The sequence below is a fragment of the Aquibium pacificum genome (assembly GCF_040839445.1).
GTDB lineage: Bacteria > Pseudomonadota > Alphaproteobacteria > Rhizobiales > Rhizobiaceae > Aquibium > Aquibium pacificus.
The window spans coordinates 1,171,192-1,224,315 of sequence record NZ_JBDPGJ010000002.1; the positions used below are offsets into that span (position 1 = coordinate 1,171,192).

Sequence of the window (53,124 nt, forward strand, 5' to 3'; positions counted from 1 at the left end):
GCACGCTGCGGAGCGCCGGGCTTGCCAGCGTCTTCGACGACACCGTCGGCACGGTCCGGGTGAGCGGCCGCTTCGGCAGCGAAATGCCGCGCCCCGACGCCTATGCCGTCGACTACGTCTCGGGAAAGAAGAAGAAGAATACCCGCATCACCTTCTCCGGCGGCAACGTCGCGAGTGCGCAGAATACGCCGCCGGTGCGGACGAACCGGCCGGGCTGGATCCCAGTTGCGATGGGGCACCTGGCGAACGTGGCCGACCCGCTGTCGGCGACCCTGGTGCCGGCTGCGAGCCCTGACGATGTCTGCCGGCGCACCATCCGCATCTTCGACGGCGCGATGCGGGCCGACCTGCGGCTGACGCCGGCCGGCAGCGGCGAGATATCGATCCCTGGCTACGAGGGCGCGACCGTCAGATGCACGGCGAGCTTCGTTCCGGTCTCCGGCTTCCAGCAGGGCAAGGACTCCATCGAATACCTGCGCGACCGGGCCCGTATTACGGTGGCCTTTGCGCCGGTCGGCGCCACCGGTGTATATGCGCCCGTCGAAGCGTCGGTCTCGACCAAGATCGGCACGGTCCAGGTCAGGGCGCTGCGCTTCGAAGCCATAGAATAGCCGGAAGCCAGCCGCTTCCGGCCCTGCGGGAGCGTGGAATGGGACGGGCGACGCTGATCGGCTTCTCGGCCGTGATGATGTGGGCGCTTCTGGCGCTCTTCACCGATGCATCCGGCGCGGTGCCGCCGTTCCAGCTTTCAGCCATGTGCTTTTCCATCGGCGCCGGCGTGGGGCTCGTCGCGCGCGCCTTCGGACCGGCGGCGAAAGCCGCAGCGCCGATCCCGCCGCTGGTGTGGGTGATCGGCATCGGCGGCCTCTTCGGCTACCACTTCTTCTACTTCACTGCGCTGCGCAACGCGCCGGCGGTCGAGGCCAGCCTCATCGCCTATCTCTGGCCGCTGCTGATCGTGCTCGGTTCCGCGCTGATGCCGGGGGAACGCCTCGGCTGGCATCACGTCGTCGGCGCGCTGATGGGGCTCGCCGGCACGGGTCTCATTGTGTCGAGGGGAGGGGGCTTCGAATTCGAGAGCCGCTACGTGTTCGGATATGCCATGGCCGGCCTGTGCGCGGTCTTCTGGTCGTCCTATTCGCTGTTGTCGCGCCGCTTCGACGACGTGCCGACCAGCATCGTGACCTGGTTCTGCGCGGCGACGGCGCTTTTGTCGCTCGTCTGCCATCTGGCGCTCGAGGAGACTGTCTGGCCGGCCGGCGCGGGCGAGTGGCTGGCGGTCGCAGGCCTCGGCCTGATGCCGGTCGGCGCTGCCTTCTACGCCTGGGACCACGGCGTCAAGCGCGGCAACATCCAGGTGCTGGGCGCGGCGAGCTATGCCGCGCCGCTGCTGTCCACCATCATCCTGATCGGCTTCGGCTTCGCCGAACCGACGCTTGCGATCGTCGGCGCCTGCCTGCTGATCACGGCCGGCGCGGCGCTGGCGGCGAAGAACATGCTCTTCAGACCGGCGAGGCCCGCCGTGGCGGAGTTGGGCGAATGATGCCGTTCCCCGGCGGACCGGAGGCCCTGCCCAACGGCACCCTGCTGCTCTCCGTCGCGGCGGCGGTGCTCTATCTTTTCATGACGGGACGCGAGCCGTCCTGGCGGCGCACGCTTGCAAAGACCGCGTCGACGGCGCTTCTGGCCGTGCTCGCCTTCGTTGTCGGCGGACCCGTCCTGCTCGTCGTGGCGCTGGTCCTCAGCGCGGCCGGCGACGCCTTCCTCGCGCACGAGGGCGAACCCGCCTTCATGGCGGGGCTCGGCAGCTTTCTTGCCGCGCACATCGCCTACATCGTGCTTTTCGCGCAGTCCGGCGCCGGTCCGGCCGTTCTCTTTGCCGAGCCGTGGCGTCTTGCCGCCGCACTGCTGATGCTCGCCTTCTCCGTGGGCATGTTCCTTCGGCTGCGGCCTGCCTTGCCTGCGGCCCTGCTCGCGCCGGTCGCGGTCTATGTCGCGGCGATCCTCGGCATGGGCGTCTTCGCGCTGACGCTGCCGTCATGGGTCGTGATCGCCGGCGCGGTCCTGTTCATGGCGTCGGATGCGATCCTCGCTGTGGGACGGTTCCTGATCGCCGAAACCTCGCCGCGGCAGGCGATCGTCCGCCCTGCCGTATGGATCCTCTACTACATTGCGCAGGCAGCGATCACATTGGGCTTCCTGCTCGGCTGATCCCCGGTTCCCAGCCTTCAGGCGCCATCTCGAAGGCCGCGAAGTCGAAACCGGGCGCCACCGTGCAGCCGACCAGCGTGAAGGCTCCGAGGCTTCTGGCCGACTGCCACGCACCCGCCGGCACCACCGCCTGCGGTCGCTGGCCGGCAACGATGTCCGGCCCGAGCGTCGTCGCGGATGCCGGCGCCTGCCCGTCCGAGACGAGCAGTTCGAGCGGCGCGCCGGCATAGAAGTGCCAGACCTCCGCCGCGTCCCGAACCCTGTGCCATGCCGAGACCTGTCCGCGTTCGAGCAGGAAATAGATCGCCGTCGAGTGGCCGCGTTCGTCGGCCGCGCCGTCGCGAAAAGTCTCGACGTACCAGCCGCCTTCGGGATGCGGCCGCATGCCGAGCGCCTGCACGATCCGGCGCGGATCGGCGTCGCCCATCAGAAGACGTCCTTGCGCTTGCGGATCTCGGCAAACACCGCTTCGTCGCTGGCGCCCTCCATGCCGAGATTGCGCCGGATCACCGGATCGTGCGCGCGCATGAAGGGGTTCGTCGCCATCTCCTCCATCAGCGTCGTGGGCAGCGTCGGCTTCTCCGCCGCGCGCAGCCTGTCGATCCCGGCCGCGCGCTCCTTCAGCGCCGAATTCGTCGGATCGACCGACAGCGCGAAGCGGGCGTTTGCCTGCGTGTATTCGTGTCCGCAATAGATCACCGTGTGCAGCGGCAGCGCCGCAAGCTTCTTCAGCGAATCGAACATCTGCGGCGGCTTGCATTCGAACAGCCGCCCGCAACCGAGCGCGAACAGCGTGTCGCCGGTGAAGGAGATCTTCGATTGCGGGAAATGGTAGCAGACATGTCCCGCCGTGTGGCCGGGCGTGGAGATCACCCGCACCTCCTCGTTGCCGAACGCGAAGGTGTCGTTGTCCTTCACCGTCCGGTCGATGCCGGGGATCTTCGCCGCTTCCGCCTCGGGCCCGATGATGGTCAGCCCGAACCTCTCCTTCAGCGCCAGATTGGCCTCGACGTGGTCGCCGTGGTGGTGCGTCGTCAGGATCACCGTCGGCTTCCAGCCGGTACGCTCGATCGCCGCCAGGATCGGGCGTTCCTCCGGCGCGTCGATGATCGCAGTCGCGCCGCTGTCGGGATCGTGCGCGAGCACGCCGAAATTGTCGCTGCGGCACATGAACTGCTCGATCTGCAGAGCCATTCGCATCTCCTCGTGATTTCGAGGGAAACGATAGGGCGCGTTCCACTATCGCGCCACCCCTTCCTTGCGGAGTACGGCGGGCATGGATACCGTCCGCGCCCATGTACTGCGACATCGTCGACCTGCGTTCCTTCTATTCCACCACGCTTGGCCGCCTGGCCGAGCGGTCGATCGCGATGGCGCTGTCCAGCGTTTGGGCCGGCCTGCCGAACGAGCGCCTCGTGGGCCTGGGCTACGCCCTGCCGTGGCTGGACCGCTTCGGAACCGAGGCGGAGCGCGTCTTTGCCTTCATGCCGGCCTCCCAGGGCGCCATCAACTGGCCGCCCAACGGCCCATCCGCCACGGCGCTGGTCTTCGACGAGGAACTGCCGCTGTTCGATTCCTCCATCGACCGCATGCTCCTGGTGCACGCGCTCGAACACGCGGAGAACCCGCGCGAGACCCTGATGGAGATCTGGCGCGTGCTCGCCCCCGGCGGTCGGCTCATAATCGTGGTGCCCAACCGGCGCGGCGTCTGGGCGCGCTTCGAGCACACGCCCTTCGGCACCGGGCGCCCCTGGTCGCGTGGCCAACTGACGACTTTGTTGCGGGAGACGAATTTCACCCCCTCCGCCTGGAGCGAGGCGCTGCTCTTTCCTCCGTCCAGGAAGCGCTGGGTCCTGCGCTTCCATCAGATCCTGGAGCGCAGCGGGCGCCGCTTCTGGCCGATGTTCTGCGGCGTGCTCATCGTGGAAGCCCAGAAGCGCCTCTACCAGGGCCTGCCGGTTGCCCAGCGCGCCTCGCGCCGCGTCTTCGTGCCCGTGCTGGCACCCCAAGGCGCAAGCGCAGCGCGCGAGGGAGACTTAACGCAGCGTTAACCATGTTTTCTGATCATTCCTCCGGGCTTCCGGGGGATTCGGCCATGGTTTTCTGGCGCTTCGATCAGAAGACGACGCTGCTCACCATCATTCGCGAACTTCACGCGCGCGGTGTTTCGCTGGACGACATCGACGTCAGGCTCTGCGAGATCGGACCGGTCGATCTGGACCTCCTGCGCGAGTGCTTCCACGAGATTACAGCCGAAATCGCCGGCGGCGAGCCGGTCGCCGCGTGATTGCCGATCAGCGCTTCAGAACGAACACGGCCTGCTGACCGAAGAAATTCCAGAACCACCACGGCATCGACACCCCGATCGAATGTCCGTCGCGGTCGAGCGCCATGGCGCTTTCCACCGTCGCGCCGATCTCGTCGCACAGGGCGATGAAGTCGCGGATGGTGCAGAAGTGAATGTTGGGCGTGTCGTACCAGCTGTACGAAAGCTCGCGTGTCACGGGCATGCGCCCGCGAAACAGGAGCGAGAGGCGCACCTGCCAGAAGCCGAAATTGGGGAACGAGACGATCGCCCGCTCTCCAATCCGCAGCAGTTCCCTCAGCACCTCCTTGGGGTTCCGTGTCGCCTGCAGCGTCTGGGACAGGATCACGTAGTCGAAGCCCTTGTCCGGATAGAAGACGAGATCGGTGTCGGCGTCGCCCTGGATCACCGAAAGACCGCGCGCGACGCTCTCGTTGACGCCGCGCTGCGAGATCTCGACGCCGCGCCCGTCAACCTGCTTGTCGAGTTCCAGGTACTCCAGCAGTTCGCCGTCGCCACAGCCGACGTCGAGCACGCGCGCGCGGGGCTTGATGAAGTCCGCGATGACCTTGAGGTCGATGCGGGGTCCGTTGCGGCCGGTCATGCGAGTTCCTCCAGTCCCCGAGCGCGCGCCGCGGAGCGCAGGAAGCCGCTGATGGCGGCGAAGAGTTCCGGCTCGTCCAGCAGGAAGGCGTCGTGGCCGCGGTCGGTCTCGATCTCGACGAAGGAGACCGAAGCGCCGGCTGCGTTCAGCGCATGCACGATGGTGCGGCTTTCCTCGGTCGGGAACAGCCAGTCGCTGGTGAAGGACACGAGACAGAAGCGCGTCTTGGTGCCGGCGAAGGCGTCCGCCAGCCTTCCGCCGTGGTCGGCGGCGAGGTCGAAATAGTCCATCGCCCGCGTCATGTAGAGGTAGGAATTCGCGTCGAAGCGGTCGACGAAGCTCATGCCCTGGTGGCGCAGGTAGCTCTCGATCTGAAAGTCGGCGTCGAAGCCGAAGGTCAGCGCTTCGCGGTCTTGGAGATTGCGGCCGAACTTGCGGTGCAATGCCGCCTCGGACAGATAGGTGATGTGGGCGGCCATGCGGGCCACGGCGAGTCCCTTCTCGGGCCGCTTGCCAGCCTCGATGTAGCGCCCGCCGCACCAGTCGGGATCCGCCATGACGGCCTGCCGTCCGACCTCGTGGAAGGCAATGTTCTGCGAGGAATGCCGCGCGCCGGTGGCGATCGGCAGCGCGGTCAGCACGCGCTCGGGATAGCTCGACGCCCATTCGAGCACCTGCATGCCGCCCATCGAGCCGCCGATCACCGAAAAGAGCCGGTCGATGCCCAGATGGTCGACCAGCATGACCTGCGCGCGCACCATGTCGCGGATGGTCACCACCGGCAGGTCCAGCCCCCAGGGCTTGCCGGTATGAGGATTTATCGAGGCCGGCCCGGTCGAGCCGAGGCAGCCGCCGAGGACGTTGGAACAGATGACGAAGAAGCGGTCGGTGTCGATGATCTTGCCGGGGCCGATCAGCACTTCCCACCAGCCCGGCTTGCCGGTCACCGGATTGGGATTGGCGACGTGCTGGTCTCCCGTCAGCGCATGGCAGATCAGGACGGCGTTCGAGCGCGCCTCGTTCAGCGTGCCGTAGGTCTGGTAGGCGATCTGGAACGGCGACAGCGTCTTGCCGGAATCGAGCCGGAGCGGCTGGTCGGGTCCGAAGCGAACGACGAGGCTCGTCGGCTCGTTGGCTTCGTTGTTCGAGGTGCGGACGCGCGGGGCGGCCATGTCACTTCCTTCCACCGACGAAAAAAAACCGGCATTGCGCTAAGGCAAGCCGGTTACGATCCGCAATCGGCCCTTTAGCGAGTTGTTTAACGTGGCTGCAAGCCGACCGGCCAAATCACCACGACGTTCGGCCCGCTTATTATCCCCGTCGTCCCTTTGCGTCAACTTCAAAGCTTTGCTAGAGCAAGCCGCCTTCCGGCACAGCCAGCCTCTTCCGACAGGACCGCCACCATGACAGAGCTACAGCGTCCCGAGCCAAAACCCGGCGTCATGGACATCGCGGCCTACGTGCCGGGAAAGAGCGCAGCGCCGGCCGGCGTGAAGACGGTCTACAAGCTCTCGTCCAACGAAAGCCCGCTCGGCGCCTCGCCGAAGGCGATCGAGGCGGTCAGGGACGTCGCCGACAGGCTCGAATTCTATCCCGACGGTTCGGCCACGCGACTGCGCGATGCAATCGCCGAGGTGCACGGGCTGAACCCGGCCAACATCATCTGCTCGAACGGTTCGGACGAGGTGCTGGGGCTGCTGGCGCTCACCTACCTCCAGCCGGGCGACGAGGCGATCTTCACCGAGCACGGCTTCCTCGTCTACCGCATCTACACCCAGGCAGCGAGCGCGGTTCCGGTCGCCGTCAAGGAGACAGACGAGACCGCCGACGTCGATGCCATCCTGGCTGCGGTGACCGACAAGACGAAGATCGTCTTCCTCGCCAACCCCAACAACCCGACCGGCACCTACATCCCCTTCGAGGAAGTACGGCGCCTGCATGCGGCGCTGCCGAAGCACGTGCTCCTGGTGCTCGACGCGGCCTATGCCGAATACGTGCGGCGCAACGACTACGAGTCCGGCATGGAACTCGTCGCGTCCTCCCAGAACGTCGTCATGACCCGTACCTTCTCCAAGATCCACGGGCTCGGTGGCGCCCGCCTCGGCTGGATGTACGCGCCGGCTCACATCATCGACGCGCTGAACCGCGTGCGCGGCCCGTTCAACGTCAACGCCGTCGCGATCGAGGCCGGCATCGCCGCGATCCGCGACCGCGCCCACGTCGAACAAGCCGTCGCGCACAACGACAAATGGCTCGCCTGGCTGACGGAGGAACTGACGAAGCTCGGCCTCAGGGTCACCCCGAGCGTCGGCAACTTCGTGCTCATCCACTTCCCCGACGAGGCGCAATCCGCCGCGGCGGCCGACGACTATCTCACGCAGCGCGGCTACATCCTGCGCCGCGTGACGGGTTACGGCTTCCCCAACGCGCTGCGCATGACGATCGGCACAGAAGAGGCGAACCGCGGCGTGGTGGCGGCGCTGGCCGAGTTCCTGAAATCGTGATGCCCGAACCGCTTTTCGAACGCGTCGCGCTCGTTGGCATTGGCCTCATCGGTTCCTCGCTGGCGCATGTCATCCGCCGCGAGGGTCTCGCCGGAGCGGTCGCGATCTCGACGCGCAGCGCCACGACGCTCGCCCGGGCGGAAGAGCTCCGTCTGGGCGACGAATATCATGCCGATCCGAAGGGCGCCGTTGCCGGCGCCGACCTCGTCATCGTCTCCGTGCCGGTCGGTTCCTCCGGCGAGGTGGCGCGCGCCATCGCGCCGGCCCTGAAACCCGGCGCCATCCTCACCGACGTGGGCTCGACCAAGGCCTCCGTCATCGCCCAAATGATGCCCGAGGTGCCCGAAGGCGTGCACTTCATTCCGGGGCATCCGATCGCGGGCACGGAACGTTCGGGCCCGGACGCAGGCTTCGCCGAGCTCTTCGAGAATCGCTGGTGCATCCTCACCCCGCCGCCCGGAGCCGATCCGCAGGCGGTGGAAAGACTGTCGGAGTTCTGGCGCCGCTGCGGCTCCAACATCGACACGATGGACCCCGAGCACCACGATATGGTGCTGGCGATCGTCTCCCACCTGCCGCACATCATCGCCTACAACATCGTCGGAACGGCGGACGACCTGGAATCGGTGACGAAGTCGGAAGTCATCAAGTACTCCGCCTCGGGCTTCCGCGACTTCACCCGCCTCGCGGCCTCGGATCCCACGATGTGGCGCGACGTGTGCCTGCACAATCGCGACGCCATCCTGGAAATGCTGGCGCGTTTTTCCGAAGACCTCGCCTCGCTGCAGCGCGCGGTCCGCTGGGGCGACGGCGACAAGCTCTTCGACCTCTTCACCCGAACCCGCGCCATCCGCCGCTCCATCATCGAGGCCGGCCAGGAAATCGACGTTCCCGACTTCGGCCGCCAGGCGGTGGCGCACCCGGAGAAGGCGTGACGGCGGGAACTCGGCATTAAGCGGTGTCGGAGTGATCTGGGCGAACGAGCCCGGACGCAGCGTTCTTGTTCCCCTCACTTCAGCGCCGGCACCCGCCCCAGGTTGATGAAGGCGATTCGGGCGACACTTTTTTCGATCGTGAGAGGGAGGGAAGGGCTGTCGCCGAGCATGGCGAAGCCGCTCAGCGCAGCCTGGATGCGTTCCCTCTCGGACGGCAGCGCCTCCCCCAGTCTGGCGGCGACTGTCGCGGGCTTGTTGACGGTGATCTGAAGGCTGGCGTCCACCAGCCCCTGCGGATCGATGGCGACGGGACCTGAGACGGTCACCCCCGCGTCCTCGCCGAGCGAGACCGTCACGCTTCTGAGCACGATGCTCGTGCCGCGCAGGCTCTCCGTCCGTCGCGCGAACCGCTCGACGCCGTCCTCGACGGTCAGGTCCAGGCTGATCAGCGGCAACAGGATGGCTTCGTCCATCCCCGCCGGTACGATGCTGACGTGGCGCGCCTCCATAGCGACGTCGACGTCGCCGGAGTTGCGCCGCATGTGGGCCGCGCCCGTCGCGGCCTTGACGGTGACGGGCAGATCGTTGCCTTCCGGGTCGGCGTCCACGGCTATCGCGCGCATGGTAATGGATGCGCGTTCGGGCAGGGGCTGCGCCACCGACGCGCTGAACCGCATGTCGCTGGCGCTGGCGCTCACCCCCGGCTGGCGGCCGGGGTAGCCGATATGGAGCGCGTCGAGCTCTCCGATGATCCTGAACGGATCGTAAACCTGCGCGGCGGTCCTCAGGCCCTCGCCCCTGACCTCCACATTGCCTTTTGCATCGGTGACGCCGATCCGGTCGCAGAAGAGACCGATGCGGAAGGGATAGCCCCGCGCTTCCCGGTTGGCGCAGAGTGCCACGCCGCCGTCGCGCTCGATACGGGCGATCGCCTTGCCGGCCTCCGCGTCGAGGAGTGAGGCCATGTAGAACCAGCCGGCGGTATAGAGCCCGATGACGGCGACGATGGCGATCGCCAGCCAGGCAAACCTGCGGCTGTAGCCCCTCGCCGGCCTTTCCCTTGACGCCATCGGTTTGCCCTCGCTAACCCTCGTCCGCCGGGCCGCCCCGGTTTCACGGTCGATCAGGTGTCTGCATATGGGCGATTTTTGGGTGTTCGGCTACGGCTCGCTGATCTGGCGGCCCGGATTCGCCCATACGGAAACCGTCCGCGCCCGCCTCCATGGCTTCCGGCGCGCGCTCTGCGTGCGCTCCTTCGTGCATCGCGGCTCGCCGGAACGACCGGGCCTCGTGCTTGGCCTCGACCGCGGCGGCTCCTGCATCGGGCTCGCCTTTCGCGTTCCCGGCGACCTGCGCGACGAGGTGATGGCCTATCTGCGCGAGCGCGAACTGGTGACAAACGTCTATCGCGAGCGGCTGGTGCCGTTGACACTGCAGACGGGAGAGCGCGTCCGGGGCGTGTCCTACGTGGTGGATCGACGGCACGAACAATACGCCGGCGCGCTCGCCGCAGAAGACGCCGCGAACCGGGTGAACGGCGCGGTCGGGCGTTCCGGCCCGAACGAGGAATACGTTCTCAACACGGTCGAGCACCTTAAGGCCCTCGGCATCCGCGACCACTGGCTGGAAGATGTGGCCCGGCGGCTTCCGTCTGCGCAGATCCGGCCGGGCGGCGCCAACGACTAGCGAAAGTCGGCCAGAATCGCGGAAAGGGAGAGATCGCGGCTCCACTGAACGGCATTCCAGCCGGCGTCCCTGGCGGCATCGACGTTCGCGGGTGTGTCGTCCACCAGCAGGAGTTCTTCCGGAGACAGGCTGGTCGAGGCCTCGATCCGGCGGAAGAACTGTTGTTCGGGCTTTCGGCAGCCCAGATCGGCGGAGTAGAAGATGCCGTCGACGCGTTCTGCCAGTCCCAGGACATTCATCAGATATGCGGCCCGCATGTGCTCCTGGTTCGTTGCCAGGCAGATCTTCAGTCCGGTGGCCCGGCAGGCAGCAACGTCGTTCAGGATCGCGGAGTCCAGCCGGGAATCCTTCTCGAACCAGTAAGAGATGAGCCGGTCGCACGAAACATGCGGAGCGATCCTCGCGAGCGACGGTGAAAGGCGCTCCGAAAGCTTCGCGCGCCCGACGATGATGTCGTCCCAATGCCGAGCGAAGAATTCCCGCTGCAGGTCGGCCGCGTTCACCCCCAAGTCCCGTTCGAGATCGGCGGCCCAGTTCCGGCCGTCTTCCGGCCGGCCCGTGACCAGCACGCCGTCGACGTCGATTATCAGCGCTCGGATCAACCGCCTGCCTTCCCCGGTCAGCCGATCTCTTCGACGATCCCGGCAAGTTCGCCGAGATGTTCGATCGCCCGGAAGCGGGGCGCGCTTGTCGGTGGCTCGACATGTTCCAGCACCCAGGTGAGTTCGTGCGGCACGTGCACGCCCCAGCCGCCGGCTTCGATCGCCGGCACCACGTCGGACTTGAGCGAATTGCCCACCATCATTGCGCGCTGCGGGCCATCCCCGTGCGCGGCGAAGATGCGCTCGTAGGTCTGGCGCTTCTTGTCGCTGACGATCTCGACCCCGTCGAACAGGTCGCCGAGGCCGGACTGCGCCAGCTTCCTCTCTTGGTCGAAGAGGTCGCCCTTGGTGATAAGGAGGATGCGATGGCTCTCCGCGATCTTCTCCAGCGCCTCCCTGGCATGCGGCAGGGTCTCGACCGGATGCGACAGCATCTCGCGCCCGGCGCCGAGTATCTTTTCGATCACGTCGGCCGGCACCCGGCCCTCCGTCACCTGGATTGCGGTTTCGATCATGGAAAGGGTAAAGCCCTTGATGCCGAAGCCGTAGACGCCGAGATTCCGCCGCTCCGCCTCCAGCAGCCGCTCGGAAAGATGATCGGGATCGGCGTAATCGGCGAGCAGTTCGGCAAAGCGCCGTTCCGTCATGCGGAAGAACTGCTCGTTCTGCCACAGCGTGTCGTCGGCATCGAAGCCGATCGTGGTCAGTCGTCGCGCGCCGGACATCGTGTCCGCCTCACGCTGCCGACGGCGCAGGAGGACGGCGCCCGAGCTGTTCCAGCCGTTCGAGCGCGGTGTGCGGCAGGGGCGGGGCGTCGGGTCCTTCGGCGGCGTCGATCAGCAGTTCGTCCACCGCCGCTTCCGTCTGCCCGATCAGACGCTTCATGAATTCCTCCTTGCCCAGTCCCGCCGGTATCGGCGGCAGGAAGCGGGCCTTGATGGTGCCGGGATAGCGCATGAACTTGCGCCGCGGCCAGTAAAGCCCGGCGACGTGGGCGACCGGCACCACCGGGATGCCCAGTTCGGCGTAGAGCTCGACGATGCCCCACTTGTAGCTCGGCTCCGCGCCGGGCGCGCGGCGGGTTCCTTCCGGATATATGATCAGCTGGCGGGGGTTGCGGGCGAACTCACGGCGCGTCGCCTCTGTCACGGCCTTCAGCGCCGCCGAGCGCTTGCCGCGATTGACCGGGATCATGCGCATCTTGGCGATGTACCAGCCGAAGAAGGGGATCCACATCAGCTCCCGCTTCAGGATGTAGAGCGGATCCTTCAGATACGGGAAGAAGGCGATGGCGTCCCAGAACGACTGGTGTTTCGGCGCCAGGATGAAGGAGCCTTCCGGTAGGTTCTCCAGTCCGGTGATCTCGAACTTCGTGCCGACGATGGCGGTCTGCAACCACATGCTGGAGCGCGACCAGAACTTCGGCACGAACCAGGCGATGTGGCGCGGCGAGATGAAGTAGAAGGGCGTCCAGAAGATCATCTGGAGGATGAGGCTGACATAGAAGGCGATGTTGAATGCCAGCGATCGCAGAACAATCATGGAAGACGCCCGGTTCGGTTCGTTCGTGCGGTTGGTAACACCGGCCCGGGCTCAGGGGAACAGCGGCCTGCGCGTCAATTCCCGCTCATGTTCGAGGATGCGATCTTCGGGTGCGCATCGCTGGTGATGAGGACGCTGCGGGCCATCGCCGTCAGGAACTTGGTATATTCGGTGAACAGCACCCGCACGGCATCCGGCTTCATCAGCCAGTCGCCGTCGTCCAGCCGGCTGTTGACTACCGGGTATGGCTGGAGTTCGGTCTCGCCGAGCAGCCGGCGCATCTCGAGCAGGCTGCGCGGCATGTGGTAGTTGTTGGTGACCAGGATCACCGAGCGGTAGGCGTGCTCGCGAACCCACTTGGCGCTCTCGGTCGCGTTGCCGATCGTGTCGATCGCCGCGCGATCGATGTCGACGCAGCAGGCGAAGAGCGCCTCGTCGAGCCCCGTCACCTCGCGCAACTCGGCATCGCGCGCCACTGGGTTCACGCCGCTGATCAGCAGCCGCTGTCCCTTGCCCGACCTCAGCAGATCGATCGCCGCGTCCAGGCGGAACTGACCGCCGGTGAGAACGATGATGGCGTCGGCCTCCGGCGGGTCGGCGGGTGTCTTCAGGAGGCTGACGCTGTTGGCGAACCAGCCGAATCCCACCACGAAGCAGACCGAGACGGCGGCGAGACAAACGAGTGCTGCGCGCCACACCGGCCCGCGCGATCCGCGGCCCGAGGGGTGCTTCCTGCCCTGGTTTTCTATACGATCGGCGCCGTCGCCCGTCGTTTCGCTCGCCATGTCGAACACATAGCCGGCAATTGCGGCTTTCGGTAGATGCCTGACGGGTCCGCTCGAACAATCGCCGGGTTTCTGCCCCGCGGGTGGCGATCTTCGTGGATCATGCATGATCGGTGCGGCCGATCTCGATCTGGTTCAGCCGAGCCACGACGGTTGCGTGCGACGTCGCGGCCGTCAATCCCGCCACGATGACCAGAACGATCAGGACGCCGGCGTAACCCGTCGCGCCGATGGCGAAATTGCCGAACAGCGCGGTCGCCTGGTCCGCTTCCGGGGTGGCGAGGTTCATCGACGACCACCAGGCGAAAGCGACGAAGACGATGATCGCGGCCAGCCCGCCGATGGCCGCGCCCTTGAGTCCGATCCAGAGGAAATGGCGCCGGAACTCGGCGGCGATGAAGCCCGATTCGGCCCCAACGAAATGCAGCACCTCGATGACCGGCTCGTTGCCCGCCATGGCACCGCGGGTCGCGAAGACGACGGTCATGATCGTCGCCGACAGCATCAGGACGAGGACCGCCAGACCGATCGTGACCGTCGTGCGGGCCATGGTGATCAGCCGGTCGACCCAGTTGCGGTGATCGTCCAGGCTGACGTTCTCCACGGCCGCCTCGAGCGAACTCCGCATCGCGGCGAAATCCGGCGGCGCCGATTCGTCGATCGTGACGATGACCAGGCGCGGCACCGGAAGGTCGTCAATGTTGAGCCCGGCGCCGAGCCAGGGTTCCAGCAGCCGAGCGGTCGCCTCGCGGTCAACGATCGTGGCGTAGCGCACGCCCGCGAAACCCGCCGCGACGTCCCTTGCTTCCACCAGCGCCTGCTCGATGTCGAAACCGTCGTCGGGCTTGATCTGGATCGTGGCTTCGCGGGCGATCTGCGTCTGCCAGACGGCGGCGGTGTCGCGCACGAGCGTTACGGCGCCCAGCGTCAGGCACGACAGGAACGTCATGATCGCGATCACGATGATGAGAGCCCGTCCGGCCACGCTGCGTTGCGGCACGATGGGCGTGCGGCGGCGCAGTGTCCCGTCCTTCGGCGTGTGGGGTCCGCTCGCGGCGGCGGCGTCAGTCATGCAGGGTGAGCCTCCCCTCGGCCAGCACCATGCGCCGCGCATCGACCTGGTCCATGAGCTGAAGGTCGTGCGTGGCGATGACCACGGCCGTCCCCGAGCGGTTCAGCTCGATGAAAAGCCGCAGCAGCCGTCGCGCCAAGGTCGGGTCCACGTTGCCCGTCGGCTCGTCCGCGAGCAGGATCTCGGGCTGCTCGATCAGCGCGCGCGCGATCGCCGCACGCTGCTTCTCGCCGCCCGAGAGCACCGGCGGGAGCACGTTGATCCGCTCGCCGAGGCCCACCCACTTCAGAAGTTCGACGACGTCGTTGCGGTAGCTCGATTCGTCGCGGCCCCGAACGCGCATCGGCAGGGCCACGTTTTCGTAGGTGGTCATGTGGTCGAGGAGGCGGAAATCCTGGAAGACGACGCCGATCTTGCGGCGCAGATACGGCAGTTCGTTCCGCTTGATCAGCGTTCGGTCCTTGCCGAACACGGTGATGAGGCCGCGCGTCGGCGCGAGCGCGAGGAAGAGCAGCCTGAGCAGCGTGGTCTTGCCGGCCCCCGACGGACCGCTGAGGAACTGGAACGATCCCTTCGGAATCTGGAACGAGATGTCGCGAAGGATCTCCGGTCCCATCCCGTATCTCAGGCCAACGTTTTCGAATCGAATCACTTTGCCTGCGGCCTCGACTTGTCCTTGCGCGATCGGTCCGGAGCCGGCGAGAATCCCGCCGCATGGTTAACGGGGGGTAAAGCCGCTGCTCGCCGCCGCGTCGCGGGCGGTGGGACGGGCAGCGAAGCGTTAACCAATTCCATTTACCCCTTGTAAGGGATTCGCGAAAGGATTGCCGCCCCCAATGGTCGCCCCGATGGTCGAACGACAAGTCCGCCCTGTCTCGGGCGAAATCATGACGGTTGAACGCGATGCAAGATCCGTCCGCGCGGCCGGCGACGACATCGTCGACGCGGAGTTCGAGACGGTCGAAGCACAGGCGCCGCGACCGTCGGCGCGGGAAACCGAGCTGACCGCGACCGAACGGGTGGCGTGGCCGAACGCCGAAGGATCGGTCGCCGGGATGGACATGCTGCGGCGCGAAGCAGGCCCGCCCGCGGCGCCGCAAAGCCGCCGTGGCGGTGTCGCTTTCTGGACCTGCGGCGCGGTCCTGGCCCTTGCGGCGTTCTGGATATCGGGGGGCCACACGCTCGCCGGCCCGCTGCTTGCGACCTTCGGGGCGAAGCAGGAGAGGCTGCGGATCGCCGAGCTCAGTTCGCGCGTCGAGAGCCACGGCGGCCGCCGACTCCTGATCATCGACGGCGCCGTGGTCAATCAGGGGACCGAAGCCCACGCCGTACCGCCGCTTTTGATCGAGGTGACGGGTGACGGAGGCCGCGTGACCCGCTACACCCTCGACCCGGCGGGAGAGGGAATCGCTCCCGGCGCAGAAGTCAGGTTTTCCAGCCGCGTCGATGTCCCGATCGGAGGCGTCGCGGGCGTTTCCGTCAAGATGAGCGAAAGGTAGGCCGATGCCGGTGGTGCGGGGGAAAGAAATCGAGATCCTCTTCAGTGCCTCCGCGATCGCGCGGCGCAATCTCGAGCTCGCCAAGGACATCGCCTCGAAGGACTACAAGGACCTTCTGGTGATCTCCATCCTGAAGGGCTCGTTCATCTTCGCCGCCGATCTCATCCGCGCCATGCACGACGCGGGTGCCTCGCCGGAAGTCGAGTTCATCTTCATCTCCAGTTACGGAACCGGCACGACCAGCGGGGAGGTAAAGGTGCTGCGCGACATCGACAACGACGTCGCCGGCCGCGACATCCTCCTGATCGACGACATCCTGGAATCCGGCAAGACGCTGAAGTTCACGCGCGAACTTATGCTGTCGCGCGGCGCCCGCAGCGTCGCCATCGCCGTCCTGCTGGACAAGCACAGCCGCCGCCAGACCGAACTCACGGCCGACTATGTGGGATTCGACTGCCCGGACTATTTCGTCGTCGGCTACGGCATGGACGTGGCGCACGCGTTCCGCGAACTGCCGTTCGTCGGCGTCGTTAAGGGCGACGCCGCCGCTTGAGCGCTTTTCCGTCCTTGCTTTACGGAACCACAAGATTCTCCACGGCATTTTAGCGATATGAGCAAGATACTGATCGTCGAGGACGACGAACCCGTCCGCACCCTGGCCGCCCGGGCCCTGGAGCGTGACGGGCATGACGTCGACACCGCGGAAGACGGCGAACTCGGACTGGACCGGATTCGCTGCCTCGATGGCGGCTATGATCTGGTGGTCTCGGACATCCGCATGCCCGCCATGGACGGCATCGAGATGGCCAAGGCCGCGGCCCGCCTCTATCCGGACCTCAAGATCATGCTCGTGACCGGCTATGCCGAACAGCGCGAGCAGGCCGCGGACCTGCGGGACATCATCGTGGAGGTGGTGCCGAAGCCGTTCACGCTCGCCCAGATTCGCGAAAAAGTACGTCTGCACACCCGCTGAACGCGCCGGATCGGCTTGATGCGCCGGGCCGCGCCTTGCCGCATGTCCGGATTCGTCCTAGACCGCACGCGCGGTTCGGGCGCCGTACGCCGGCTCCGGGGGAGGATGCTGACTTGACGAAGAACGACATCGCGAAGCGCGTCTACGACCATACGTGGAAGCTCGACCCGATCATCCGCAGCCTTCTCGACACCGACTTCTACAAGCTCCTGATGCTCCAGATGATCTGGGGTCTCTATCCGGAGGTGAACGCCACCTTCTCGCTGATCAACAGGACCCATTCGGTCCGCCTTTCCGACGCGATCGACGAAGGCCAGCTGCGCGAGCAGCTCGACCATGCCCGCACATTGCGCATGTCGAAGAAAGAGATGATCTGGCTGGCGGGCAACACCTTCTACGGCAGCAAGCAGATATTCCAGCCCGAGTTCCTCGCGTGGCTGGCGGATTTCCAGCTTCCCGAATATGAACTCGCGCGCCGCGACGGGCAGTTCGAACTGCACTTCCACGGAAAGTGGAAGGAAACCAGCATGTGGGAAATCCCCGCTCTGGCGATCATCAACGAATTGCGGTCGCGCGCGGCGATGAAGTCCATGGGGCCGTTCACGCTCGACGTCCTCTACGCCCGCGCCAAGGCGCGCATGTGGTCGAAGGTGGAGCGGCTGCAGAAACTCCCCGACTTGCGCATTTCGGATTTCGGTACCCGCCGGAGGCATTCCTTCCTGTGGCAGCGCTGGTGCGTCGAGGCTCTCAAGGAAGGCCTGGGTTCCGCGCTGACGGGAACCAGCAACGTCAAGCTCGCCATGGACACCGACCTCGAGGCACTCGGAACCAACGCGCACGAACTGCCGATGGTGCTCGCCGCGCTGACCGACGGTGAAGAGGCGCTGATTGCCGCACCCTACAAGGTGCTCCAGGACTGGAACCGCTATTATGGCGGAAACCTGCTGATCGTCCTGCCGGATACGTTTGGTACGGCCTCCTTCCTGCGCCACGCGCCCGACTGGGTCGCCGACTGGACGGGCTTCCGCCCCGACAGCGCGCCGCCGATAGAGGGTGGTGAGCGGATCATTTCCTGGTGGAAGGAGCATGGCCGCGACCCCCGCGAGAAGCTCATCGTTTTTTCCGACGGGCTCGACGTGGAGACGATCGAGAAGGCCTACCATCACTTCCACGGTAAGGTCCGCATGGCCTTCGGCTGGGGTACGAACCTCACCAACGACTTCGAGGGATGCGCGCCGGTCGAGATCGAGGGACTCAAGCCGATCTCCATCGTGTGCAAGGTCAGCGAGGCGAACGGCCGGCCGGCCGTGAAACTCTCCGACAATCCGGAGAAGGCGACGGGGGACCCGGCGGCGATCGCCCGCTACCTCCGCGTGTTCGGGGAGGAGGAAAGAGTGTCCAAGCCGCTGAAGGTCTGAGCCGTTCGCAACCTGAGCGTTTATATCCCAATTCCCCTCCGGCGATATCTTCGTGCCGTTTAACGGAGAATTAGGCAGCTTACCTTAACGTCATTTGCAGCAAGGGACCTGGTGGGTGGGGACCTGTGTCGACGCGCAGAACATGTTCCGTCCTCGACGGGATGTGGGGCCGAACGGTGGATATTCCTCCGCCGATGGCGGTTTTCGCGTGGCATTCGCAGTGAGGTCGGATGAATACGCAGGTCTCCAGTGCAAGGTCGTCGGGCGGTAACGCTCCTACCGCTCCGGTTTCCGATATCGCGACGAAGATTGCGCTCGCCATGCGCGCCATGGGCGTCGTGGGTTCTCCCAGGAACTACGAAATCTACTACGAGGTCTTCGCGGGCTCCAACCCTGCGTTGAACGCCGATCTCGGCGCGCTCGGAAACCGGCCGCGGCAGGAAGACCTCGACCGCCTCAGCGTCAAGTACTTCATACAGACGAGCAACCAGTTGTTCGTCGACAACGTGCGCGAGCAGATCGCCAACAAGGTCGAGGAGGTCATGATCCTCTTCGACAAGGAGAGGCTCCAGCTCGAGCGGTACGGTTCGATCCTGACCCAGAGCTCGGACGGGCTGCGCAAGCGGGATGTGGTCACCCAGGAAATCCTGCAGCGCATCGCCGGAATCATGTCGTCCGCCACCGAATCCAAGGTGGAACAGGGCAGACATTTCGTGAATGCCATGATCGACAAGTCGGCGGAACTCGAGGAGGTCAAGACCAAGCTCGAGGAGTACAAGCGGCTTGCCGATACGGATCCGATGACGCAGCTCTTCAACCGCCGTGCCTTCGACAAGGCGATCGGGCAGGTCTACGACGACGCGAAGAAGGCGGTCTTCAGCGCCTTGATGATCCTGGACATCGACCGGTTCAAGCAGATCAACGACCGCTACGGCCATCCCGTCGGCGACAAGATCATCCAGCACGTAGCGAGCCTGATCCGCACGGCAGCCTCGCCGAACATGACCGTCGCGCGGACCGGCGGCGAGGAGTTCGCCGTCATCGTGGAAAGTCTGACCGAGTCCGCCGTGTTCGACTTCTCAGAAAACCTACGGACCGCGATCGAGAAGCTAGTTCCCCTGAACGGCCAGATCGGAGCCATTGGCGGCGCCGTCACCGTCTCCGTCGGCATCTGCATGGGTTCCATGGCCAAGAACCCCGAGGATCTCTATGCCAAGGCCGACCGCGCCCTCTACATGTCGAAGGCAAACGGCCGCAACCAGACCACGCTCTATTCCTCCCTTCCTGACCTCAAGAATTCCAAGAACTGGCTCCTCTACCGTCGCGAGTGACGGTTCCGGAACACCCTCTCAGGCGGGATTTTCCGGCCACTCTGCCCCCGGCCGGATCCATGCCCATGCCGTACGCGCTGAACTGCTTAACCGCCGGTTAGTGGCACGGATCAAAACCTTTCCGAATCGCTAATCGGGTGTTCATCGGCGTTCCTTATCTTGCGGGAAGTCTCGTTCAGTGGGGGTATGCAGCGATGCCAGAGGCATTAAAAGGTGTGTTCGATCTCAGTTTGTCACGGCTTGCAGCTTCGAGGCTGTTTCGCTGGACTGTCCTGGGAACTCTGTGGAGCGTCTTCGTCTCGACCGGCTACCAGTACCTATGGCAGTCGGGGTTTGGGGATCTGCAGTTCACGCACGGATTCGCCGGCGCGGTGGCGCTTTCGATCATCCTGGCAGGCCCTATTCTGCTGTTTCTGGTAATGAAGCTGCGCGAACTCGGCATCGCCAACCAGCGCCTCGGCGTGGTGGCCTCCACCGACAGCCTGACGGCATGCCTCAACCGGGGAAGCTTCTCCGAGAAGGTGGACCAGCAGCTCGGCGAGCACGGCGGCAAGTCCAGGCGGATCAAGGGCGCGTTGCTCATCATCGATGCCGATCACTTCAAGGCGATCAACGATACCTACGGGCATGACCATGGCGACGAGGCGCTGCGCATCATCGCCGCCGAGATTCGCGGTCAGGTCCGCAAGGGGGATCTCGTCGGCCGCCTGGGCGGCGAGGAGTTCGGGGTGTTCCTGCCCGGCGCCAGCCAGGAGAATGCCGTGTCGGTCGCAGAGCGTATCCGCCGGGCCGTCAATGAGATGTCGTTCCGGCCGCGCGGCACGCGCCATCCACTCTCTGTCAGCGTCGGCGGGGTGAGCTTCGAGGACCAGCTCGAATTCGTCGAACTCTACCGCATCGCCGACCGGCGCCTCTACCAGGCCAAGAACGGCGGCCGCAACCGCATCGAATTGACCCACGTCCAGGCCTACGATTCGAATGACCTGAGGCAGCCGCTCCACTGACCGGTCCGGCCGCGGCAGTCCGCCGCGGCCCCAATAGCCATTCCGAGCCTAAGAGATTTAGCGCGTGGGGACGGGGTTCTCGCCGCGGTAATCGTAGAAGCCGCGGCCGGCCTTGCGACCGAGCCAGCCCGCCTCGACATACTTCACGAGCAGCGGGCAGGGGCGGTACTTGGAATCCGACAGCCCGTCGTGCAGCACCTGCATGATCGAGAGGCAGGTATCCAGTCCTATGAAGTCCGCCAGCTGCAGCGGCCCCATCGGATGGTTGGCGCCGAGCTTCATGGCCGTGTCGATCGCCTCGACCGAGCCCACCCCCTCGTACAGCACGTAGATCGCCTCGTTGATCATCGGCAGGAGGATGCGGTTGACGATGAAGGCGGGAAAATCCTCCGCCACCGTCACCGTCTTGTCGAGGCTGACGACGAAGGCCTTCGCGGCTTCGAAGGTGAAATCCTCCGTTGCGATGCCGCGCACCAGTTCCACCAGCTTCATCAGCGGCACCGGGTTCATGAAATGAATGCCGATGAAGCGTTCCGGGCGGTCCGTCTGCGCGGCCATCCTTGTGATCGAAATGGAAGACGTGTTGGTCGCGAGCAGGGCTTCGGGATTGAGGACCGGGCAGAGCTGCGTGAAGATCTTGCGCTTGACCGTTTCGTCCTCGGTCGCCGCCTCGATCACGAGGTCGGCCCCGGCGAGGTCCTGGATGGCTGGCGCCGGTCTTATGCTGGACATCGCGCGGGAGCGCACCGATTCATCGAGCTTTCCCGACGACACCTGCCGCGCCATGTTGCCGTTGATGGTGGCGATGCCCTTCTCGATGCGATCGCCCGAAATGTCGTGCAGGAGGACCTGGTAGCCGGATTGCGCCGCGACGTGGGCGATGCCGCTGCCCATCTGTCCAGCGCCAATGATGCCTACGGTCTGGATTGCCATCTGGGTGATCCTGTGAACCCCTGCGCTTCTAACGTAGTCATCGGGGAGACGGAAGCCGAAGCGGCTCTCCGCCGCTCCGGCTTTCAGTCATTCTAAGCTTTGCGCGCGACTGACGTCAAAGCGCCTTTTCGAGTTCCGGCAGGATCTGGAACAGGTCGCCGACGAGGCCGTAGTCGGCCACCTGGAAGATCGGCGCCTCCTCGTCCTTGTTGATGGCGACGATGATCTTGGAATCCTTCATGCCGGCCAGGTGCTGGATGGCGCCGGAGATGCCGCAGGCGATGTAGAGGTCGGGCGCGACCACCTTGCCGGTCTGGCCGACCTGCCAGTCGTTGGGGGCGTAGCCCGCGTCGACGGCCGCGCGGCTTGCGCCGATCGCAGCACCCAGCTTGTCGGCCACCGGCGTGATCACCTCCTGGAACTTCTCCGAGGAGCCGAGCGCACGGCCGCCCGAGATGATGATCCGGGCCGAGGTCAGTTCGGGACGGTCGGTGTGGGCGATCTTGTTCTCGACGAAGGACGAGAGGCCGGGATTGCCTGCCGCCTCGATGCTCTCGACGGCGGCAGAGCCGCCTTCGCCCGCCGCCTGGAAGGTAGCCGTGCGCACGGTGATCACCTTCTTCGCATCGGTCGCCTGGACGGTCTGGATGGCGTTGCCGGCGTAGATCGGGCGCTTGAACGTGTCGGCCGACACGACCTCGATCACGTCTGACACCTGCATGACGTCGAGAAGCGCGGCGACCCGCGGCATGACGTTCTTGCCCATGGTGGTGGAGGGCGCGACCAGCGCGTCGTACTTGCCGGCGAGCGATACCACCAGCGCCGCCAGCGGTTCGGCGAGGCGCTCGGCGAGTTCCTCGGCTTCAGCCAGCAGTACCTTGGAGGCGCCCTGGAGCTTCGCCGCGGCGTCGGCCGCGCCCTTGGCGCCCTTGCCGGCGATGAGGATGTCGACCTCCGAGCCCATCTTCAGCGCGGCGGAGAGCGCCTTGGCGGTCTGGTCGGAGACGGTTTCGTTGTCGTGTTCGGCGACGAGGAGAATGGCCATTGTTCTATTCCTTTCCTGGCACCGAAATCAAAGCACGCCGGCTTCGTTCTTGAGCTTGTCGACCAGTTCGGCCACGGTCTTGACCTTGACGCCCGCCTTGCGGCCGCCCGGCTCCTCGGTCTTCAGCACCTTGAGCCGCGGCGCCACGTCGACGCCGTAATCGGCGGGGCTCTTCTCGTCGAGCGGCTTCTTCTTGGCCTTCATGATGTTGGGCAGCGAGGCGTAGCGCGGCTGGTTGAGGCGCAGGTCGGTCGTCACGATCGCCGGCATCTTCAGTTCGATGACCTGCAGGCCGCCGTCGATCTCGCGCGTCACCTTGGCCTTGTCGCCGTCGAGCTCCAGCTTGGAGGCGAAGGTGCCCTGGCTCCAGCCGAGCAGCGCCGCCAGCATCTGGCCGGTCTGGTTGGCGTCGTCGTCGATCGCCTGCTTGCCCAGGATGACGAGTTCGGGACCCTCGGCCTCGACCACGCCCTTCAGGAGCTTGGCTACGGTCAGCGGCTCGACGATACCGTCCACCTTGATCAGGATGCCGCGGTCGGCGCCCATGGCGAGCGCGGTGCGGATCGTCTCCTGCGCCTGCTGCGGGCCGACGGAGACGGCGATGATTTCGTCGACCTTGCCCGCCTCGCGCAGCCGGATCGCCTCTTCCACGGCGATCTCGTCGAACGGGTTCATCGACATCTTGACGTTGGCCAGCTCGACGCCCGAACCGTCCGACTTGACGCGGATCTTGACGTTGTAATCAACCACCCGCTTCACGGGGACAAGTACTTTCATCGGCGTCGAACCTCTCTCGCAAAAAGTATCTGGCGGCGTTTAGCACCGCCACCGCCGCGCCCGCTAGCCCGAACCCGACATTCGCCCCCGAATACCAGCCGTGCGGCCCTGCGAAGGCGCGGCGGAACCTATGGAGTATTGACGTTTACGTCAATACGGGGAGGCGTTCCGGTATCCTTTTTGCGGTATGCGGCTGTAGCTCAGCACCGGCTCGGTAGCGGAGCTGTATACCGATTAGCTTTTCTGGAAATCTGACCAGGTCTGCACGGATTGGATGCCGATCTGGTCGCCGCTCCCTCGTTCGACGGTCCGAATGTCAGCACCATAACACATCGCCTTAGTTGACTTCGATCTTAACTGGATCGCCGAAAAGCGTAACTTCCGCCTGGCCGGATTTAGTCGCATTCAGCACGATGCCCCGTGCAGGTGTCGGGCCGCCACACTTGCGGCTGTAGCGCGTGCCGACATCGCCTTCCGACCAATGACCGATCTCCAGTTCCGGCAACTTGGAAAGCACCTTCTCCCAATCGGGCGGATCCTCGCCGCATTTGCCCCGCGCCCCGTGAACGACGATGGACTCGCCGGCTTTCAACGATACGGCCTTGCGGTATTCGACATCCGCCGGTGGCCGGTCTTGCGTTGAAACGTCAAATCCCATGATGAAGACGAGGCCTGCGCCGACGATCAGCAGTGGTACCGCGATCGTGGCAAGCATCGGCGCAGCCGGCAGACTGCTCGCTGACGGGTCCGTCCTGGCGCGAATGGGTCCGCGGCTCGCATCCCGCTGCGCTTCTCCGTAGAGATGGGTCCAGTGCTTTTTCAAACCTTCGTCGGAATCGATACGCAGCACCTTCGTCAGAAGGATGAAGTTGCGTCGTTGGGGCAGGTGAGTTCCGCTTCGCCAGTTGCGAAGATTTTTCAGTGCCGCTTCGAACGCCTCGCCGCTCCGGTTGCCCGAGGCCGCGCTTAGTTCGTTGGCCAGCGCCATGTTGTCATCATGACCTTCCTCGACGCAGATTGCATCCAGGAGATCATGCCATTGATGGTGGCCAGCCCACGCTTTCCTCCTCTCCAATGCTTTCCCCTCCCCGTATCGCCCTACAAGCGATTTTATCCTATCTGTCTGGATATTCTATGCTTTTACCGAACTTTTTCCGCGTTTTCCTGCTTTCTGAAGCCGCTTGGTAGTGACAGGACAGCACCGTCGATCCACTCTCCGGGCCGGAACCACATCGAAAGGGAGTCTGATGACAAGAGTTCTACCTGCGCTCGTTCTGGTCACCGCCACTGCTTTCGGCTCGGCGCCTGCGATGGCTGGCCCCCTTCTGCGCGACGGCCAGACGGTGGTCGCATCGTTCTCGACCGGCAATCTGAAAGGCCAGACTTTCCGGCTTCGCTACAACGAAAAGAAGAACATGCTGAAGGACAGGCCCGTCACCGGGCACACGAAAAGCATGATCTCGATCAAGACACCCGGCGGCTGGTGCAAATTCGCCTCTTCGGGAAACGTGCAATGTCACAACGGCACGGGGAAATGGACGGCGCGATAGCTTTTCGTGACATCCCGATCGGGTCGATCCCGACGAGCGCGAGACGTTTCCTCGGTCATCGCGAGCCGGGTGAGCCCGCCCGGAGGGCGCAAATGCCCTCTACGGGAACCGGACCTGTTCGAAGACCTCACCGCCCCCAGCGCGGCACCTTCCCCGATCGCACCGCCGGCGCTGCCTCCGCCTGCGTCTCCACCGCTGCCGGCGTCACGATCGAGCGGTCGAACAGCGGCACGCCGGACCGGCGCATGACGAGGATCAGGACGGCGCCGGCGAGGATGCCGCCCACATGGGTCGCCCACGAGATCCCGCTGTCGTCGCCCGCGCCCAGCATGAGCACCTGGAACCCCACCCACAGGACGAGCGGGATGAATGCCGGTATCCTGAGCGGTATGCGGCCGAAGGCCAGCACCCACACCTTCACCTTGGGATGGAGGATGAGGTAGGCCGCGACGATGCCGGCGATCGCGCCCGAGGCGCCGATCAGCGGGATGCCGGAGCCGGGATCGATCGCCCCGTGCAGCGCTGCTCCCGCCGCCGCGCAGCCGAAGTAGAAGAGCAGGAAGCGGAAGTGCCCGAGCGCGTCCTCGACGTTGTCGCCGAATACCCAGAGAAACAGCATGTTGCCGCCGAGATGGATCAGGTCGGCGTGCAGGAACGAATAGGTGACGTAGGTGAAGCCCTCGGGCAGAAGCACGAGGTTCGCCGGCAGCTCCGCCACGTCGTTGACGACGGCGGGGATGTACCCCAAGCCGTAGGCGGCCGCCTGCGAAGCGCCACCGCCCGCGATCGACATGGTCAGGAAGACCAGGATGTTGGCGGCGATCAGCCCGAAGGTGACGTACTGGAGTTTGATGTGCTTCAGGTTGTTCGCGTCGTGAAGCGGAATGAACATTCCCCGAAGCCCCTCCCGGAATCAGCGATTTGCCCCCGGAACCCATAACACGTCGTCCGATCCGTTGCCATTGACGGCGCGGGCGGCGACGAAGAGGAAGTCTGACACGCGGTTGATGTATTTCAGCGCCTCGGCGCCGATCGGCTCCCCGTCGGTCCTCGCCGCCGCCACCATGGCGCGTTCGGCTCGCCGCGCCACCGTGCGCGCGAGGTGGAGTGCCGCCGCCGCCGGCGATCCGCCGGGAAGGACGAAGGAGCGCAGCGGGCTGAGGTTCTCGTTCAGGCGGTCGATGTCGGCCTCGATGCGCTCGACCTGCGCCGGCACGATCCGCAGGGGCTCGTAGCCCCGCGAGGCGTCGTCGCCGGGCGTGGCGAGGTCGGCGCCGAGGTCGAACAGGTCGTTCTGGATCAGCGCCAGCATCCGGTCGATCTCGGGATGGCCGGCACCCGTGTGGAGGCGCGCCAGGCCGATGCAGGCGTTGGTCTCGTCCACCGTGCCGAAAGCCTCGATGCGTGGGTCGGATTTCAGCCGGCGCGCGCCGTGGACCAGGCCTGTGGTCCCGTCGTCGCCGGTGCGGGTGTAGATCCGGTTGAGCTTGACCATGCCGTTCCCCCGTCAGGCCTGGCCGCTGCGGCTGAACCAGAGCGCCAGCATGATCAGCACCAGGGCGATGAACTGCAGGAAGACGCGTGCCTGCATCAGCTTGTTGGAGGTGTTGCCGGAGCCGCCGCGCATCATGTTGACGAGGCCGCGCACGAGGACGACCACCACGGCCACCATCACCAGGATGGCAAGGATGTTGAAGACGGTGGACATGGCGTTCTTTCCGGTTGGGAGGGAGGATGCAGACGTTTTAGGGCGTCAGGCCTGCGAAGTCAGCATGCGGTAGAAAAGGCGCGCCGGAAGCAGCCGCTTCAACACCACGCCGATCCGCGCCGGCGTAGTGACCACGTAGTGCGGTCTGGGCGAGCGGCTGTCCAGCGCATGCTTCAGCACCGCGTAGACCGCGTCGGGCTTCTGCTTGAACCGCGACTTCGAGCCGCCGGCCCTCAGGCGGGCGAGCTGGGTCTGGTATTCCTCGCGGTGCGCCGAGTTCTCGACGTCGATATGGGTCTCGAACCAGCCGAGCCCGGTCGCGGCGAGCCGCGATTCGATCGGCCCGGGCTCGATCAGGCTGACGTGGATTCCGCTGCCCTCGAGTTCCGCGCGCTGGCACAGCATCAGCCCCTCGATCGCATGCTTCGACGCGGCATAGGCGCCGCGGAACTTCACCGGCACGAGCCCGAGGATCGACGAGCAATGAACGATGCGGCCATGGCCTTGCCGGCGCATGACGGGCACGATCCGCCGCGTCAGGTCGTGCCAGCCGAAAAAGTTGGCCTCGAACTGCTCGCGCAGCGCCTGCATGGGCAGATCCTCGACCGCGCCGGCCTGCGCGTGCGCGCCGTTGTTGTAGAGCGCGTCGAGCGTTCCGCCGGTCCGCTCGAGCACGGCTTCGACCAGGGCTTCGATCGATTCCGCCTCGCGGTAGTCCAGATAGAAGGCTTCGATGCCGTCCTCTTCCAGCTGCCGCAGGTCGCCGGCCTTTCGCGCGGTGGCGAAGACGCGCCATCCGTCCCGCTTCAGCGCCCGGGCGCAATATGCGCCTATCCCCGAAGACGCGCCGGTCACGATGATCGTTCGGCTGGGAGCCATCTTTTCTCCTGGGGCAAGGGAGCGACTTGCCATGCTGGCGGTTGAACTTCACATAGTCGGCGGAAGATGGCAGCCGCAAGGAGGTTACATGCGCAAGATCGCCGCGACCCGGCGGATCTTGGCCGACGCTCTCGGCCATTTCGACACCGACGACGGCTGGTCGATGGCGAGCCACCTCGCGCTCTCCGCGCTCATCGCGCTTTTTCCATTCCTCATCTTCGCCACGGCGCTCGCCTCCTTCCTCGGCGCGAACGCCTTCGCCGACACCGCGGTCCACCTCGTCTTCGACACCTGGCCGAGGGAGATCGCGGAGCCCATTGCGCGGGAGGTCACCAACGTGCTCACCGTACAGCGCGGCGATTTCCTCACCATCAGCGTCATCTTCGCGGCCGTCTTCGCCTCCAACGGCATCGAGGCCCTGCGCGTCTCCTTGAACCGGGCCTACCGCGTCGCGGAATCGCGTTCGTTCATCTTCCGGCGCCTGCAGAGCTTCGCCTTCGTGCTGATCGCCACGATGGGGTTCCTCGCCATCTCGATCCTGCTCGTCCTCGCGCCCCTGGCGGCGCGGATTGCCGAGAAACAGTTCATATGGCTCGGACCCTACATGGGAACGATCACGCTCTGGCGGTTCATCATCGCCTCGACGGTGATCGTCATCGGCCTCGTCTGCGTCCATTTCTGGCTTCCCGCCGGCCGGCGGAGGATCCGCGACATCCTCCCGGGGATCGTCTTCACTGTCGTCGGCTGGGTTGCCGGCTCGACCATCTTCGCGACCTATCTCGAGCAGTTCTCCACCTATGTCTCGACCTATGCGGGACTGGCCTCGATCATGATCGCGGTGATCTTCCTCTACATCGTCTCGGTGATCTTCATCCTTGGCGGCGAGCTCAACGCCGCGATCCGACGCTACCGGGAGGCCCGAGCCCGCATCGGCAGTTGAACCGTCGCCAGCGCCACGCCGAGGGTGGCGATGACCATCCCGGCGACCTGGACGGCCGAGAGTTCCTCCGAGAACAGCGCCCAGGCCATCAGCGCCGTCACCGCCGGCACGAGGTAGAACAGCGAGGCGACCTTGGACATCTCGCCGTGGCGGATGAGGTACATCAGAAGGAAGATCGCGCCGAGCGAAAGCACCAGCACCGACCAGGCCAGCGCGAGCGCCAGTTCGCCCGTCGGCACGAAGCTGCGCGTCTCCAGCGTGAACGATCCGGCCGCCATCAAAAGCGTCGCGCCGAGATACTGATAGAGGGTCACCGGCACGAGATCGACGCCGGTGACGAAGCGCTTCTGCCAGATGGTACCGGCGCTCATGCCGACGACCGAGATCACCGAAGCGGTCAGCGTGGCGGCGGTCACCCCTCCGGCAACCGCGCCGAGCTTCGGCAGGAGCACGATCACCACGCCCGCAAAGCCGATCGCAAGGCCGAGCCAGTGCCGGGGCAGGATGCGCTCGCCGAGGAAGAGCCCGGCAACCACCGCGGTGATCAGCGGCTGCAGGGCCACGATGAGCGCCGACAGGCCGGCCGGCATGCCGTGGCGGATCGCCCAGAACACCCCGCCAAGATAGACGCCATGCATCAGCATGCCCGCGAACGCGGCATGCAGCCGGTCGCGCCGGCGGGTCGGCCTGGCGCGGATGAAGACCAGCAGGACGGCAAGCAGCAGGAAGGCGATGGCGAAACGCACGGCGAGGAAGGAGAAGGGTTCCGACCAGGGCATGGCATAGCGCGCGCCGATGAATCCGGTGGCCCACAGGACCACGAACAGGGCCGGCGCGATGCGCGACAGGTTCATTCGACGTTCCGCTCGATCATTGCGGGCCGCATAATCAAAAGGAAAGGTTTGCGCGCTAGGCTCCAGGCTGGAGTTTCCGGAGAGCCAGCAGGCGCGCTGGCGAGTTCGAGGAACAGGTGATGATCTGGAATCTGAGCCCCTGGTGGTTGTTCCTGGCGGTTGCGGCCGTCGCCGTTCTCGCGTTCATCTTTTCGCTCGGGCTCAATGCCATCATCGGACGCGACGGGTTCGGTCCATTCGGCACCATGGGCATCGTCACGGGGGGGTTCTTCGGCTCGATCTACGGTGTCAACGCCTATGGCGTGCGGCTTTCCGAATTGCAGGAGGCGGTCTTCGCCGGCCTGGTCGGCGCCTTCATCATCCTGATGACGCTCCTTCTCCTCAAGGCGGCTGTCAGCCGCTTGTGACTTCCTCACAGGCCGACCATGCGCCGGATGTCGTCCGGCGTTGCGCCCGCATCGCGCAGCGAGCGGAGCGCGGTGTCGCGGCGGCTCTTGGAAAGCTTGCGCCCGTCGTCTCCCATGACGAGATCGTGATGGTGATAGACCGGCACCGGCAGGCCGAGCAGTTCCTGGAGTAGCCGGTGGACCGACGTCGCGTGGAAGAGGTCGCGCCCGCGCACGACGTCGGTGATGCCCTGGATCGCGTCGTCGACCACCACGCACAGATTGTAGCTGGCGGGCGTGTCGCGTCGCGCCAGCACGACGTCGCCCCAGGCTTCCGGCTTCGCCTGGATGAGCCCGGTCTCGCCGTCCGGCCCGGCGCCCGTCTCGCGCCAATCGATCCGGCCGGCGACGTATCCGGCCGCCGCCGCCATGTCGAGCCGCCACGAGAACGCCTCGCCCGCCGCCATCCGTGCCCGGCGTTCGCCCGTTGAAAGCTCCCTGTCCCGCGGCGGGTAGAGCGGCGCGCCGTCCGGATCGCGCGGCCATGGTTCCCCGGTGCCATTATCGGCAATCCATGTCCGCGCCTCGCCGCGGCTCATAAAGGCGGGATAGACCAGTTCCTCGTCGATCAGCCTTTGCAGGGCTCCGCCGTAGTCGTCGAAATGCTCCGATTGGCGCCGCACCGGCTCCTCCGATTCGATCCCAAGCCAGGCGAGGTCGGTGCGGATGCCCCGCTCGTATTCCGGCGTGCAGCGCTCCGTATCGATGTCCTCGATGCGCAGGAGCAGCCACCCTCCGGCCTCGCCAGCCATCCGGGCGTTGAGGAGCGCGGAATAGGCGTGCCCGAGATGCAGTTCGCCGTTGGGGCTGGGGGCGAAGCGGAATGTCGGAACTGTCATCAGCGATCGCGCCGGAGATTGGAGGAACCTGCGCCGATTGCTAGTCTCATGGCTGCGAAAGGGAAACCCATGCAGACGATCGAAACGCTGGAGCATGTCGCGACTGCGCTCGATGCGCTCTGCCTCGCCGATCCGCGCCTAGTGCCCGTGCGCGCCCGGGCCGGCGAGGTGCCCCTGCGCCGCGTCGAGCCCGGCTTCGCGAGCCTCGTCTCCATCATCGTGTCGCAGCAGGTCTCGCGTGCGAGCGCCGACGCCATCATGGGCCGCCTCGTCGCGCTCGCCGATCCGCTGACCCCGCGGACGCTTTCTGCTGCCGGCGACGAGCTCTTCCGCGCGGCCGGGCTGTCGCGTCCCAAGCAGAAGACGCTGCGGGCGATCTCGGCGGCCATCCTGGAGCGGGGCTTCGATCTCGACGACGTCTGCCGGCTCGAAGCCGGCGAAGCGATGGCCCGGATGACCGCGCTGCACGGCGTGGGGCCGTGGACGGCACAGATCTACCTTCTGTTCGCCTCCGGGCACCCGGACATCTTCCCCGCCGGCGACGTCGCGCTGCAGAGCGCGGTCGGGCATGCGCTGGGAATCGCGCCGCGTCCCGCCCCGAAAGCGCTGTCGGTCATCGCCGAATCATGGCGCCCGCACAGGGGCGTGGCGGCCCGCCTGTTTTGGGCGTATTATCGGGAAATGAAGGGCAGGGAAGGGGCTCCGGCCACCGCTCCGGCTCAAGTCATTGAAAAATAGCCGGATCAAAAGGCGCTCCTGCAGCAGTCCCCACGATTTGCATGCTTCACATTCCTGACATCTGTCGCTTACAGTATCCGCGCCGTTCGGTTCTCGCGAAAAGGAGTGGATGGAAGTGACGGTTGCCGTCTCGCCGGATAGCCTGCCTGCGCTCGTCCTGAACGCGGACTATCGTCCGCTCAGCTATTATCCGTTGTCGCTCTGGTCCTGGCAGGACGCCATCAAGGCGGTCTTTCTCGACCGGGTCAACATCGTCGCCGAATATGAGCACGCGGTTTCCTCGCCGTCGTTCACGATGAAGCTCCCGAGCGTGGTCTGCCTGAAGGCCTATGTGAAGCCGTCGCGCCACCCGGCCTTCACCCGCTTCAACGTCTTCCTGCGCGACCGCTTCCAGTGCCAGTACTGCGGCACGCACGAGGACCTCACCTTCGACCACGTGATCCCGCGCCGCTGCGGCGGCGAGACGACCTGGGAAAACGTCGTGGCGGCCTGCTCGCCCTGCAACCTCAGGAAGGGCGGGATGCTGCCCGCGCAAGCCAGGATGTTCCCGATGCAGAAACCCTACCCGCCCACGGTTCACGACCTGCACAACAACGGCCGCCTGTTCCCGCCCAACTACCTGCACGAAAGCTGGATGGACTATCTCTACTGGGACGTGGAACTGGAGCCGTAACCCAACCGGGAATTCGAAGAAGGACTACGCCTTCGACAGCGCGCCCCAGTAGGCGATTGCGCCGAGCACCAGGGCCGCGATCGCGTTCCAGCCCGCCAGCGAAAGCCCGAGAATGCGCAGCGCCGCCTCGTCGCAGGAGGGCGGGATGACCGTATTAAGCGCATCGAGAACGCCGTTGCCGCCGGTGTTCGTGCCGCCGCTCACCGCGCCGCAATCCGTCGGTCCGGCCCACCAGGCCCATTCGACGCCCGAGTGGTAGACGCCCAGATAGAGCCCCCAGGTCATCAGCAGCGCGCCGGCGAGGATGAGACCGCGCACCACGATACCCGGCATCCGCATGGCCGACGCGGCCATGGCGACCAGCATCAGCGGTGCCCCGACATAGTACGGCAGGCGCTGCTCCAGGCAGAGCTTGCAGGGGATGTAGCCGCCGACATGCTCGAACAGCAGGGCCGACCCGACGACGCCGGCCATGGCGATGGCGAGGAAGCCGGCGGTCAGCGTCTGGCGGCGGCCGGCGGGTGCGGTCAGGCTCATGCGATCCTCAGAACAGGTACTTCACGGACACGAATCCGCCGATGAGCAGCACCATGAAGAGGGTAAAAAGAAGGCCGAGGTTCCTCTCGATGAAGGCGCGGATCGGCGCTCCGAAATGATAGAGCAGCCACGACACGAGGAAGAACCGCAGCCCGCGGCCGATGATCGAGACGATGATGAAGGAGACGAGGTTCATTCCCACGAAGCCGGAGAAGATCGTCAGCACCTTGTAGGGGAAGGGCGTGATCGCGGCGAACAGCACGCCCCACCCGCCCCAGGTCGCATACCACCCCTGCATGCGGGCGAAGGATTCCTCCGCATTGTAGAGCTTCAGGATCGGTTCGCCGACGATGTCGAACAGGAATGCGCCGATGAGATAGCCGAGCATTGCGCCGATCACGGAGGACACGGTGCAGATCAGCGCATAGCGGATCCACTTCGCCCGCTCGGCGAGCACCATCGGGATCAGGAGCACGTCCGGCGGGATGGGGAAGAAGGAACTCTCGACGAACGAAACGCCCGCCAGCGCCTTTTCCGCGTGCCGCGTGGCGGCGAGCGACATGGTCCAGTCGTAGAGCCTGCGAAGCATGGAGGTTTCCCCGTGACGGCGATTGTCTATTCCGGAATGCGCCCGCCGCGCAACGGTCAATCCGCCGCCCCGCATTTCGCCGCCTTCGCAGGCGTCAAGTCGGTTGACGCGCCGGGGCCTGCCCGTATAGTCCGCACCCGTCCGGAGACCTTCGGACGCCGCGTGCCCCTGTGGCGGAATTGGTAGACGCGCTCGACTCAAAATCGAGTTCCGCAAGGAGTGCTGGTTCGATCCCGGCCAGGGGCACCATTCTCGCGCCGATGAGGGCAGCGCCGCATTCATGCTCGAACGACGCGACAGCTACGAAGCCCTCTGTTCCGACTTCCGCTGGTCGATCCCGGATCGCTTGAACATCGGGGTCGCCGTGTCCGACGTCTGGGCGGCGCGCGAGCCGGCGCGGATCGCACTCATGGAGGACCGGCCGGCGGGCGGACCGGCCATGCTCAGCTTCGGAGAACTGTCGCAGCGGTCGAACGCGCTCGCCAACGGGCTGAGAGCCCACGGCGTGCGCCGCGGCGACCGGGTTGCGCTGTTGCTTCCGCAAGGCTTCGAGACTGCGATCAGCCATGTCGCGATCTACAAGCTCGGCGCGATCGCCGTGCCGCTGGCGCTGCTCTTCGGCGTCGAGGCGCTGGAATACCGCCTGGTCACCGCAGGCGTCTCGGCCATCGTCACCAATGCGTCCGGTCGTGCCAAGCTTTCCGCGCTCGAGGCGCGGCTGCCGGGGCTCGAGGCGATCGTGCTCGTCGAGGGCGGCGACGGCGATGCGATCGGCTTCGAGAAGCTGATCGCCGACCACTCCCGCGCCTTCACCCCGGAAGTTACCGCTCCCGACGACCCGGCGATGATGATCTTCACCTCCGGCACCACCGGGCCGCCGAAGGGCGCCCTGCATGGCCACCGGGTGCTGCTCGGGCATCTGCCGGGCATGGAAATGGCGCACGAGTTCCTGCCGCAGTCCGGGGACCGGTTCTGGACGCCGGCCGACTGGGCATGGGCGGGAGGGCTTCTGAACGCCCTCCTGCCGGCGCTCTTTTTCGGCATCCCGGTGGTCTTCTCGCGCATGGAGAAGTTCGATCCCGACGCCGCCTGCGACCTCATGGCCAGAATGAAAGTCCGCAACGCCTTCATCCCGCCCACCGCGCTCAGGATGATGAAAGCCGTGCCGGGCATCGCCGCCCGCTTCCCGAAAGGCCTTCGCACGATCGCCTCCGCCGGCGAGGCGCTGGGGCGCGAGACCTGGGAATGGGCACGCGGCGAACTCGGCATCACGGTGAACGAATTGTACGGCCAGACCGAGTGCAATCTCGTGCTCGGGTCGTGCGCGGCGCTCGGCGTCACCCGTCCCGGTGCGACCGGCAAGCCGGTGCCTGGCCACGCCGTGGCGCTGATCGACGCGGATGGGCAGCCGGTCGCGACCGGAACGCCCGGCCAGATCGCCGTCAGGCGGCCCGACCCGGTGATGTTCCTCGGCTACTGGGAGAGCCCGGAGGCGACCGAAAGGAAGTTCATCGGCGACTGGATGGTGACCGGGGACCAGGGCGTCGCCGACGAGGACGGCTACGTCCATTTCTTCGGGCGCGACGACGACGTCATCACGTCTGCCGGATACCGCATCGGTCCGGGCGAGATCGAGGATTGCCTGACCGGTCACGCGGCCGTGGCGCTCGCCGCCGCCGTCGGCAAGCCCGATCCGGTGAGAACCGAGATCGTCAAGGCCTATGTCGTGCTCAGGGACGGGGTGGAGCCATCCGCCGCGCTGGCGGACGAGATCAAGTCCTGGGTGCGCGAACGGCTTTCGGCGCACGAATATCCGCGCGAGGTCGCGTTCGTCGATTCCATGCCGCTGACGACGACCGGCAAGGTCATCCGCCGTATCTTCCGCGACCGCGCGCGGCGCGAAACCGAGGCCTGAGCCGGTCAGCGCCGCGAAAGCAGGCCCTTGATGCGGTTGCGCACGAGGCGCGCGAAGTTGCGCGTCTCCTTGTGCAGGTGCAACTGCCCCGCCGCCTGCCGGGCGAGCTTGTCGGAGCCCGGCGTAAGTCCGATCACCAGCGTCCCCATCTGGCGCCGCTCGCTCCACAGCCGGCTCATCACCGGATGGTCCGGCACGGCGCAGGAATCCGTCGCGACGATGTTGGGATCCTCGAGATGGCTCTTCGTCAACTCGATCGTCAGCAGCGCGCCGGGCGAGTAGGTCGAATAGGTCTCGTCATAAGCCGTCTTCCACGTGTAGGCCTGTCCCGCCTCGATGAAGACGATCAGGCTGGCGATCGTGCGGCCGTCGAGAACGAGCGAGTGGACGCGGCAGAGATCCTGCTGCGACAGGCGGTGGATCGCCTCGCGCGCGAAGGCGGCGCGGAAGCGGTCGATCACCATCGCCGTGCCCTCGCGTCCCTTCCAGCCCGAGGCTTCGAGCGACAGGAATTCCTCCGTCGCCAGGCGGATCTCCTCCGGCTGCCGGGCGACGTGGTATTCCAGGCGGCCGGTTTCGCCCAGCCGGCGCTTCAACCGGCGGAACTCGCGGTAGTGGTGCGGTCTCAGCGAGGCCTTCAGGTACTCCTCGCCGTCGAGCGTGCTCTCCAGGAACGGCCGCTCGATCTTCATCGTCTCGATGACCGGCAGGTCGCGGTTCATCGCCACCGTGCGGATCAGCCCCGCCACCGGCCCGGCCGTGCGGATTTCCGGCACCACCAGCACCTTCGGCAGGCCGAGATGCGGCCGCGCCAGCATGGACAAGAGGTCGTCGATCACGCCGACGGGGTCGTCGCGGTCGACCAGCGGCGTCCCCAGCGGCCCGAACGGGCTCGACCAGGTCCGCATGATGCGCACGCCGAGCGGGATCGGCGGCTTCTCGACCGAGAACGGCGCCAGGAAGCGCAGCCGGTTCTTCTGCGCGTCTCCGTCGCGGATGACGGCGAGCCGCACCTCCCGGTCTTCGAGGCGCGGCATGGCGGGCGCCATGAAGCGCGGGTTGAAGAAGACGTTCGGCTCGACGGTGCGCGCGCACAGGAAGTCGAGTTCCTCGACGAGATCGAAGCCGGCGGAAGCCGGATAGATCGCCAGGCGCCGGTGCGCCCCGCCGGCCGCGGTCAGTTCCGCCGCGGCCTGCTCGTCCGGCTGCGTGGTGATGCCGGCAAGGCTCGCGATCATCGCGCCCGAGGGGCTGCCGCTCGCTTCTTCCAGGATGGGTACCGCCGCCATGTCAGGACTTCCCGTTCTGGTGGACTGGGACGAATATCATCATGACGATGCCGAGCTTCTTCCAAACGACGAGGGCGAGCGCGCAGGCTTCCAGGACCATCGCAAGGCTCGTGGCGATCGCTGCGCCCCACAGGCCGTAGGCGGGTATGAGCGCGAAGTTGAGGGCGATGTTGAGCGCCAGCGTCACGGCGAAGACGAGCGCGCAGATGGTCTGGTTGCCGGTCATGGTCAATAGGCTTTCCGCCGGCCCCACCGCGGCGCGCGCGACGACGCCGATCACCAGCACGAAGAGCAGCGGGTAGCCGGCCTCGAAGCCGGGCCCGAAGAGCCGCAGCATGGGCTCGCCGATCGCCAGCACGACTACCGCCATGAACAGCGAGGGCCAGAAGGTCCAGGACACCGTCTCGCGGGCGAAGTCGCTCAGTTCCGCCGCCCCGCTGCCGTGCGAGATGCGGGCGTAGCGCTGGGCGGCGCCGGTCTTGACCGCGAAATAGACGAAGTGCACCAGCGCCAGGGTCTTGACCGCGGCGTAGTAGACCGCGACGTCGTCGGGAGCCATGAAGCGGCCGACCATCAGCACGTCCGCATTCGTCAAAAGGAAGAAGAACCCCTCGACGAGGAAGATCGGCATCGAGACCGCGATCCATGCCCGCGGCAGATAGCGGCGCGGGCCGGGCTCCGCCCGCCGGTCGGCGCGCGAGGAGACGGTCACGAGCTGCCACAGCGTGGTGGTGTAGGTGGCGAGAATGGCCGCCGCGATCGCCGTCTTCGCCTCGGGCGGGAAATCCAGTGCGAGCGCTCCCGCCATGAACACGAGGATGAGGATCGGGCGGACGAGATAGGTCGGCGAGAGCGCCGACAGCGCCCAGGCGTTGGCGCGCGAGATGCCCTGCAGCGTGTCGGACAGGGTGATCATCGGCAGGCAGATCAGCCCGAGGTAGAACGGCACGACGTAGTAGTTTTCCAGCATGGGGGAAAACCACCAGAGTCCCGCCATTCCGAGGCCCGCGACGGCCGTCGACGACAGAAGGGTGAAGACCCGGCTGGCGAACAGGATGCCACGCAGTTCCGCCCACATGCTCCGTTCCCGGTACTCCGGTATGAAGCGGATCACCGACGTGTGGAAACCGAAGCAGGCGAGGTTCCCGACGATGACCATGGTCACCCATACGAGGACGAAGATGCCGTATTCGAAAGACCCCATCCAGCGCGCGAGGAGCACCTGGCTGATGAAGGCGATGGCCGCGTTGACGATGCGGATGGCGAAGGCGATCACCGACATGCGGCCGGCCTCGCCGCGCTCGTCGGCGGCCAGAAACAGCGCGTCGGCGCGGCTCAGCCAGGGCTGAACCGCCGAAGCCAGTCGCTCCGGCAGCAGTCTTTCGGCCGTCGTTGCCGCGGAAAAACGCACGCTACCCGTACTCCAAACACGCGAGTGCAGGGTCGAGCGGTACCAGAGACAGTTTAAGAAACGGTTCGGCGGACCCTGCCGCGCGGCGCTCGGATGCGCCGGGCTCAGGGTTGTCTCAGCGTCGGGCCTTCCGCCTCAGGCGAAAGTGCCGTGGCAGTGCTTGTACTTCTTGCCGGAGCCGCAGGGGCAGGCCTCGTTGCGGCCGACCTTGCCCCAGGTCGAGGGATCTGCGGGGTCGCGCTGCTCGGCAGGTACGATGCGGTTCGATTCCTGGCGCACCAGCAGGGCCGTGTCGCCGCCCTCGGCGAAATCGTCCTCGCCGGTCGACGCATCCGTGTGATGCCCTTCGCCCTGGGGCACCTGCGGCGGCGGAGCGTCGGCCGCCTCGCGCACGAGTTCGACGCGCATCAGCTGGGCGGTGACCGCCTGGCGCAGGTTGGCCAGCATCGCCTGGAAGAGCTCGAAGGCCTCCGACTTGTACTCGTTCAGCGGGTCGCGCTGCGCATAGCCGCGGAAGCCGACGACCGAGCGCAGGTGGTCGAGGTTGACCAGGTGCTCGCGCCACAGATGGTCGAGCGTCTGCAGCAGGATCGATTTCTCGACATAGGTCATGACGTCGCCGCCGAAGCGTTCCGCCCGGTCGCTGGCCGCCGCGTCGGCCGCGGCGGTGATGCGCTCGCGGATCGCCTCGTCGGCGATGCCTTCCTCCTGCGCCCACTCGTCGACGGGCAGGTCGAGGTTGAGGTAGGAGCGCACGCCCTCCTTCAGGCCGGCGACGTCCCATTGCTCGGCATAGGCGTTTTCGGGAATGTGCTTGGCGACGAGGTCGTCGATGACGTCCTGGCGCATCTCTCCGACGGTCTCGGAGAGGTTCTCCCCGTCCATCAGGTCCTTGCGCTGCTCGAACACCACCTTGCGCTGGTCGTTCATCACGTCGTCATATTTGAGCACGTTCTTGCGGATGTCGAAATTGCGTGCCTCGACCTTCTTCTGCGCCTTCTCCAGCGCCTTGTTGATCCAGGGATGGATGATGGCCTCGTCCTCCTTGAGGCCGAGCTTCTGCAGCATGCCGTCCATGCGGTCGGAGCCGAAGATGCGCATCAGATCGTCCTGCAGCGACAGGAAGAATTTCGACCGGCCAGGGTCGCCCTGGCGGCCGGAGCGGCCGCGAAGCTGGTTGTCGATGCGCCGCGATTCATGGCGCTCGGTCGCCAGCACGTAGAGCCCGCCGGCGGCCAGCGCCTTCTCCTTCAGCCGCTGCACGTCCTCGCGGATCGCCTTCTCCTTCGCGTCCCGCTCGGGGCCTTCCGGCATGTCGGCCAGCTCCTGGGCGATGCGCATGTCGGCGTTGCCGCCCAGCTGGATGTCGGTGCCGCGGCCGGCCATGTTGGTGGCGATGGTGATGGCGCCCGGCTTGCCGGCCTGGGCAACGATCTGCGCCTCGCGCTCGTGGTGGCGGGCGTTCAGGATCTCGAAGGACGACACGCCGTCCTTGCGCAGCCGCTCGGCGAGCAGTTCGGACTTCTCGATCGACGTGGTGCCCACCAGGATCGGCTGGCCCTTGGAATGGGCGTCCTTGATCTCGCGGGCGATGGCGCGGAATTTCTCCTCGACCGTCCGGTAGACCTCGTCGTCCTCGTCCAGGCGCGCGACGGGAAGGTTGGTGGGGATTTCGGAGACCCCGAGACCGTAGATGTTGCCGAATTCCTCCGCTTCGGTCGACGCCGTGCCGGTCATGCCGGCCAGCTTCTTGTACATGCGGAAATAGTTCTGGAAGGTGATCGAGGCCAGCGTCTGGTTCTCGGGCTGGACCTTGACGTGCTCCTTGGCCTCCAGGGCCTGGTGCAGACCCTCCGAGTAGCGGCGGCCCGGCATCATGCGGCCGGTGAATTCGTCGATGATGACGATCTCGCCGTTGCGCACGATGTAGTCCTTGTCGCGCTGGAACAGCCGGTGCGCCTTCAGCGCGTTGTTGACGTGGTGGACGATCGCCACGTTCTCGATGTCGTAGAGGGACGCGCCCTTGAGCAATCCGGCGTCGCGCAAAAGGTTCTCCAGCTTCTCGGTTCCCTCCTCGGTGAAGGTCGCCGTGCGCTGCTTCTCGTCGATCTCGGAGTCCTGTTCGCTCAACTGCGGAATGAACATGTCGATCTGGTTGTAGAGTTCGGAACGATCCTCGAGAGGGCCGGAGATGATCAGCGGCGTGCGCGCCTCGTCGATCAGGATCGAATCCACCTCGTCGACGATCGCGTAGTTGTGACCGCGCTGGACCATCTGGACGCGCTCGTACTTCATGTTGTCGCGCAGATAGTCGAAGCCGAGCTCGTTGTTGGTGCCGTAGGTCACGTCGCAGCCATAGGCGGCCTTGCGCTGCTCGTCCGACATGCCGTGCACGATGACGCCGGTGGTGAGGCCCAGGAAGGAATAGACGCGGCCCATCCACTCCGCGTCGCGCCGGGCGAGATAGTCGTTGACGGTGACGACGTGGACGCCCTTGCCTTCGAGCGCGTTCAGGTAGACCGGAAGCGTTGCCACCAGGGTCTTGCCCTCGCCGGTGCGCATCTCCGCGATGCCGCTTTCGTGCAGCACCATGCCACCGATGAGCTGGACGTCGAAGGGCCTGAGGCCGAGCGCGCGCCGCGCCGCTTCGCGGGCGACGGCGAATGCGGGTACCAGGAGATCGTCGAGCGACCGCCCCTCGGCGATCTGGGAACGGAACTCGGCGGTCTTTGCCTTCAGCGCCCCGTCGGAGAGCGCCGTCATCTCCGCCTCCAGCGCATTGATCGCCTCGACCCGGGGACGAAGTCCCTTGATCCGACGATCGTTGGAGGAGCCGAATACCTTGCGTGCGAGAGCACCGAGACTGACCATCAGCTGGTCCTTTCGAACAGAAACCTCTTCCGGCCGGAACCGGCAGGACCTTGCCTGGTATGGGGTTTAGGGCAGATCCACAATCAAAAATGCGTCCGGAAACGCTTCTGGACGCAGGGACGAAGGACAGATAAGAGGGGGCGAAAGCGATGTCAACGCTGACCGCGAGCGGCTTGGGCCGCCTATTTTCGCCTCATTCGGGCGCGAGAGGCTGCGCCTTCGGCATTTCCACCTGGAGAAAATTCATGCGTGCGCCCTTTGATCTTCGTATCCTCTCCGCATGTGCATTGATCGTGGGGCTGTCCATGTCCGCGCCGATCGGTGCTGCGGCTCAGGAAACCCCGGCGCCGGCGCAGGAGGCTCCGTCCGGTACCACGGTGATCGCGACCGTCAATGGCGCCGACGTCACAGAGGCCGAGTTGCAGATGGCGCTGAATGATCTGGGCGAGCAGTTCGCCCAGCTTCCAGCCGAGCAGAAGCGGGCGGCGGCGCTTTCCGCGGTGATCGAGATACGGCTCCTCGCCCAGCAGGCGGCCGATGCCGGCCTGGGAGACAGCGAGGGGTTCAAGCAGCGGATGGAGTTCCTTCGCGAGCGCGCCCTGCACAGCGCCTTCGTCGAACAGAAGGTGGCCGCCGAGGTGACGGACGAGACGATCCGCGCGCGCTACGACCAGGAAGTCGCGGCTACCCCGCCGAGCAACGAGATTCGCGCCAGGCACATCCTCGTCAAGACCAAAGAGGAAGCCGAGGAGATCATCAAGCAACTGGAGGCCGGCGGCGACTTCGAGGCGATTGCCAAGGAGAAATCCACCGACGGCGCCGCGCCCCAGGGCGGCGATCTCGGCTATTTCGGTCCCGGGCAGATGGTGCCGGCCTTCGAGAAGGCTGCCTTCGCGCTGGAAGTCGGGGAGTACTCGAAGGAGCCGGTCGAGACCGACTTCGGCTTCCATGTCATCAAGGTGGAGGACAAGCGCACGCAGCAGCCGCCCGCCTTCGAGCAGGTGAGGGACCAGATCCGTTCGCTGTTGTTCCGCGAGAAATATTTCGAGATGGTGAAGGCCTCCCGTGAGGCGGCCGAGATCGACGTCAAGGATCCCGCCCTCAAGGAGGCGGTCGGAAAGATCGACGCGACCGAGTAGCAGACACTCCAGCGCCGAACAGACCGACCCCCATGTCCAGCACCGTCTCGCCGCTCGCTCCGAAGAAATTCGTCACCCTGCCGCCGGTCGACGGCGTCAGGATCGCCACGGCGGAAGCCGGGATCAAGTACAAGGGCCGCACCGATCTCCTCGTCATGACCTTCGACGAGGGCACCGCGGTCGCCGGCGTCCTCACGCGTTCGAAGTGTCCGTCCGCCCCCGTCGATCTCTGCCGGGAAAACCTCCCGGGCGGCAAGGGACGGATCCTCGTGGTCAACTCCGGCAACGCCAATGCCTTCACCGGCAGGAAGGGCAGAGCGGCCACGACCGCGACGGCCGAGGCCGCCGCGGCGGCGGCCGGATGTGGGCAGGACGAGGTCTACCTCGCCTCTACGGGCGTGATCGGAGAACCGCTGGACGCCGGCAAGTTCTCGCACATGCTCGCCGATCTCGCCGCCAAGGCCTCGCCGGACCGCTGGGCGGATGCCGGCAAGGCGATCATGACCACCGACACCTATCCGAAATACGCGACCGCCAGGGTGACGCTGGGCGGGGTGGACGTCACTATCAACGGGATCGCAAAGGGCGCCGGCATGATCGCGCCCGACATGGCGACCATGCTCTCCTTCGTCGCCACCGACGCGCCGATCGCCGCGCCGGTCCTGAAGGACCTTTTGACGCGCGGCGCCAACCGCAGCTTCAACGCGGTGACGGTCGACAGCGACACCTCGACCAGCGACACTCTGCTGATCTTCGCGACCGGGGCCGCGGCGCGGCGCGGCGCTCCGTCGGTCACCGCGCTCGACGATCCTGAACTCGTCCCCTTCAAACGGGCGCTGAACCGCCTTCTCAAGGACCTCGCCCTGCAGGTGGTTCGGGACGGGGAAGGCGCGCGCAAGGAGATCGAGATCGCCGTCGGCGGCGCGAAGTCGTCGCGTTCGGCAAAGCGCATCGCGCTGTCGATCGCCAACTCGCCGCTGGTGAAGACTGCCGTCGCAGGCGAGGACGCCAACTGGGGACGCGTCGTCATGGCGGTCGGCAAGGCGGGCGAGCCGGCCGAGCGCGACCTTCTGTCGATCTCGTTCGGCGACCACCGCGTCGCCCATGAAGGCGAGCGCGATCCATCCTATTCGGAAGAGGCCGTGTCCGAATACATGAAGGGCGACCGGATCAGGATCGGCGTCGACCTCGGCATCGGGCAGGGCAAGGCGACGGTCTGGACCTGCGACCTGACGAAGGAGTATGTCGCCATCAACGGCGATTATCGAAGCTGACGAGGCGGATGTTGCGGACGGGACTCGGCGGCAGCATGCCGGAACTTTCAACCGTAAGGCGCTACGAGGCGGCCGGGTTTCGCGCATGGCCGGCCTCGTCGGTCATGTATGACGGCACCTGGGCTATCCGGCTGACCGCCGGGCTGCCGGCCAAGAGACTGAACTCGGTCAATCCGCTGGATCCCGCCGACAGCCTGAACATCGGCGAGCGCATCGAGAGGGCGGCGCGCCGGTTCGACGCCTACGGGCGTCCCGTCACTTTCCGGATATCGCCACTCGCCGGCGACACCCTGTCGCTCCATCTCGACCGCGAAGGCTGGGTCTCCTTCGCCGATTCCATCGTCATGCGCTGTCCGCTCGATGCCCCCGCGCTGGAAGACGTGCTCGACCAGATACCGCTCAAGGACATCGGCCGGTTCGTCGGAGCGGCGCTCAAGGTCCACGGCATGAAGCCGGCGCACCGGCCGGGCCTGTCCGAACTCATCGGATCGATCGAACCCGAGACCGGGCTCTTCGTCATGGAGGCGGAGGGCAAGCCGGTCGCGACGGCCATCTGCGTCCACGACGGCGATCTCGCCGGGCTGTTCGAAGTGGCGACCGCGCAGGCGGCGCGCGGCGGCGGCCACGGCCGGCGCATCGTGCTCGCGGCGCTGAAATGGGCGCGGCTCCGCGGCGCGCGCGAGGCCTGGCTCCAGGTCGAGGCGGACAATGGCCCGGCAACCGCGCTCTATCGGTCGATCGGCTTTCGCGAAGCCTACCGCTACCACTATCGCCGCCGGGCAGGAACCTGACGCCATGGCGGCGCAGCGCCCGATCCTCCTGGTTGCCGCCTGCGCCCTGGTCGACGCCGACGGGCGGGTCCTTCTCGCGCAGCGGCCCGAAGGCAAGGCTCTCGCCGGCATGTGGGAATTCCCCGGCGGCAAGGTCGAAGCCGGGGAACGGCCGGAGGAGACGGTCGTGAGGGAACTCAGGGAAGAACTCGGCATCGTCACGCGCGAGGCGTGCCTCGCCCCACTCACCTTCGCCAGCCACGGCTATGAGAGCTTCCACCTCCTGATGCCCCTCTTCGTGTGCCGGAAGTTCGAGGGCACGCCGCAAAGCCTGGAGGGCCAGAAACTGAAATGGGTGCGCCCGCGCGCCATGCGCGACTACCCGATGCCGCCGGCCGACGAACCGTTGATCCCCTTCCTCATCGACCTCTTGTAGATCCCGGTCGGCCTTCCGGTGGGGCGATCACTCCGCCTCGACCTCCCGCGCGCCATTTGAAAACAGCGTTAATGGATCGTTTAGCTCGCCCTGCCAGGATGGCGGCTGTCGGCAATGGCTTCGTGGCACGTTCAGGCGGGGAGTTTCGGGATGCGCGTGGATCAGGACTGGGAATATCCGGAGGTCACCCAGGCGTCGCGGCTGAATTCGGCGGGCATGGGCGTGATCCGCATCGCGCTCCTCTTCGGTTCCGCCGCCGTCGCAGTCGGGCTGATCGTGGCTCCCATCGCCGAAAGGCAGCTGCAGCGCAGCGCCGGCCTGGGCGGCGTCGATACCATGACCACCGGCTCGATCGGCAACAGGGACATCTACACCATGCGCCGCAGCGTCCTGCAGAGTTCGCCTCATGCGGTCTGCATCATCCACACGGACGGCCGCCGGTCGGGAGACTGCCGCTGAGACGCCGCCGGTCGCGAACCGTCCGTTAACCAGGCCTCTTAAGGTTTTCTAGCAGATCGCTCGCTAATATACGGGACAGGCGATCGAGGAAGGCACGATGAGGACGCTCAAGGCATTCTTGCACGACGAGGACGGCGCGACGGCGATCGAATACGGTTTGATCGCGGCCGTGCTGTCGCTTTCGATCGTGGCCGGCATCGGCAAGGTGCAGGATGCCATCGCGTATCTCTTTTCCGAGCCCACTTCGGCGGTCCAGCAAACCCTGAACTGACAGGCTGCTCAGCCGGGCGTATCCCGGTTGAGGAACCGTTCCAGCGACACGTTCGCCGAGCCGCGCCTGGCCGGTCGCGACTGGCTCTCGTGTGGCGCCCATCCCGACATCCACACGATCGAGAAGGTGGCGCGAATCCGACCATCGGGGTCGCCATGCCGTTCGGCATAGATCTCGGCGGCGCGCAGGAACACCGCCCGGCGCGTCGGCTGCCGCAGGCGCCCGGCGAGCGTGTTCGTTGCGCCCATGTCCCTGAGATCGCGCATGAGCGCGAACATGTCCCCGTAGCGAACCGTGACTGTCTCGACGTCGGCCACCGGAAGCGCGAAGCCCGCCCGTTGCAGCAGCGCCCCGACGTCGCGCACGTCGGCGAACGGAAAGACCCGTGGGCTCGCGCCGCCGGTCAGTTCGGTCTCGGCCGCCAGCAGGCTCTCCCGAAGCTCGGCAAGCGTGCCGGCGCCCGCGAGGCAGGCCAGCAACAGCCCGTCGGGCTTCAGCGCGCGCCGGATCTGGACGAGCTGTCCCGGCAGGTCGTCGGCCTCGTGGAGCGCCAGCAGAGACACCGCCAGATCGAGGCTTTCCGGTGCCAGGCCGAGCGCATCGCCGGAAGCGATCACGCCCTGCTCGCCGTCCAGAAACGCCGGGTCGGCCTCGACGCGCGTGACCTTTCCGACCTTGGGCGACGCCGCGAGCACGTCGGCGGCGTGCGGCGTCACGCAGTGGATTGCCGCCGCAAAGGCAAAGCTCCGCTCCACCGCCGACAGGCGCTCGCCAAGATCCTCGGCGGCGCGCCGCATCAGGAAGTCGGCGCCCGCGACGGGCATGGCAAGCGCGCGCTTCTTGCGAAGCACGGCCAGTTCGGGCTCGAAAATGAGTTCCATCGCCTTTACGCACTCCTCGCCGGACAAAAACGGTTGCCGCGGCCGTAGGCTCCACGGCGGCCTTCTGCTAGCGTCCGGCCGACAAGGTGAGCGTCGTGGCCGATCTGCCCCTCGAGTTCAAGCGCCTATTCTCGATCGCGGCCGCCCAGGCGGGGAGGGCGCTCTTTCCGCCGCTCTGCGGCGGCTGCCGCCGCACCGTCAGCCTGCCGGCCACGCTGTGCGGCTCGTGCTGGCGCGAATTGCGGCTCATGGAGCGTCCATGGTGCGAGGTGCTCGGCGTCCCCTTCGGCGTCGACATGGGCGAGGGCGCCCTCTCGCCCGCCGCGATCGCCAATCCCCCGCCGTTCGACCGGGCCCGCTCGGCGGTCGCCTATACGGGCGTGGCGCGCCGCATGGTACAGGCGCTCAAGTACAATGATCGCACCGACCTGGCGCCATGGATGGCGCGCTGGATGATGCGCGCCGGCGCCGAACTGATCCGCGACGCCGACGTCATCGTCCCGGTCCCGCTGCATGCGCGCCGCTTCCTCAGGCGGCGCTTCAACCAGTCGGCCGAACTCGCCCGCGCGATCGCCGGCCTATCGGGCCTCGGCTTCGAGCCTGCCCTGGTCGTGCGCGCCAGGCCGACGCGCCAGCAGGTCGGCCTCGGTCTGGCCGAGCGCGAGCAGAACGTGCGAGGCGCGTTCAAGGTGCCGGTTGCGGAGCGCGAGCGTCTGAGGGGCCGCCGGGTGCTCGCCGTGGACGACGTTTACACGACCGGCGCGACGGTCTCGGCGATGGCGCGTTCGCTCCGGCGGGCGGGTGCGGCGGGCGTCGACGTACTGACTTTCGCGCGCGTGCTGCCGGAGGACTTCCTAGACGGCGGGGGCAACTCTATATAGTTCGGCATGATGACGGAAAACGCCATGAAAGACGTAACCATCTACACCCGCATGATGTGCGGCTACTGCGCCGCCGCCAAACGCCTGCTCGACAGGAAGGGCGTGCAGTACACCGAACACGACGCCAGCTTCTCGCCGGACCTGCGGCAGGAGATGATGTCGCGTTCCGGGCGCACGACGTTCCCGCAGATCTTCATCGGCGACACCCATGTCGGCGGCAGCGACGACCTGCACGCGCTCGAGGCCAATGGCCGCCTCGATGCGATGCTGCAGGGCGGCGGTGCCTGACGGAGCCGGCATCATGAGCGTCTTCAAGGCAGCCGCCATCCAGATGCGCACTGGCATGGACCCCGTCGCGAACGCGCAGACGTTCGAGGCGATGGTCCGCGAGGCCGCCGGGCAGGGCGCTACCTACATCCAGTCGCCGGAGATGACCGGCGCGCTGGTGCGCGACCGGGCGAGGCTGCGTGCCATCCTCAAGGACGAGAGCGAGGACGTTATCGCCGCCATCGCCGGCCGGCTCGCCGAAGAACTCGGCGTCACCATCCATGTCGGGTCGACGGCGATCGCACGCCCCGACGGAAAGGTCGCCAACCGCGGTTTCCTCTTCGGACCCGACGGCGCGCTCGTCACCACCTACGACAAGATCCACATGTTCGACGTCGACCTCGACAATGGCGAGAGCTGGCGCGAATCCAACACCTACGAGCCGGGCGTCTGCACCATCGTGGCGGATTTTCCCTTCGCGAAGCTCGGCATGTCGGTCTGCTACGACCTGCGCTTCCCGCAGCTCTTCCGCGCCCAGGCCATGGCCGGCGCCGAGGTGCTCACCGTGCCCGCCGCCTTCACGCGGCAGACCGGCGAGGCGCACTGGCACGTGCTGCTGCGCGCCCGCGCCATCGAGAACGGCACCTGGATCGTCGCCGCGGCGCAGGGCGGGAAACACGAGGACGGCCGCGAGACCTACGGCCATTCCATGATTATCGACCCCTGGGGCGGCATCGTCGCGGAACTGGAGCACGACGAACCCGGCCTGCTCCTCGCCGAGATCGACACCGATGCGGTGGCGGCCGCGCGCAGGAAGATCCCGAACCTCAAGAACGCGCGCGAATTCTCCGTGCGCGGAGTCGGCATCCCGGTGGCCGCCCGGAGAGACGCCTCGTGATCAAATTCTCCCTGCAGTGCGACAACGGCCACGCCTTCGACGGCTGGTTCCGCAACAACGAGGATTACGAGGCTCAGGCGGAGCGCAAGCTCGTTGCCTGCCCGGCCTGCGGCTCGCCGCATGTCGGCAAATCCCTGATGGCGCCGGCCGTCTCCACCGGGCGAAAGCGCGAGAAGATCGCGCTGGCGGCGGGCGAGGAGCAGAGGCAGGTTCTGGCGAAACTGAAGGAGCTTGCGGAGAAGGTGCGGGCCAATGCCGACTATGTCGGCGACAGGTTCGCCGAGGAAGCGCGCAAGATCCATTTCGGCGAAGTCGAGGCGCGAGGCATCTATGGAGAGGCGACGCGCGAGGAGGCCGTGAGCCTTGCCGAGGACGGCGTGGAGTTCATGCCGATCCCGGTCTTCCCGGACGATCGGAACTGAGGCCGGCGACATCCCGGACCGCTTCGCGATGACACCCTCCTTCCGGCCATGAGGCAGCTCTGGGATTCGGCCGCCGCGCTGCTGCTGGTCACCGGTGGGCTGCTCGGCATGATCTTCCCGCTCGGCAAGATCGCCACCGGCGCCGGCGTATCGGCCGTCGTGTGGTCCTTCGTCATCTCCTTCGGCGTCGGCACCATCCTCATCCTCGTTCAGATCGTCCGTCGCGACCTGCCCCGGCTCGATCGCCACAAGCTGCGCTATTTCGCGGTCGCCGGCGCGATCTCCTACGCTATCCCCAACATCATCGTCTTCGCCGCGATCCCGCATCTGGGCGCCGGCTTCACCGCGATCATGCTGACGCTGTCGCCGGTCATCACGCTCACTCTGTCGTTGCTGATCAGGCTGCGCCGCCCGAGCCCGCTCGGCATCGGCGGCATCGCGGTCGGCTTCTTCGGCGCCGTCATCGTCGCGGCCACGCGCGGCGAACTAGGCCAGCCCGCGGCGCTCAGCTGGGTGGCGCTCGGCCTGCTCATCCCGGTGGCGCTCGCGGTCGGCAACATCTACCGCACCATCGACTGGCCGGCGCATGCAGGGCCGATCGAGCTCGCCATCGGCAGCCACTATGCCGCGGCCGTCATCCTCCTCCTGGTCGGGCTCGTCCCTGCCGCGAACTTCGATCTCGCACCGCTGGCCGACCTGCCGCTCGCGGTCGTCGCGCAGGCAGCCTCGTCTGCCGGCATGTTCGTCTTCTTCTTCCGCCTCCAGGCGGTCGGCGGCCCCGTCTATCTCAGCCAGATCGGCTATGTCGCGGCCGCCGTCGGACTGGTATCGGGCACGCTCTTCCTCGGCGAGCGCTATGCGTTGCTCACCTGGGCGGGCGCCGCGATCGTCGGCATCGGCGTCGTCATGACGACGAAGGCGCAGAGCCGGGAAAGCTGAAGGTTCGCATAGAAAAATTCTGCGTGCTATGGGGACACACGGCGGCAAACCGGATCGACACGGTCATGGCTATCCATATCACGAACCCCGAAACCGATGCACTTTTGCGTAAGCTGGCATCGCTGAAGAAGACCGGGCTGACGGACACGGTCCACGTTGCGCTCCAGCACGAACTGGAGCGGGAGGAGGGCAAGCCGTGCCTCGTCGAGATCAGTCGTGCGTTCGCGCGAGATCTGCGGGCCATGGGAAATCCTGCCCTCGCGCTGCCGGTGGACAAGGACTTAATCGACAGTCTCTACGAGGAAGATTGACGTTCGTCCGCCCGGTTCGACGGCTTTACGCCTCACTCGTTCGCAGCCTTCTCCGCCAGCACCATGTAGTTGACATCCATGTCGCGCGAACGCTGCCAGCGGTCGGCCAACGGGCTGTAGACCACGCCCGTCCGGTCGATGACGCTCATGCCGGCATCGCCCAGCGCCTTCTGCAATTCGTCCGGTCGCACCAGCTTGCCGAACTGGTGCGTGCCCCGCGGCAGCCAGCGCAGCACGTATTCCGCGCCCACGATCGCGAGCCCCAGCGCCTTCAGCGTGCGGTTGATCGTGGCCACGAACATGATGCCGCCGGGCTTGACCATTTCGGCGCACTTGCCGATGTAGAGCCCGACGTCGGATACGTGCTCGACCACTTCCATGTTGAGGATCACGTCGAATTTTTCCCCGGCATCGGCCAGGTCCTCGGCCGTGGTGGCGCGGTAGTCGATCGACACGCCGCTCTGGGCCGCATGCAGTTTCGCTACCTCGATATTGGTCTCGGAAGCATCGGCTCCGACCACGGTCGCGCCGAGCCGCGCCATCGGTTCGCACAGGAGCCCGCCGCCGCAGCCGATGTCGAGGAAGCGCAGCCCCTCGAAGGGTCGGGACGAACGGGGGTCGCGGCCGAACCGCTCCGCGACCTTGTCGCGGATATAGGCCAGCCGCACCGGGTTGAACTTGTGCAGCGGCTTGAACTTGCCGTTCGGATTCCACCATTCGGCGGCGAGCGCGGAGAAGCGCTCGATTTCGGCGGTGTCGATGGTCGTTCGTCGGGCCTCGGGCATCGCAGTGGTCTCCTCTCGCGAGCGAAAGAGGTTGGTCGCGGGGCGGGGAATGTCAAGTCCGCCATCGCGCCCCCCTCCCGCCCTGTGGGAGAATTCGGGCCGCATACGCGAGAGCGGAACGCAGCGAGGGCGCGAGCGTTCGGCAAAGATGAAGCTGTCGATGCAAGAGCGAGCGAACCGGTGACCGGGCGCGGATTTAGCCGCCTGCGCGTGGCAGCCAGGGTTTTACTGGTCTCGCTGTCGTTCTCCGTCTTGTCCGTACAGACCCTGATGGCCCAGGAGCCAGCCGTCGACCCCGGCGAGGCTCCGGCCGCGCCGCGCCAGCCCGTCAGCATCGACAACACCGTCGAGGATCGCGCGATCGCCGAACGCCTCGGCGGCATCCTGGTGTCGACCGGATGGTTCGAGAACCCGACCGTCGAGGTGCGCGAGGGTGTCGTTTTCCTCGACGGCGCCGCCGGCTCGCAGGATCACCGCCGCTGGGCCGGCGAACTCGCAGCCAACACGCAAGGCACCGTGGCCGTCGTCAACCGCATCGAGGTCCGCGCCGACCTGCGCTCCACTTTCGGCCGGGCAGGGGAAGAATCGACTCGGCTCTACCGACAGGCGGTGCAGGCCTGGCCGCTGGTCCTCCTGGCGCTCATCATCGCCGTCGCGACCTTCCTCGTCGCCGCCCTCATCGGCCGCTTCGCCCGCAGCTTCCTTTCGGAGCGCATCTCTTCGCCGCTGCTCAGATCCGTCGTGGTGCGGGCGATCACCATCCCGGTCTTCCTGCTCGGCATCTATTTCGTCCTGCAGGTCGCTGGCCTCACCAGCCTCGCCGTCACCGTGCTCGGCGGCACCGGCCTCATAGGTATCGTCATCGGCTTCGCCTTCCGCGACATCGCCGAAAATTTCCTGGCGAGCCTGCTGCTGTCGACGCGCAATCCCTTCCGCTCCGGCGACCTCATCGACGTCGCCGGCCATGTGGGCATCGTGCAGAACCTGAACACCCGCAGCACCGTGCTCCTGACGCTCGACGGCAACCACGTGCAGATCCCCAACGCCACCGTCTTCAAGAGCATCATCAAGAACTATTCCAGCATCCCGAGCCGTCGCGCCGAGTTCCTGGTCGGGATCGGCTACGATTCCTCCACCGCAAAGGCCCAGGCTCTGATAACGCAGGTGTTGCGCGACCATCCGGCCGTCCTGGACAACCCCGAACCGCTGGTGCTGGTCGACCAGCTCGGCGCCGCCACGGTGGATTTGAGGGTCCAATACTGGTTCGACAGCGCGACCTATTCCCCCGCCAAGATCAACTCGGCCCTCCTCAGGCTGTCCAAGAACGCCCTTCTGTCCGGCGGCATCGAGATGCCGGATCCGGCGCGCGAGGTGGTCTTCCCGCAGGGCGTGCCGGTCTACCGCGGGGACAGACCCGCCGCGAAGGCGCCGCGTGCTCCGAGCAAAAAGAAGACGCCGCCCGTCGACGAGAAGGCCGTAACCCTCGGCGAAGGTAACCTGCGGAGCGAGACGCGCGAGGCCGCGGACAGACCTAAGGGCGACATCCCCGAAAGTTCGGAGAACCTGCTCAAGGGTTGACGAAGACGATCCAGCCTTCACGCGCCGTGCATCGCCTCGATCCGCTCGGCCGTCAGGTGCTGCAACTTCCACAGATGCCGGTCGTGGATACCCAACTCCTCCAGATGCTCGACGGTGGCGTGCAGATATTCCGCCATCGATCCGCGGAAGCCGCAAGCGGTCGCCAGCATCTGCGCCGTCTCCTCGTCGCTCAGATGGCCGATGTAGCGGCCGCTCTTGCGGTTCATGGCGAAGGTCAGCGCCCGCAGCGGGCCTTCCTCCGTCTCCACGGTGATCCAGCGCGGCGGGAAGGAGCTCGGCACCATTGACATCTCGCGCCGCACCAGCTGGTCCAGGCTCTGCCTCAGCGTCTCGGGCGCCAGCCGGAAGGCGATGCCCTTGCACTGCCCGCCCCGGTCGAGCGCCAGCATCAGGCCTGGATTCTCGCTGTTGCCGCGGAACCGGCGGTCCCAGCCCAGGCAGAAGATTCGCCGCCAGCCATGCGCCCGCGCGACCCGCCTTTCCGCGAAGTCGAAGGCCGGATTCCAGATCAGCGAGCCGTAGGCGAAGACCCAGAAGGCGTCCTGCGGCGCACCTTGCCGGAGGTCCGCCGCCAGCGCGTCGAAATCCTCGTCGGTTGCCGGTCGCACGCCGGGAAATGGCTGGAAACCGGGATCGGAAATCTCGCGCACCAGCCTCTCGACATGCCGCCGCGTCAGCCGCATCTCCCGTTTCGCCGTCCGTCGCGCCATTCCATTCGCCCCGCTGCCTCGTCGTTGCATCAAACTTACGCGGGGCGTTCCGGCGCGCAAGAGATGGCTTGGCGTCACGCGCTTGCGATTGCCCCGCCGTTTGGCTAAGGAGGCCGCGCATTCGCGCCGCCGGGGAGGCGGCGTTTCTATTGATTTTCCCGCGGCCCATCCGCCGCGTTCCCCGCAAAGGCATTCCGCTTCCATGGCGCGCATCGTGATGAAATTCGGCGGGACGTCCGTTGCCGACATTCCGCGCATCCGCAACGTGGCGCGGCATGTCAAGCGCGAGGTCGACGCCGGCCACGACGTCGCGGTCGTGGTCTCCGCCATGGCCGGCAAGACCAACGAGCTGGTCGCCTGGACGCGCGAGGCCTCGCCCATGCATGACGCGCGGGAGTACGATGCCGTCGTCGCCTCGGGCGAGCAGGTCACCGCCGGGCTCCTGGCCATTGTGCTGCAGTCGATGGGCGTGCACGCCCGGTCCTGGCAGGGCTGGCAGATCCCCATCAGGACGGACAACGCCCACGGCGCCGCCCGCATCCTCGACATCGACGGCTCCTTCCTCATCGAGCGCTTCGGGGAAGGGCAGGTGGCCGTGATCGCCGGTTTCCAGGGCA

63 protein-coding genes, 1 tRNA gene and 1 riboswitch (2 of these 65 cut by a window edge) are annotated in these 53,124 nt (G+C 66.3%); of the genes, 35 read left to right on the forward strand and 29 right to left on the reverse strand.

Translation table 11 applies throughout. The features are described from left to right. The 3 genes in view from ABGN05_RS12105 to ABGN05_RS12115 are tightly spaced (at most 38 nt apart) and all read left to right on the forward strand, a layout consistent with a single transcriptional unit that may run on beyond the window. Positions 1-611 carry the 3' portion of a DUF3108 domain-containing protein gene (locus tag ABGN05_RS12105; RefSeq protein ID WP_367954254.1) on the forward strand. The gene continues 184 nt to the left of window position 1, outside the view, so only the last 611 of its 795 coding nucleotides appear in the window; its start codon lies off the left edge, out of view; it ends in the stop codon at positions 609-611. A gap of 38 nt (positions 612-649) precedes the next feature. Next, complete coding sequence (gene yddG / locus ABGN05_RS12110) at positions 650-1,543, forward strand: aromatic amino acid exporter YddG (RefSeq protein ID WP_367954255.1); 894 nt, start codon at positions 650-652, stop codon at positions 1,541-1,543. Next, positions 1,540-2,211: a lysoplasmalogenase family protein gene (locus ABGN05_RS12115; RefSeq protein ID WP_367954256.1), complete on the forward strand. Its 672-nt coding sequence runs from the start codon at positions 1,540-1,542 to the stop codon at positions 2,209-2,211. Before yddG ends, ABGN05_RS12115 begins: the two co-directional genes overlap by 4 nt. Here the strand turns inward: ABGN05_RS12115 and ABGN05_RS12120 are convergent. Both ABGN05_RS12120 and gloB read right to left on the reverse strand, forming a co-directional pair. After that, entirely contained in the window at positions 2,186-2,638 is a 453-nt protein-coding gene (locus ABGN05_RS12120; protein ID WP_367954257.1) for a cupin domain-containing protein, read from the reverse strand. The two genes, ABGN05_RS12115 and ABGN05_RS12120, sit on opposite strands and share 26 nt — an antisense overlap. Further along, a complete protein-coding gene (gene gloB, locus ABGN05_RS12125; protein WP_367954258.1) occupies positions 2,638-3,405 on the reverse strand; it encodes a hydroxyacylglutathione hydrolase in 768 nt (255 codons plus the stop codon). The genes ABGN05_RS12120 and gloB overlap by 1 nt, the downstream gene beginning before the upstream one ends. Positions 3,406-3,506: 101 nt before the next feature. Between gloB and ABGN05_RS12130 the strand changes: the two genes are divergently transcribed. Beyond that, the gene (locus ABGN05_RS12130) at positions 3,507-4,262 is read left to right on the forward strand and encodes a class I SAM-dependent methyltransferase (protein ID WP_367954259.1); all 756 of its coding nucleotides are present in this window, start codon (positions 3,507-3,509) and stop codon (positions 4,260-4,262) included. Positions 4,263-4,306: 44 nt separating this feature from the next. After that, on the forward strand, positions 4,307-4,498 hold the full coding sequence (locus tag ABGN05_RS12135; protein ID WP_367954260.1) for a hypothetical protein: 192 nt from the start codon (positions 4,307-4,309) through the stop codon (positions 4,496-4,498). Between the two features lie 7 nt (positions 4,499-4,505). On the opposite strand, the gene metW is transcribed toward ABGN05_RS12135, so the two are convergent. Then, a complete protein-coding gene (metW, locus tag ABGN05_RS12140; RefSeq protein WP_367954261.1) occupies positions 4,506-5,120 on the reverse strand; it encodes a methionine biosynthesis protein MetW in 615 nt (204 codons plus the stop codon). Continuing rightward, positions 5,117-6,292 (reverse strand): homoserine O-acetyltransferase MetX, encoded by a 1,176-nt coding sequence (metX, locus tag ABGN05_RS12145; protein WP_367954262.1) that lies wholly within the window; start codon positions 6,290-6,292, stop codon positions 5,117-5,119. Before metX ends, metW begins: the two co-directional genes overlap by 4 nt. 54 nt (positions 6,293-6,346) lie before the next feature. Then, positions 6,347-6,424, reverse strand: a riboswitch (SAM riboswitch). Positions 6,425-6,523: 99 nt separating this feature from the next. Here metX and hisC point away from each other — a divergent pair. Both hisC and ABGN05_RS12155 read left to right on the forward strand, forming a co-directional pair. Beyond that, positions 6,524-7,624: a histidinol-phosphate transaminase gene (gene hisC, locus ABGN05_RS12150; RefSeq protein ID WP_367954263.1), complete on the forward strand. Its 1,101-nt coding sequence runs from the start codon at positions 6,524-6,526 to the stop codon at positions 7,622-7,624. Further along, entirely contained in the window at positions 7,624-8,559 is a 936-nt protein-coding gene (locus ABGN05_RS12155) for a prephenate/arogenate dehydrogenase family protein (RefSeq protein WP_367954264.1), read from the forward strand. The genes hisC and ABGN05_RS12155 overlap by 1 nt, the downstream gene beginning before the upstream one ends. 74 nt (positions 8,560-8,633) lie before the next feature. Here the strand turns inward: ABGN05_RS12155 and ABGN05_RS12160 are convergent, their stop codons facing one another. Then, positions 8,634-9,629: a DUF2125 domain-containing protein gene (locus ABGN05_RS12160; protein WP_367954265.1), complete on the reverse strand. Its 996-nt coding sequence runs from the start codon at positions 9,627-9,629 to the stop codon at positions 8,634-8,636. A 67-nt stretch (positions 9,630-9,696) separates the two neighbouring features. Between ABGN05_RS12160 and ABGN05_RS12165 the strand changes: the two genes are divergently transcribed. Beyond that, positions 9,697-10,245, forward strand: coding sequence for a gamma-glutamylcyclotransferase (locus ABGN05_RS12165; protein WP_367954266.1), 549 nt, complete (start codon positions 9,697-9,699; stop codon positions 10,243-10,245). Here the strand turns inward: ABGN05_RS12165 and ABGN05_RS12170 are convergent. The 6 genes from ABGN05_RS12170 to ftsE all read right to left on the reverse strand — a co-directional run bounded on the left by ABGN05_RS12170 (position 10,242) and on the right by ftsE (position 14,898). After that, a complete protein-coding gene (locus ABGN05_RS12170) occupies positions 10,242-10,844 on the reverse strand; it encodes an HAD-IA family hydrolase (RefSeq protein WP_367954373.1) in 603 nt (200 codons plus the stop codon). The two genes, ABGN05_RS12165 and ABGN05_RS12170, sit on opposite strands and share 4 nt — an antisense overlap. A 20-nt stretch (positions 10,845-10,864) precedes the next feature. Further along, positions 10,865-11,572: an HAD family hydrolase gene (locus ABGN05_RS12175; RefSeq protein WP_367954267.1), complete on the reverse strand. Its 708-nt coding sequence runs from the start codon at positions 11,570-11,572 to the stop codon at positions 10,865-10,867. Positions 11,573-11,582: 10 nt separating this feature from the next. Next, positions 11,583-12,389 (reverse strand): lysophospholipid acyltransferase family protein, encoded by an 807-nt coding sequence (locus ABGN05_RS12180; RefSeq protein ID WP_367954268.1) that lies wholly within the window; start codon positions 12,387-12,389, stop codon positions 11,583-11,585. A gap of 74 nt (positions 12,390-12,463) precedes the next feature. Further along, positions 12,464-13,174 (reverse strand): YdcF family protein, encoded by a 711-nt coding sequence (locus ABGN05_RS12185; protein ID WP_367954269.1) that lies wholly within the window; start codon positions 13,172-13,174, stop codon positions 12,464-12,466. 100 nt (positions 13,175-13,274) lie between these two features. Then, entirely contained in the window at positions 13,275-14,246 is a 972-nt protein-coding gene (locus tag ABGN05_RS12190) for a cell division protein FtsX (RefSeq protein ID WP_367954270.1), read from the reverse strand. Continuing rightward, positions 14,239-14,898 carry a cell division ATP-binding protein FtsE gene (ftsE, locus tag ABGN05_RS12195; protein ID WP_367954271.1) on the reverse strand — a complete coding sequence of 220 codons (660 nt, stop codon included), beginning with the start codon at positions 14,896-14,898 and terminating at the stop codon, positions 14,239-14,241. Before ftsE ends, ABGN05_RS12190 begins: the two co-directional genes overlap by 8 nt. A gap of 235 nt (positions 14,899-15,133) precedes the next feature. On the opposite strand from ftsE, the gene ABGN05_RS12200 reads away from it, so the two are divergent. The 6 genes from ABGN05_RS12200 to ABGN05_RS12225 all read left to right on the forward strand — a co-directional run bounded on the left by ABGN05_RS12200 (position 15,134) and on the right by ABGN05_RS12225 (position 20,471). Further along, entirely contained in the window at positions 15,134-15,745 is a 612-nt protein-coding gene (locus ABGN05_RS12200; protein ID WP_367954272.1) for a hypothetical protein, read from the forward strand. Between the two features lie 4 nt (positions 15,746-15,749). Beyond that, positions 15,750-16,298, forward strand: coding sequence for a hypoxanthine phosphoribosyltransferase (hpt, locus tag ABGN05_RS12205; protein ID WP_367954273.1), 549 nt, complete (start codon positions 15,750-15,752; stop codon positions 16,296-16,298). Positions 16,299-16,355: 57 nt separating this feature from the next. After that, positions 16,356-16,718 (forward strand): response regulator, encoded by a 363-nt coding sequence (locus tag ABGN05_RS12210; protein ID WP_367954274.1) that lies wholly within the window; start codon positions 16,356-16,358, stop codon positions 16,716-16,718. A 113-nt stretch (positions 16,719-16,831) separates the two neighbouring features. Beyond that, positions 16,832-18,136: a nicotinate phosphoribosyltransferase gene (pncB, locus tag ABGN05_RS12215; protein ID WP_367954275.1), complete on the forward strand. Its 1,305-nt coding sequence runs from the start codon at positions 16,832-16,834 to the stop codon at positions 18,134-18,136. 230 nt (positions 18,137-18,366) lie between these two features. Beyond that, positions 18,367-19,467, forward strand: coding sequence for a GGDEF domain-containing protein (locus ABGN05_RS12220; RefSeq protein ID WP_367954276.1), 1,101 nt, complete (start codon positions 18,367-18,369; stop codon positions 19,465-19,467). 230 nt (positions 19,468-19,697) lie between these two features. Continuing rightward, on the forward strand, positions 19,698-20,471 hold the full coding sequence (locus ABGN05_RS12225) for a GGDEF domain-containing protein (RefSeq protein ID WP_367954277.1): 774 nt from the start codon (positions 19,698-19,700) through the stop codon (positions 20,469-20,471). A gap of 57 nt (positions 20,472-20,528) precedes the next feature. On the opposite strand, the gene ABGN05_RS12230 is transcribed toward ABGN05_RS12225, so the two are convergent. The 4 genes from ABGN05_RS12230 to ABGN05_RS12245 form a co-directional block, all read right to left on the reverse strand. Then, positions 20,529-21,404, reverse strand: a complete 876-nt coding sequence (locus tag ABGN05_RS12230; protein ID WP_367954278.1) for a 3-hydroxybutyryl-CoA dehydrogenase — start codon at positions 21,402-21,404, stop codon at positions 20,529-20,531. 115 nt (positions 21,405-21,519) lie between these two features. After that, positions 21,520-22,449: an electron transfer flavoprotein subunit alpha/FixB family protein gene (locus ABGN05_RS12235; RefSeq protein ID WP_367954279.1), complete on the reverse strand. Its 930-nt coding sequence runs from the start codon at positions 22,447-22,449 to the stop codon at positions 21,520-21,522. A 27-nt stretch (positions 22,450-22,476) separates the two neighbouring features. Further along, the gene (locus ABGN05_RS12240; protein WP_367954280.1) at positions 22,477-23,226 is read right to left on the reverse strand and encodes an electron transfer flavoprotein subunit beta/FixA family protein; all 750 of its coding nucleotides are present in this window, start codon (positions 23,224-23,226) and stop codon (positions 22,477-22,479) included. A 337-nt stretch (positions 23,227-23,563) separates the two neighbouring features. Next, positions 23,564-24,214 carry a hypothetical protein gene (locus ABGN05_RS12245; protein WP_367954281.1) on the reverse strand — a complete coding sequence of 217 codons (651 nt, stop codon included), beginning with the start codon at positions 24,212-24,214 and terminating at the stop codon, positions 23,564-23,566. A gap of 259 nt (positions 24,215-24,473) precedes the next feature. On the opposite strand from ABGN05_RS12245, the gene ABGN05_RS12250 reads away from it, so the two are divergent. Further along, the gene (locus ABGN05_RS12250; RefSeq protein ID WP_367954282.1) at positions 24,474-24,776 is read left to right on the forward strand and encodes a hypothetical protein; all 303 of its coding nucleotides are present in this window, start codon (positions 24,474-24,476) and stop codon (positions 24,774-24,776) included. A 127-nt stretch (positions 24,777-24,903) separates the two neighbouring features. On the opposite strand, the gene ABGN05_RS12255 is transcribed toward ABGN05_RS12250, so the two are convergent. The 4 genes from ABGN05_RS12255 to ABGN05_RS12270 are packed head-to-tail and all read right to left on the reverse strand — an operon-like array spanning position 24,904 to position 27,363. Next, positions 24,904-25,668 (reverse strand): rhomboid family intramembrane serine protease, encoded by a 765-nt coding sequence (locus tag ABGN05_RS12255; RefSeq protein ID WP_367954283.1) that lies wholly within the window; start codon positions 25,666-25,668, stop codon positions 24,904-24,906. A gap of 21 nt (positions 25,669-25,689) precedes the next feature. Then, positions 25,690-26,271 (reverse strand): cob(I)yrinic acid a,c-diamide adenosyltransferase, encoded by a 582-nt coding sequence (locus tag ABGN05_RS12260; protein ID WP_367954284.1) that lies wholly within the window; start codon positions 26,269-26,271, stop codon positions 25,690-25,692. Positions 26,272-26,283: 12 nt separating this feature from the next. Then, on the reverse strand, positions 26,284-26,484 hold the full coding sequence (locus ABGN05_RS12265) for a twin transmembrane helix small protein (protein WP_367954285.1): 201 nt from the start codon (positions 26,482-26,484) through the stop codon (positions 26,284-26,286). 45 nt (positions 26,485-26,529) lie between these two features. Further along, entirely contained in the window at positions 26,530-27,363 is an 834-nt protein-coding gene (locus tag ABGN05_RS12270) for an SDR family oxidoreductase (protein ID WP_367954286.1), read from the reverse strand. A gap of 88 nt (positions 27,364-27,451) precedes the next feature. Here ABGN05_RS12270 and ABGN05_RS12275 point away from each other — a divergent pair, with 88 nt between their 5' ends. After that, positions 27,452-28,303 (forward strand): YihY/virulence factor BrkB family protein, encoded by an 852-nt coding sequence (locus tag ABGN05_RS12275; protein WP_367954287.1) that lies wholly within the window; start codon positions 27,452-27,454, stop codon positions 28,301-28,303. Here the strand turns inward: ABGN05_RS12275 and ABGN05_RS12280 are convergent. Then, entirely contained in the window at positions 28,270-29,157 is an 888-nt protein-coding gene (locus tag ABGN05_RS12280; protein WP_367954288.1) for a DMT family transporter, read from the reverse strand. The two genes, ABGN05_RS12275 and ABGN05_RS12280, sit on opposite strands and share 34 nt — an antisense overlap. Before the next feature lie 119 nt (positions 29,158-29,276). On the opposite strand from ABGN05_RS12280, the gene ABGN05_RS12285 reads away from it, so the two are divergent. Beyond that, positions 29,277-29,564 carry a hypothetical protein gene (locus tag ABGN05_RS12285; RefSeq protein ID WP_367954289.1) on the forward strand — a complete coding sequence of 96 codons (288 nt, stop codon included), beginning with the start codon at positions 29,277-29,279 and terminating at the stop codon, positions 29,562-29,564. Positions 29,565-29,569: 5 nt separating this feature from the next. On the opposite strand, the gene gluQRS is transcribed toward ABGN05_RS12285, so the two are convergent. Then, the gene (gene gluQRS, locus ABGN05_RS12290; protein ID WP_367954290.1) at positions 29,570-30,442 is read right to left on the reverse strand and encodes a tRNA glutamyl-Q(34) synthetase GluQRS; all 873 of its coding nucleotides are present in this window, start codon (positions 30,440-30,442) and stop codon (positions 29,570-29,572) included. A 69-nt stretch (positions 30,443-30,511) separates the two neighbouring features. On the opposite strand from gluQRS, the gene ABGN05_RS12295 reads away from it, so the two are divergent. Continuing rightward, a complete protein-coding gene (locus ABGN05_RS12295; protein ID WP_367954291.1) occupies positions 30,512-31,180 on the forward strand; it encodes a DNA-3-methyladenine glycosylase family protein in 669 nt (222 codons plus the stop codon). A gap of 115 nt (positions 31,181-31,295) precedes the next feature. Continuing rightward, the gene (locus ABGN05_RS12300) at positions 31,296-31,853 is read left to right on the forward strand and encodes an HNH endonuclease (RefSeq protein WP_367954374.1); all 558 of its coding nucleotides are present in this window, start codon (positions 31,296-31,298) and stop codon (positions 31,851-31,853) included. Between the two features lie 24 nt (positions 31,854-31,877). Here ABGN05_RS12300 and ABGN05_RS12305 read toward each other — a convergent pair whose 3' ends face one another. Beyond that, positions 31,878-32,390 carry a disulfide bond formation protein B gene (locus tag ABGN05_RS12305; RefSeq protein ID WP_367954292.1) on the reverse strand — a complete coding sequence of 171 codons (513 nt, stop codon included), beginning with the start codon at positions 32,388-32,390 and terminating at the stop codon, positions 31,878-31,880. Positions 32,391-32,397: 7 nt separating this feature from the next. Next, entirely contained in the window at positions 32,398-32,979 is a 582-nt protein-coding gene (locus ABGN05_RS12310; RefSeq protein WP_367954293.1) for a YqaA family protein, read from the reverse strand. Positions 32,980-33,143: 164 nt separating this feature from the next. Here ABGN05_RS12310 and ABGN05_RS12315 point away from each other — a divergent pair. Together ABGN05_RS12315 and ABGN05_RS12320 are read left to right on the forward strand one after the other, a co-directional pair. Continuing rightward, positions 33,144-33,228, forward strand: a tRNA-Leu gene (locus ABGN05_RS12315). A gap of 31 nt (positions 33,229-33,259) precedes the next feature. Continuing rightward, a complete protein-coding gene (locus tag ABGN05_RS12320; protein ID WP_367954294.1) occupies positions 33,260-34,894 on the forward strand; it encodes an AMP-binding protein in 1,635 nt (544 codons plus the stop codon). 5 nt (positions 34,895-34,899) lie between these two features. Here ABGN05_RS12320 and ABGN05_RS12325 read toward each other — a convergent pair whose 3' ends face one another. From ABGN05_RS12325 to secA, 3 genes are all read right to left on the reverse strand, one after another. Continuing rightward, entirely contained in the window at positions 34,900-36,183 is a 1,284-nt protein-coding gene (locus tag ABGN05_RS12325; protein ID WP_367954295.1) for a GNAT family N-acetyltransferase, read from the reverse strand. 1 nt (position 36,184) lies between these two features. After that, positions 36,185-37,594, reverse strand: a complete 1,410-nt coding sequence (locus tag ABGN05_RS12330) for a lipopolysaccharide biosynthesis protein (RefSeq protein WP_367954296.1) — start codon at positions 37,592-37,594, stop codon at positions 36,185-36,187. Positions 37,595-37,729: 135 nt separating this feature from the next. Further along, entirely contained in the window at positions 37,730-40,465 is a 2,736-nt protein-coding gene (secA, locus tag ABGN05_RS12335) for a preprotein translocase subunit SecA (protein ID WP_367954297.1), read from the reverse strand. 245 nt (positions 40,466-40,710) lie between these two features. Here secA and ABGN05_RS12340 point away from each other — a divergent pair, with 245 nt between their 5' ends. The 6 genes from ABGN05_RS12340 (at position 40,711) to ABGN05_RS12365 (ending at position 44,814) form a co-directional block, all read left to right on the forward strand. Next, positions 40,711-41,604, forward strand: coding sequence for a peptidylprolyl isomerase (locus ABGN05_RS12340; RefSeq protein ID WP_367954298.1), 894 nt, complete (start codon positions 40,711-40,713; stop codon positions 41,602-41,604). A gap of 32 nt (positions 41,605-41,636) precedes the next feature. Next, positions 41,637-42,878 (forward strand): bifunctional glutamate N-acetyltransferase/amino-acid acetyltransferase ArgJ, encoded by a 1,242-nt coding sequence (argJ, locus tag ABGN05_RS12345; protein WP_367954299.1) that lies wholly within the window; start codon positions 41,637-41,639, stop codon positions 42,876-42,878. Between the two features lie 35 nt (positions 42,879-42,913). Then, a complete protein-coding gene (locus ABGN05_RS12350; RefSeq protein ID WP_367954300.1) occupies positions 42,914-43,669 on the forward strand; it encodes a GNAT family N-acetyltransferase in 756 nt (251 codons plus the stop codon). A gap of 4 nt (positions 43,670-43,673) precedes the next feature. Next, positions 43,674-44,084 (forward strand): (deoxy)nucleoside triphosphate pyrophosphohydrolase, encoded by a 411-nt coding sequence (locus ABGN05_RS12355; protein WP_367954301.1) that lies wholly within the window; start codon positions 43,674-43,676, stop codon positions 44,082-44,084. Between the two features lie 150 nt (positions 44,085-44,234). Beyond that, on the forward strand, positions 44,235-44,543 hold the full coding sequence (locus tag ABGN05_RS12360; protein WP_367954302.1) for a hypothetical protein: 309 nt from the start codon (positions 44,235-44,237) through the stop codon (positions 44,541-44,543). 97 nt (positions 44,544-44,640) lie between these two features. Further along, positions 44,641-44,814, forward strand: a complete 174-nt coding sequence (locus tag ABGN05_RS12365) for a Flp family type IVb pilin (protein ID WP_367954303.1) — start codon at positions 44,641-44,643, stop codon at positions 44,812-44,814. Between the two features lie 8 nt (positions 44,815-44,822). On the opposite strand, the gene ABGN05_RS12370 is transcribed toward ABGN05_RS12365, so the two are convergent. Continuing rightward, entirely contained in the window at positions 44,823-45,695 is an 873-nt protein-coding gene (locus ABGN05_RS12370) for a methyltransferase domain-containing protein (protein ID WP_367954304.1), read from the reverse strand. Between the two features lie 95 nt (positions 45,696-45,790). Here ABGN05_RS12370 and ABGN05_RS12375 point away from each other — a divergent pair, with 95 nt between their 5' ends. From ABGN05_RS12375 to ABGN05_RS12400, 6 genes are all read left to right on the forward strand, one after another. Beyond that, positions 45,791-46,576 (forward strand): ComF family protein, encoded by a 786-nt coding sequence (locus ABGN05_RS12375; RefSeq protein WP_373695917.1) that lies wholly within the window; start codon positions 45,791-45,793, stop codon positions 46,574-46,576. A gap of 24 nt (positions 46,577-46,600) precedes the next feature. After that, the gene (gene grxC / locus ABGN05_RS12380; RefSeq protein ID WP_367954305.1) at positions 46,601-46,864 is read left to right on the forward strand and encodes a glutaredoxin 3; all 264 of its coding nucleotides are present in this window, start codon (positions 46,601-46,603) and stop codon (positions 46,862-46,864) included. A gap of 13 nt (positions 46,865-46,877) precedes the next feature. Beyond that, on the forward strand, positions 46,878-47,741 hold the full coding sequence (locus ABGN05_RS12385) for a carbon-nitrogen hydrolase family protein (protein ID WP_367954306.1): 864 nt from the start codon (positions 46,878-46,880) through the stop codon (positions 47,739-47,741). After that, a complete protein-coding gene (locus ABGN05_RS12390; protein ID WP_367954307.1) occupies positions 47,738-48,163 on the forward strand; it encodes a DUF1178 family protein in 426 nt (141 codons plus the stop codon). Before ABGN05_RS12385 ends, ABGN05_RS12390 begins: the two co-directional genes overlap by 4 nt. A 48-nt stretch (positions 48,164-48,211) precedes the next feature. Beyond that, positions 48,212-49,102, forward strand: coding sequence for a DMT family transporter (locus tag ABGN05_RS12395; protein ID WP_367954308.1), 891 nt, complete (start codon positions 48,212-48,214; stop codon positions 49,100-49,102). Positions 49,103-49,167: 65 nt separating this feature from the next. Beyond that, the gene (locus tag ABGN05_RS12400; protein WP_367954309.1) at positions 49,168-49,413 is read left to right on the forward strand and encodes a type II toxin-antitoxin system VapB family antitoxin; all 246 of its coding nucleotides are present in this window, start codon (positions 49,168-49,170) and stop codon (positions 49,411-49,413) included. A 32-nt stretch (positions 49,414-49,445) separates the two neighbouring features. Here the strand turns inward: ABGN05_RS12400 and ubiG are convergent, their stop codons facing one another. Next, complete coding sequence (gene ubiG / locus ABGN05_RS12405; RefSeq protein WP_367954310.1) at positions 49,446-50,198, reverse strand: bifunctional 2-polyprenyl-6-hydroxyphenol methylase/3-demethylubiquinol 3-O-methyltransferase UbiG; 753 nt, start codon at positions 50,196-50,198, stop codon at positions 49,446-49,448. Positions 50,199-50,378: 180 nt separating this feature from the next. Between ubiG and ABGN05_RS12410 the strand changes: the two genes are divergently transcribed. After that, positions 50,379-51,776: a mechanosensitive ion channel domain-containing protein gene (locus tag ABGN05_RS12410; protein ID WP_367954311.1), complete on the forward strand. Its 1,398-nt coding sequence runs from the start codon at positions 50,379-50,381 to the stop codon at positions 51,774-51,776. A 17-nt stretch (positions 51,777-51,793) separates the two neighbouring features. Here ABGN05_RS12410 and ABGN05_RS12415 read toward each other — a convergent pair whose 3' ends face one another. After that, the gene (locus ABGN05_RS12415; RefSeq protein WP_367954312.1) at positions 51,794-52,507 is read right to left on the reverse strand and encodes a gamma-glutamylcyclotransferase; all 714 of its coding nucleotides are present in this window, start codon (positions 52,505-52,507) and stop codon (positions 51,794-51,796) included. Positions 52,508-52,709: 202 nt separating this feature from the next. Here ABGN05_RS12415 and ABGN05_RS12420 point away from each other — a divergent pair, with 202 nt between their 5' ends. Beyond that, a protein-coding gene (locus ABGN05_RS12420; RefSeq protein ID WP_367954313.1) for an aspartate kinase crosses the window boundary here: on the forward strand, positions 52,710-53,124 show its beginning. 839 nt of this gene lie beyond the right edge of the window; 415 of the gene's 1,254 nt are visible here — the first part of the coding sequence; its start codon is at positions 52,710-52,712; its stop codon lies beyond the right edge, outside the window.

Coding starts and splice junctions, on each gene's coding strand:
- gluQRS (WP_367954290.1), bottom strand. CDS start 30,442: ATGACAGTTCCGACATTCCGCTTCGCCCCCAGCCCCAACGGCGAACTG.
- ABGN05_RS12280 (WP_367954288.1), bottom strand. CDS start 29,157: ATGAACCTGTCGCGCATCGCGCCGGCCCTGTTCGTGGTCCTGTGGGCC.
- ABGN05_RS12240 (WP_367954280.1), bottom strand. CDS start 23,226: ATGAAAGTACTTGTCCCCGTGAAGCGGGTGGTTGATTACAACGTCAAG.
- ABGN05_RS12360 (WP_367954302.1), top strand. CDS start 44,235: ATGCGCGTGGATCAGGACTGGGAATATCCGGAGGTCACCCAGGCGTCG.
- ABGN05_RS12135 (WP_367954260.1), top strand. CDS start 4,307: ATGGTTTTCTGGCGCTTCGATCAGAAGACGACGCTGCTCACCATCATT.
- ABGN05_RS12305 (WP_367954292.1), bottom strand. CDS start 32,390: ATGAGCCTGACCGCACCCGCCGGCCGCCGCCAGACGCTGACCGCCGGC.
- ABGN05_RS12200 (WP_367954272.1), top strand. CDS start 15,134: ATGACGGTTGAACGCGATGCAAGATCCGTCCGCGCGGCCGGCGACGAC.
- ABGN05_RS12260 (WP_367954284.1), bottom strand. CDS start 26,271: ATGGTCAAGCTCAACCGGATCTACACCCGCACCGGCGACGACGGGACC.
- grxC (WP_367954305.1), top strand. CDS start 46,601: ATGAAAGACGTAACCATCTACACCCGCATGATGTGCGGCTACTGCGCC.
- ABGN05_RS12175 (WP_367954267.1), bottom strand. CDS start 11,572: ATGTCCGGCGCGCGACGACTGACCACGATCGGCTTCGATGCCGACGAC.
- ABGN05_RS12365 (WP_367954303.1), top strand. CDS start 44,641: ATGAGGACGCTCAAGGCATTCTTGCACGACGAGGACGGCGCGACGGCG.
- ABGN05_RS12210 (WP_367954274.1), top strand. CDS start 16,356: ATGAGCAAGATACTGATCGTCGAGGACGACGAACCCGTCCGCACCCTG.
- ABGN05_RS12400 (WP_367954309.1), top strand. CDS start 49,168: ATGGCTATCCATATCACGAACCCCGAAACCGATGCACTTTTGCGTAAG.
- ABGN05_RS12355 (WP_367954301.1), top strand. CDS start 43,674: ATGGCGGCGCAGCGCCCGATCCTCCTGGTTGCCGCCTGCGCCCTGGTC.
- ABGN05_RS12115 (WP_367954256.1), top strand. CDS start 1,540: ATGATGCCGTTCCCCGGCGGACCGGAGGCCCTGCCCAACGGCACCCTG.
- secA (WP_367954297.1), bottom strand. CDS start 40,465: ATGGTCAGTCTCGGTGCTCTCGCACGCAAGGTATTCGGCTCCTCCAAC.
- hisC (WP_367954263.1), top strand. CDS start 6,524: ATGACAGAGCTACAGCGTCCCGAGCCAAAACCCGGCGTCATGGACATC.
- ABGN05_RS12340 (WP_367954298.1), top strand. CDS start 40,711: ATGCGTGCGCCCTTTGATCTTCGTATCCTCTCCGCATGTGCATTGATC.
- ABGN05_RS12255 (WP_367954283.1), bottom strand. CDS start 25,668: ATGTTCATTCCGCTTCACGACGCGAACAACCTGAAGCACATCAAACTC.
- ABGN05_RS12275 (WP_367954287.1), top strand. CDS start 27,452: ATGCGCAAGATCGCCGCGACCCGGCGGATCTTGGCCGACGCTCTCGGC.
- ABGN05_RS12165 (WP_367954266.1), top strand. CDS start 9,697: ATGGGCGATTTTTGGGTGTTCGGCTACGGCTCGCTGATCTGGCGGCCC.
- ABGN05_RS12180 (WP_367954268.1), bottom strand. CDS start 12,389: ATGATTGTTCTGCGATCGCTGGCATTCAACATCGCCTTCTATGTCAGC.
- ABGN05_RS12370 (WP_367954304.1), bottom strand. CDS start 45,695: ATGGAACTCATTTTCGAGCCCGAACTGGCCGTGCTTCGCAAGAAGCGC.
- ubiG (WP_367954310.1), bottom strand. CDS start 50,198: ATGCCCGAGGCCCGACGAACGACCATCGACACCGCCGAAATCGAGCGC.
- ABGN05_RS12295 (WP_367954291.1), top strand. CDS start 30,512: ATGCAGACGATCGAAACGCTGGAGCATGTCGCGACTGCGCTCGATGCG.
- ABGN05_RS12155 (WP_367954264.1), top strand. CDS start 7,624: ATGCCCGAACCGCTTTTCGAACGCGTCGCGCTCGTTGGCATTGGCCTC.
- ABGN05_RS12230 (WP_367954278.1), bottom strand. CDS start 21,404: ATGGCAATCCAGACCGTAGGCATCATTGGCGCTGGACAGATGGGCAGC.
- ABGN05_RS12250 (WP_367954282.1), top strand. CDS start 24,474: ATGACAAGAGTTCTACCTGCGCTCGTTCTGGTCACCGCCACTGCTTTC.
- ABGN05_RS12385 (WP_367954306.1), top strand. CDS start 46,878: ATGAGCGTCTTCAAGGCAGCCGCCATCCAGATGCGCACTGGCATGGAC.
- hpt (WP_367954273.1), top strand. CDS start 15,750: ATGCCGGTGGTGCGGGGGAAAGAAATCGAGATCCTCTTCAGTGCCTCC.
- ABGN05_RS12325 (WP_367954295.1), bottom strand. CDS start 36,183: ATGGCGGCGGTACCCATCCTGGAAGAAGCGAGCGGCAGCCCCTCGGGC.
- ABGN05_RS12320 (WP_367954294.1), top strand. CDS start 33,260: ATGCTCGAACGACGCGACAGCTACGAAGCCCTCTGTTCCGACTTCCGC.
- ABGN05_RS12160 (WP_367954265.1), bottom strand. CDS start 9,629: ATGGCGTCAAGGGAAAGGCCGGCGAGGGGCTACAGCCGCAGGTTTGCC.
- ABGN05_RS12130 (WP_367954259.1), top strand. CDS start 3,507: ATGTACTGCGACATCGTCGACCTGCGTTCCTTCTATTCCACCACGCTT.
- ABGN05_RS12245 (WP_367954281.1), bottom strand. CDS start 24,214: ATGGCGCTGGCCAACGAACTAAGCGCGGCCTCGGGCAACCGGAGCGGC.
- ABGN05_RS12285 (WP_367954289.1), top strand. CDS start 29,277: ATGATCTGGAATCTGAGCCCCTGGTGGTTGTTCCTGGCGGTTGCGGCC.
- ABGN05_RS12350 (WP_367954300.1), top strand. CDS start 42,914: ATGCCGGAACTTTCAACCGTAAGGCGCTACGAGGCGGCCGGGTTTCGC.
- ABGN05_RS12185 (WP_367954269.1), bottom strand. CDS start 13,174: ATGGCGAGCGAAACGACGGGCGACGGCGCCGATCGTATAGAAAACCAG.
- ABGN05_RS12220 (WP_367954276.1), top strand. CDS start 18,367: ATGAATACGCAGGTCTCCAGTGCAAGGTCGTCGGGCGGTAACGCTCCT.
- ABGN05_RS12235 (WP_367954279.1), bottom strand. CDS start 22,449: ATGGCCATTCTCCTCGTCGCCGAACACGACAACGAAACCGTCTCCGAC.
- ABGN05_RS12265 (WP_367954285.1), bottom strand. CDS start 26,484: ATGTCCACCGTCTTCAACATCCTTGCCATCCTGGTGATGGTGGCCGTG.
- metW (WP_367954261.1), bottom strand. CDS start 5,120: ATGACCGGCCGCAACGGACCCCGCATCGACCTCAAGGTCATCGCGGAC.
- ABGN05_RS12310 (WP_367954293.1), bottom strand. CDS start 32,979: ATGCTTCGCAGGCTCTACGACTGGACCATGTCGCTCGCCGCCACGCGG.
- argJ (WP_367954299.1), top strand. CDS start 41,637: ATGTCCAGCACCGTCTCGCCGCTCGCTCCGAAGAAATTCGTCACCCTG.
- yddG (WP_367954255.1), top strand. CDS start 650: ATGGGACGGGCGACGCTGATCGGCTTCTCGGCCGTGATGATGTGGGCG.
- ABGN05_RS12190 (WP_367954270.1), bottom strand. CDS start 14,246: ATGACTGACGCCGCCGCCGCGAGCGGACCCCACACGCCGAAGGACGGG.
- ABGN05_RS12270 (WP_367954286.1), bottom strand. CDS start 27,363: ATGGCTCCCAGCCGAACGATCATCGTGACCGGCGCGTCTTCGGGGATA.
- ABGN05_RS12415 (WP_367954312.1), bottom strand. CDS start 52,507: ATGGCGCGACGGACGGCGAAACGGGAGATGCGGCTGACGCGGCGGCAT.
- ABGN05_RS12395 (WP_367954308.1), top strand. CDS start 48,212: ATGAGGCAGCTCTGGGATTCGGCCGCCGCGCTGCTGCTGGTCACCGGT.
- metX (WP_367954262.1), bottom strand. CDS start 6,292: ATGGCCGCCCCGCGCGTCCGCACCTCGAACAACGAAGCCAACGAGCCG.
- ABGN05_RS12120 (WP_367954257.1), bottom strand. CDS start 2,638: ATGGGCGACGCCGATCCGCGCCGGATCGTGCAGGCGCTCGGCATGCGG.
- gloB (WP_367954258.1), bottom strand. CDS start 3,405: ATGGCTCTGCAGATCGAGCAGTTCATGTGCCGCAGCGACAATTTCGGC.